The organism is Bradyrhizobium sp. Ken64 (assembly GCF_055807555.1).
Window position 1 is genome coordinate 1 of sequence record NZ_JBVVPA010000009.1, and the last position, 56,618, is coordinate 56,618.

Below are 56,618 nucleotides of genomic sequence, written 5' to 3' on the forward strand. Positions count from 1 at the left end.
CTTCAAAACGCCCTGCGTCACGAGGCCAAGCTTTTGTACTGCGCGTTCGACCTCATGTTCGCAGCCGGCGAGGACCTGCGCGCGCTGCCGCTTCTCGAGCGCAAGAAGCGGCTCAAGGCCCTCCTGCCGCGCCACAAGCTCGTCGCGTTCAGCAACCACCGCAAGGGCAGCGGCACAAAGTTCTTTGCACAAGCCGAGCTGAGACATCTCGAAGGCATCATGGCCAAGCGCGTCGACAGCCCGTACGCGTCCGGACGCCGGACCGCCGATTGGCTGAAGGTGAAGACCGCGCAGCGTCAGGAGGTAGTGATCGCCGGCTTCACCGCGCCGAGGCGAACCCGGCCCTTCTTCGGCGCCCTCGTGCTGGCGGTACGCGACGGCGATGCATGGCGGTACATTGGCCACGTCGGCACCGGCTTCAGCCACCAAGTTCTCGAAGAGCTTCACCGCAAGCTCGTGAGGCTGAAGACAGCCAAGTCGCCCTTCCCTGGCAAGGTGAAAAACGAGCGGTTTACGACCTGGGTGCGTCCTTCCTTGGTTGCGGAAGTGAAATTCGCAGAGTGGACCAGCAAGGGCGAGCTGCGCCAGCCGGTCTATCTCGGCCTGAGGTCCGACAAAAATGCCAAGGACGTCGTTCGCGAAAAGAAGTGGTCGCGAAAATAATGCTCCCCAGACGCAGAGTACGACCTGGAGTTCAGCTGGCGGCGCGCTCGGATGCCGAAGGCCACGGCGGCAGGGGCGGCAATCCGAGGGCTTTGCGTACAGGTCCAAACGACCTCCGGTGAGCTGCGCATGCACCAAGCCTGGCGAGCGCCTCATAATGAGCCGGCACCGGGTAGCCCTTGTGATCCGCGAAGCCGTAGCCGGGGTGACGCACCTCGAGTGTCCGCATGACCGTATCGCGCTCGACTTTCGCGAGGATGGAGGCGGCCGCAATGCTGGCGGACTTGGCGTCACCTTTAATGATGGGCTGCTGAGGGATGTCGATTTCCCTCAACCGCTTCGCGTCGATCAGCAAGTGCTGCGGTGCCAACCCGAGCCCCCGGACCGCACGTTGCATCGCCTGGATGCCTGCCCAATAGATGTTGATTTCGTCGATCTCCTCGACCTCGACGAATGCTACACACCAACTCTCTGCCTTTTCCTTGATTTCCTTCGCGAGTTCTTCGCGAGCGGCGGCGTCGAGTTTTTTCGAGTCGTCGATTCCAACTATCCGCGTCCCGGGCTTCAGGATCACGGCGGCAGCGGAAACTGGCCCGGCGAGAGGGCTCATTCCCGCCTCGTCCACGCCTGCCACCGCATGATGGCCGCTTTCCCAGAGAGAGGTCTCGAAGCGGAGCATCTTGCGGAGGCGCTGCCCTTCCGACCTATTTTCGGAGCGCCGCTTGTCGATTGAAGCCAGGATTGCACGGGCTCCCGCGCGGGTGTCGGCCCGCAAGATCTGCTCGACGCCGGCCTCGAGCGGTCTTTTCTCGATGACATAGCGCCGGCGCAACGCATCGAGCGAATACTGGGGCATAGTGGCCTTCGTGAAGACTGACTGTGGGAAGCGTGTCGGTGAAATTTGTGGCGATTGTCTGAAGCTAGACCATGCCGTCATCGACTGCGCAGCGCCTTGTCGAAAGGAACCGGACCGGCTCGCCATCTGAGGTCTCGCTATTCTGGAGGGCCACTGATCCAGACCTCGCGTTCGACCTCAGAGCGGAACCAACCGGTGTCTTCATCCCTTGAGAAAGAGTGGAGCCTCGATTCCCGGGCTTCCGAGGGGGCCGGCCCATGCTCCGCCAAGCCAGCAACGAAGAAGAGGTTCTGGACCGCACCGCCGAGGTCGCGGCCACCATCGCGGAAGAAGGCCTCCGCTACGTCAGCGACTCCGCGCCGGGGTACACGCGCAAGCGGACTGGAACCACTTTCAGCTACTACGACAAGGACGGCAAGCGCATCACCGATGCCGCCGTCATCCGACGCATCAAATCAATCGGCATCCCGCCGGCCTACGAGTCCGTGTGGATCTGCCCGTCGTCGAACGGCCACATCCAGGCAACCGGGCTCGATGCGCGGGGTCGCAAGCAGTATCGCTACCATCCGAAGTGGCGCGAGCTCCGAGACCAGAACAAGTATGAGCATATCGTCCTGTTCGCTGCCGCGCTGCCCGCGCTGCGGGAACGGGTCGCTGCCGACATGAAGCGGGACGGACTGCCCCGCGAGAAGGTGCTGGCCACGATCGTTAGTCTTCTGGAAAAGACGTTGATCCGGGTCGGCAACGCCGAGTACGCTGAGAAAAACAAGTCCTACGGGCTCACCACCATGCGCCGCAAGCACGTCGCGGTCGGGCGCGGCGTCCTTCGTTTCGACTTCACGGGCAAGTCGGGCAAACAATGGAAGCTTCGCGTCGAGGACAAGCGGATAGCCGCGATCGTGAAGCGCTGCGCGGAGATCCCGGGACATGAGCTCTTCAAGTACCTGGACGACGACGGACAGCCCCGCACCGTCGATTCCGGCGACGTCAACGCCTACATCAAGGACATCACGGGCGAGGACTTCAGCGCCAAGGATTTTCGGACTTGGGCGGGAACCGTTCTGGCGGCGTTGGCGCTTGCCGAATTCAAGAAGTACGACAGCCAGGCCGAGGCGAAGCGCAACGTCGTCACCGCGATCGAAAGCGTCTCGAAGCAGCTCGGCAACACACCGGCCATCTGCCGCAAGTGCTACGTGCACCCGGAAGTCCTGAACGCCTACCTGTCAGGTGACCTCGTGAAGATGATTGAGACCAAGATCGCGCAGAAGTTCAAGCGCCAGTACGCCAAGCTCACTTCCGACGAGATCGTGGTGCTGGCATTTCTCCGGAAACGTCTCGATTCTCTGACGGAGCCCGCCTAGCCGGGCCTACCCGGTCTCCGGACGCCTGCGTCCTCCTCGATGTCTCCAGGCACACCTCGGCTGGGGCTCTCGTCGGCAAAAAGGGGCCTTCCATTCAAAGCCGGGATGCTGGGCGTGGTGCGGGCCGGCGGGACGGTCGTTTACCGTTCGGTTCCGCTTCCGTCCTTGCCATTCGCGGCTCTGCCGGCTGGGTAGATGGACCCGTGCACAAGTCCCCGTCCCGATACCCGAAGCAAAACCGTTCTTAGGTCGCATCGGCCTGGCCGCAAGCAACGTAAGGGCGGTGCGCTTGGCTGGGGAGGCGTAATGGACAGTTTGGGACTATTTCAGCAGCCGCGCCTAGGCTGCGGCTTCTTCTTGGACTTCGATCTACCTCAAGAGGTGTTTGCTCTCGCGTGTTCGCGCGCCTCCCGACGACGTTCACGGCGTTCGCGCCGCCGCTTGGCACGGTCGGCGGGCTGTCGCAGCGGAGGAACGGGCGCTGTGTCGGATACCAATTTGGGAGCCTCATCGGCTGCGGCCTGTTGGGCCGGCTCGGATGCCTCCGGGCGGGCTTCCATGAATTCAAGCACTGCCCGACCCTTTGCCGTAATCTTCCAGCCCCCGCTGATGCGTTCGACTAAGCCTTGAGAAAAGATATCGAGATCGGGTACCCGCGCGGCGAGGCGCTTGGTCCGATTCGCCCACTCGCGGCCACTGGTCGCCAGGATGGCCATGTCGCGCTTGAGGTCTTCCATGACGGCGAAGCCGTCCGGATAGCTCACCAGGATCTTCAGCACCGTGACCTGGAAATTCACGCCCGCCTCGACCGATCAGCGCCACATCGTGGGTGCACGCGAAAGGGCATCACGGCCTACCTGCCTGAGTTCGTCTAGTGATACCTCACCTTTGGTAGCAGCCTCCAGTATCTTTGAGGCGACATGGGTACGCGCTCCGATCTCGCGGTGCGAAACGCTCTCGGAAACTTCGTTTAAGACCGCGCGCAAGAGCGCACTAGTTGACGGATCGAACATGAATGCCCCCAGAAGGGAAAACCTATCATAGCCAACATTTCGCGTGCCGCGATTCAAAAATGATTGCGATAGGCCAGCTGGTCTGACCGACCTTTTGGAAATTGCCTCCACGGTGGACTTGCCTTGCAAGATCAGGCAATTCGTAAGGCTATCTTCGAGATCAGGAAGTCGCGTGTCGAGACCCCACCGAGCCTATAGGCAGGTCGTTCTTTCGATGTCGGTAGTCATGCTCCTGGCAGCCGGCGCCGCGGCCCAGGAGGATAAGAAGACCGACGACGACAAGCCGGCCGATCCGGACACGGGTGAGAGCACCGTGGAGGAAAAGACGCTCGGCATTCTGCCCAATCCGCTGCAGAAGTACGGCGTGAAGTTCGCGGCCACTTACATAGGCGAGGCGTTTGGTAACGCTTCCGGCGGCCTGAAACAGGGCGCAATCTACGAAGGCCGCCTCAACCTCGCGGTGGATGTCGATCTGCAGAAGCTCGTCGGCATCGACAAGCTCACTTTTCACGCCAACATGTTCCAGATCCATGGCGACGGCCTGTCCCGGAGCAATCTTCAGAACTTCTTCGTCGTCAGCGGAATCGAGGCTCTGCCCGCAACGCGCCTCTACGAAGCGTATTTCGAAAAGCAGTGGGGCGCGAAGAGGCTCTCGCTGAAGGTGGGTCAGCTTGCCGCCGACAGCGAATTCTTCAACACCAGATATACAGACGTGTTCACCAACGCCTCAATGGGTTGGCCCGCGATCACGTCGCTTGATCTTCCCAGCGGCGGACCTTCGCCACCTTTGGCGGCTATGGGCGCAAGGCTACTGGTCAACGTGACCGACCAGCTTTCCGTTCTGGGCGGGATCTTCGACGGCGACCAAGCCGGCCCCGGATCGGGCGACCCGCAGGAGCGCAATCGCTACGGCGTGAATTTCCGCGTCAACGATCCGCCGTTGTTACTGGGTCAGATCCAGTACGCCTGGAACAACAAGAAGGGCGATCCCAACCTGACCGGCCAGATCAAGTTCGGCGGCTGGCGGCACTTTGGCTCTTTCGCGGATCAACAGCTCGCGTCGAACGGCAGCTCGCTCGCCGCTCCCGGTAGCAGCGGCGAGCCGCTATTGCTCGCAGGAGACATCGGTGGTTGGGCGGTCTTCGAGCAACAGATCTACCGCGTGCCTCACAGCGACAATCGCGGGATCGGTGTGTTCGCAAGGGCCGCCGGCGCGCCCGCTGATCGCAACCTGATCGATCTCTACGCTGATGCCGGCGTCGAGTTCATTGGGCTTCGTGATGGCCGGCCCGATGACAAGTTCGGGATCGCCGCGGGCTATGCCCATCTGTCCAAACGGGCGCAGGCGCTCGACGCCGACTACCGCATGCTGGTGAATCCCAACTGGCCCTCGCGAAACTTCGAGGGGTTGCTGACGACGGTCTACCAATACCAGATCAAGGAGGGCTGGTCGTTGCAGCCAAACTTCCAATACATCATCCACCCGGGCGGCGGCGCCACCGGGCAGGCGACGCCATTCGCCGGCAAGGCCCTCAAAAATGCGTCGGTATTCGGCCTCAGGACGACGCTCAAATTCTAGCCCCGTGCGCATCGCACGGACTCTGCTCAGGAAGAGCTCGTGCAGATGAACACGATGGCGCAGGTGGCATCAGAGCGCCCCCCATGTCGTCCTCCGGGCGGACATCTCATTGAGCCTTTTCAGCCTGCTCGCGCTCGCGCAAGCCTCGGGCAAGTTGATCAACAGACGTCTCCTGCGCCAATTCGTCTTGTTGGCAATCCTCGTCATCGACATTCAGCCGCCTGGCAAGCTTCTGCAATATTCTCAAAGACCGCGTCGCCTCCCGTTCAGAGAGCAGATTAATCTGAAGTTCTAGACGATCTCGCTTCTCCAAAATGCGGTCGGTCGCATTTTGGCGAATGAGGACACAGGAGGTGAGAAGTACCGCCTCCAGCGCGAGGAATGTCCCGAGCAGCGGGAACGGGAATGGATCAAGCGCGCGATCGGGGAATACCCGGCCGAAGGCAATCCAACACACCAGCGCCCCGCACTGCAGCACCACGAACTGCGGAGTGCCCGCAAACGATCCGATTGCATGAAAAACACGATGATGAAGAGCGATCTTTTCCTCATCCTGCTTTTCAAGCCGCAGGATGGCGTCGATATTTTCTACCGGTCTTTTCGATGATGTCGGCGTTGACATCGTCAGCTGGCGATCTGCTCGGCGGCTCGCCGCGCTGACTGTCGGGTCCGGTCGAGTGTCTCATCTCCGGCTTTTTCGGCCTTGGCACGCGCTTCACATTTTGAGCGAAGCTCCTCAATCTCATCGTCTGTGAGGTGCTCAATTCCCACGAGACTATTGCGCGCCGCACTCACGCGAATGAGTTCGTCCAGCTTTACCTGAATGGCGGCGCTGTCACGGTTTTGCGAGTTCTGAATCAGAAATACCATAAGGAAAGTTACGATTGTGGTCCCAGTATTAATGACCAACTGCCAAGTGTCCGAGAACTGGAAGAGCGGGCCGCTTATGCCCCACACGACCACCACACCCGCAGCTAACAGGAAGGTCGAGGCGCGCCCAGCCGCAAGCGAGGTCTTGTTAGCCAAATCACCGAAGAATTTTGAGATCCGGGATGGTTCGTTTTTCATGACTCAGCCTTTGCCACCAACCACAATGTTGTTTCGGGGCGAAAGTTCCGCGTCAGGAACCGACATACATTGGCAGCAAACCGAGGCATGCTTTGCGCGGGAGCTCCCGAGAGCACGTATTGAGAGCGATCGCAGAGTACGTCCAAGCCACGCCCGTTCGGATGCCGACATCAACTCTAGAATTCAACTTGCTCCTGATTCGAAAACGGCATGGCCAAGGATTCCATTCACGCCAGTGCCACAAGCCAGCCGCGGATCTCTCACCCGCAGCGTCCTCCACGAGCGATCAGGTTGCGATATCGGGTCTCGTATTCATGCGCCATCCGGCTTGCGGCGAAGCGCTCTTCGAACGGGGCGCGGACCACTCGTCTGTCCAGTCGGCCCAGTTCTTTCACCGCCCTGATCGCCTGCTCCTGACCGTCGACGATGAAGCCGGTGACGCCGTCCTCCACAACTTCAGGCACCGACCCTGATCGATAAGCGATCACGGGCGTCCCGCACGCCATCGCCTCGATCATCACCAGACCGAACGGCTCGGGCCAATCGATCGGAAATAGCAGGCCCGCTGCGTCTGCGAGGAAAGGCTGCTTCTTCGCGTCGTCGACCTCGCCGACGAGTTGAACCGTCTGGCCATCGATGTTCGGCTCGAGCTTGTTCTTGAAGTACGCCGTCTCCGACCGAGGAATCTTGGCGGCAATTCGCAGCGGCATTCGCGCCGCGCGCGCGATGCGTATGGCGTCCTCCGGTCCCTTGTCAGCCGTCAGCCTCCCCAGAAAGGCCAGGTAGGAACCCGGTTCGTAGGACGGCCGAAACAGATCCTTCGGCAGTCCGTGCTGGATCGTCGCGATCCAGTTCGCCTCCGGAAGTGGCCGACGCTGGTCGGCGGAAATGGAGACGAATGGAGCGTCTGCAAAGATGCCGATTACCTCGGGCAGACAAGGAAGGTCTAGCCTGCCGTGCATCGTGGTCAGAAAAGGCACGCCGGTTCGGCTCAGCACCGGAAGGGGCAACCAGTCGATGTGGGAGTGGATCACGTCGAAGTCGCCTGCGCGCTCGGCGATGGCCTCGATCAGAAGCGCGCAGGCGGCATTCGGATCGGCACCCTTCCGCCCCAGGCGCAGCGCGCGCGGCCACACGCCGTGGAGCTTTCCCTTCGTCTTGGAATCCCCGCTGGCGAACAGGGTGACGTCGTGTCCGAGTTCGACCAGTTCGTCCACGAGCCAGGCGATCACACGCTCAGTGCCGCCGTAAAGCTTTGGAGGTACGCTCTCGGCCAACGGAGCAAGCTGCGCAATCCGCATCGGCTAGGCTCCGAACACGAACCGCAGGACAGTCACGATCGTCGCGGAAATGAGGGCCGAAATCGCGAGCAGCGTCCAATCAGGCCTCGTGCTTCCGCGGGCCACTCGCGCTGCAAGCGTCTTCATGGCCGTCAACATTCGTCTCGAGGAAGCCGCTGCAGATAGGCTATCCCGAAGCCAGCGAGTTCTTCGGTATCGCTCTCTCGCGCTTCCGACCTGCTGTGGAGGTGGCGCTCCAGCAGGCAGCGCCGGCTGTCGTGCGGATCGACCTCGGGGTGCTGCGCCCGGTACACCGTCCAGGCGGTCTCCATGGCGTTCTTCAAGACGACTTCGTCGACCATACTCACTCCCTCCGGAGACCGAACCCAGTCGCTCCCAACTCAAGGCACTCCGGAAAGTTTCCGGTTATTCCCGCTGGCTTAGCCGCTCGAGAAGGAGCCTTTGCTCGGCTCTTTCGCGCGGTCCGACCGAGCTGCAGGCGTTGGCTTCGGCCGGACCTTCTGGATGCAAGCGGGGCGGCCGTCGCGGTCACGGCGGCGGGCTCCGTACTGGCGCATCGCGCGCCGTCTCCGGCGGCGAGGATTCCATTGCCCGCGCCGCCCGGGCAGCTGCAACCATTGCCTCTTTTTCCCGTTATCGGTAGGGCGCGAGCAATGTGAAAGGAATCTCGATGAAGAAGATCGCGATGTCGGCGCTGATGGTCGGCGCTCTTGGTCTGTCCTCGGTGGCCACCACCTCTCCTGCCGAAGCCCACTGGCGAGGTGGCTGGGGACCGGGCATCGCCGGCGGTCTGTTGGCCGGCGCCGTAATCGGTGGACTTGCCTCGTCGGCTTATGGATGGGGACCTGGCTACGGCTACTACGGTGGCCCGCGCTATTATGGAGCGGGCTATTACAGCGGACCCTACGCCTACGACTACGGCTACGACGAGCCCTATCGCTGGGGTGGTGGTTACGCCACCACGACCTACTACACGGCGCCCGTGTCTTACGGCTACCGGTACCGCCGAGCCGTGCGGCCTGCTTACGCCTATTACCGCGGATCATATCCGGTCGTGCGGCACCGCTGGCACCATCACCGCTGGTGACAGGCCCCGACAGCAACAAGCCGCGCTCGTCGAGGGCGCGGCTTTTCCTCGGTCAAGCGCTTACCACCACTCGCCGAGAAAGGGTTCGTGTCGACCAAGGGCGGCTGACGGGCGTCCCACTACCCCTAGCTTAAGGCCCTGCTCGTGGGCTTGTTTCGGAGTCCTTCGCCATTCCGCTCGGGAGCGGTGATTGCTCGCCCGGGCCGCCTGATGCCGTCGACACAGGATCTGTTGGCCTAGCGAAAGGATTGGCTGTAGCCACGATCTCGACCACCACATCAGCAAGCCGTCGCCGGATCAGATCGCGTCAAAGGCAACGTCCAAGCCGGCGCGTTCGTCCGGCAACGCTATCGAGCCGTCGCCAGCCTCCCTCCTCAATCTGCACCAAATCCACCTGATCCCATCCGAGCTATTCTCGTCCCTGATTGAAGCTGGCTCCGAGAGTGCGGCGGGGGCTGGGCGAGAACATCTGCTGGTCTGGACCGCGAACGAATGCCGTCGGGACGATCATCTAGCTCGGACCCATGGCGATATCGAGCTGACCGAAATCTGGACGCCGTGTGTTCTCAACGGCCCCTTGTTCAGAACGGCTTCAAACGACAGGTGCTCTCGTCGGCGAAGGCGATCCCCCGCAAGCCAAGAATCCTGCTGCCAGCCATCGTGCGTGAACGATCTCTGATGGTCAGGCGATCGACTTTACCGCACCTCTGACCGGCATTCCGTCCTGCGCGCCCTCTTTAAGGCAATTTAATGCGGCAGCCTCGCATCCAATTTCCAAAGACTTTTGCAACGGCACTATCTCACTTACCATAGACGCGAAGGCGCCGACGAAGGCATCGCCGGCCCCGGTTGTGTCGATGGGGGTGATGCAGGGAGCAGGCGCGCGGAGACGCTTGCCATCGGCGGTGAAGGCGAGTGCGCCTAGCGCGCCAGCGGTTACGATGCAGTTGAGGTCACCGGCCCTGGCAAGTTCGGCGGCTGCGGCGTCGTAATCCGGCGACGGGGCGAAGCCGATGGCCCTGGCTGCATCCAGAGCCTCATGCTCGTTGACGAGGAGATAATCGGTCACCGAGAGAAGCTCGACCACCATCTCGCGGGTCATCAACTCCGGCACGGGTGCGAGATTCCAGATGACAGTACCGGAAACGGATTTCGTCTTGCGTGCGGCCGCCAGCGCTTCTGCGAAAGGCACTTCCATTTGAAGCACCAGGATTGTGTCACGGCCGAATAGCGCGATGGGGGAGGTCATCGGCGCTCGCGGTCATGTTGGCGCCGCTTGCCACCGTGATTGCATTTTCACCGGTCTGATCGACCGTGATGAAGGCACAGCCGGTCGGCTGGTCCGATCTGACGACGAGATCCGTGTCGACGCCGTTTGCTCGGAGATTCTCTACCGCTCTGTCGCCGAATCCGTCGCGTCCGATACGGCCCGCCATTCGGACGCGTCCCGACCCGGCAATGCGCGCGGCAGCCACGGCCTGATTGGCGCCCTTGCCGCCGAAATGGGTCCGATAGGAGGGCGCGAGCACGGTGCGGCCGGGGCCCGGAATGACCGGGACATGGGCGACCAGATCGATGTTAAGCGATCCGAACACTAGGATCATGGCGGAGAAACCGTCAGCCTTGCTCGTCCAAGACTCGCAGCTTCTCCACGCGGCGGCGGAAATCCTCGTCGGTGGAGAACTCGGCCGAGAGATAGGACGAGACGAGATCGACGGCAAGCCACGCGCCGACGATCTGCGCGCCGATGCACATGACGTTGACGTCGTCATGCTCAACGCTCTGATGGGCTGAATGGATGTCGTGGCAGACCGCGGCGCGAATGCCCTTCATCTTGTTGGCGGCGATCGAGGCGCCGAGGCCGGTGCCGCAGACCATGATGCCACGCGTGGCTTCGCCCGTGGTCACCTTCTGAGCCACGGCGCGGGCGATGTCGGGGAAATCCACCGGCTTGTCGTCATAGGAGCCGACGTCGACGACGTCATGCCCGAGGCTGCGGATGTGGTCGATGACGGTTTGCTTGAGCGGCCAGCCGGCGTGGTCGGATCCGATGACGAGACGCATGTGATGCCCTTCTTGATTTTGCATGAGCGTGGCAGCCGCGCGCGGCTGCCACGATTGTTTCCGGTCTTAGCTACGCATATCCGGCGGCAGCTCGACGCCGTGGAATTTCTTGTAGATCGCGTTCTTGACGTTCTCGGTGATCCAGGTGTTGAGCTTGTCCATCAGGCGCGGCTCACCCTTCTTCAGTCCGATGGCGAGGTCGAAGGTCGCCAGCGGAATCCGGGACTCGAACACGCGCGAGGGGTTCTTCACGCCGATCTGGTTGATGATGGTCGCGGACGAGGCGACGCAGTCGACCTGACCGGACACAGCCGCCGTGACCATGGTGGCGTCGTCATCGTAACGGGAGATCTTGAGGTCCTTGTCCTTCATGTTGGACAGGGTCGTGTCCTGCGTGGTGCCGCGCGAGACGCCGATTCGAAAATCGCGGAGCGGCCCCCGACAGACTGCTGTCGGCGTCGAGCGCGGCGGCTGCCAAGGTCGAAATCCATCGCATGTCGATGCAGGACGGCATCATGACCATGCGGCCCATCGAAGATGGCCTGCCGATCCCTCCGGATCAGACGGTAACGTTGGCCCCAGGCGGAGATCACATCATGTTCGTGGGCCTCGCCGCTCCGTTCGAGGAGGGGCAGCGCATTCCGCTCGCTCTGCGGTTCGAGCGCGCCGGACGGATGGACGTTGACTTCGAGGTGGGGCCCGTCGGCGCGAAGGGCCCCAGGCTGCAGATCGCATCGATCGTCCCGACAGCGGTCGCGGTGCCTGCGATCAAAGCCGCCCCGGCGGGCGAGCCGTTCTTCACGCATCTCTGCGGGACGCAGGTGATGGCGGACGTCACCATCACGCCAGGACGCCACGGACCAGTCGAGATACTCGTGAAACTGGAGGATGGCGACGAGAAGCCGCTTTCCGTCGATGCGCTGTCGGTGACGTTGTCTAACCCGGAGAAGAACGTCCCGCCCTTGGCCGCCACCGCGGAGCGGGTGAGCTCCGACACCTGGAAGGTCCGGACCACGGCCGCGACCGAAGGCAGGTGGTTGCTGTCCCTCGGAATCGATTTGAAGCCGGGCGAGCGGATCGATATGGCCGCACCAATCCTTATCGAATGAGGACGCAGGCGGAGAAGTCCAGTGACGTCGCTGTTGATCTGCCTTATGCCTCGCGAAACCTATAAGCGTTCGCGGGCCACCAATCCGAAGAGTCGACATGAGCGGTCTGGTCTTCACCTGCCCGGTCACCCGAAAGCCCGTTCAGCATTGGGATGATGACGCCTCGGAACCGGGCCCCGACCACGCCTACGTTGGGGTTCAGTGCCCGGCATGCGGCCGGTTGCATTTCCTGAATCCGAAGACCGGCAAACTGCTGTGTGAGAAGTAAGTCGGCGGCTTCCGACCGAGCGCAAGGACTCCTTCTCGATGGAAATGGGTCAGGCAACGCGGCCCTCAACGGCCGAGGCGCTTCTCGACCATCTTGCGGGAGTTGCCGACCTTCTTCACGGCCTTCTTGACCACGGCGGCCGAGCGGCCGGTCTTCTTCGCTTCGTAGGCGACTTCATACTTCTGCCCGCCGGCAACACGGGCCCGGTCCTGCTTGCGTCCCCGCGTGGTCTTCTTCGCTGCCTTTGCCATGGTCGGCTCCTCGTTGAATGATGTCGGAGCAACGTTACCAGGATTCACTAGTTCCGGAACGATTCCGCATGTGTCACCTTGAATCACGTTTGTTGCGTGGAGTTCTGTCCGTGGCGTTTGCGCGTAAGAAGCCGGCCGATATCGCCGTCGAGGCTCCGTTCCCGAATTTCGTGGAGCCGGCCCTGGCATCCTCGATCGATAGGGTGCCGTCCGGATCCGATGGATTCACGAAATCAAGTTCGACGGCTATCGGGTGCAGGTTCATCTGCACAACCAGGCGGTCGAGGTCTTCACCCGGCGGGGCCACGACTGGACCGACCGCTTCAAGAAGGTTGCTCAGGACGCTTGGCACATCAAGTGCGGCTCGGCGATCTTGGATGGTGAGGTCGCCGTGCCGGCGGCCGACCGCACTACCGACTTCTCGGTCCTGCAGAACGAGCTCAAGGGCAGTTCGAAGCGCATCGTCCTGGTCGCCTTCGATCTTCTCTACCTGAACGGTCGCGACCTGCGGAAGCTGCCGCTCCTCCGGCGGAAAGCGGAGCTCAAGAAGATCATCTCGGGCACCGACGTCCAGTTCAGCGAGAGCTTCGAGATCGAGGGCCAGGATATATTCGCGCACGCCTGCAAGGTCGGCTTGGAGGGCGTGGTCTCCAAGGTCCGCGACAGCGTGTACGCAAGTGGCCGCGGCAACAACTGGGTCAAAAAGACCTGCGCGCAGCGGGAGACCCTCACGATCGCAGGCTTCGCGCTCCGCAAGGGTACCGACCTGGTCTACGCGGGAAAGGTCGACCATGGCTTCGACAGGACGAGCGCCGCTGACTTGCAGAAGGGAAGAGGTTGAAGCCACTCGTCCGGAAGACCCAGCCATACTCTAAGCGCATCGCGCACAAGGGCGTCTGGGTCGAGCCGAAGCTGCTCGCCGAAATCGAGTACCGGGCCAAGTCGGCGGAGGGAAAAGTTCGGCACCCCTTCTTCAAGGGTCTGCGGGAGGACCTTTGATGGCCCGTTTGTTGGGGCACGGTGCGGCGGAGCCGAGCGTGCGCCTTGAAGCTAGACTGGGTCCGGAGCCGGGGCGATCCGTGCGCCGAGCACCTGGTCGAAATCGGCGGGATCAAATCGCCTTCCACGGGAATCCGTAATATGCACCTGCCAGCCTTCGCTCTGGAGAGCGAGCGCCTTCGCGACGGTTGTGGCGGGGCTCAACCGAACGGTCTGGACCGTCTTCCCATTCTTTGAAGAGTGGACCGTGAATGCCGTCATGGTACCTCGATCGAGTGACCCTATACCCGCCGCCGCATCCGTTGCAAATGTAAGCAGTTACTTGTTGGGTCAAGGCGACTTCATGTGGGTGCGGTCCGCGAGCCGCGATCGCGGCCTGAAACCGCAGCTGTCGTCGGAGGAAACAGGCCCTCCATTCAAATGCGGTGTGCTTGGGGTGCTAGGACCAACGGAGCGGGCGATACGGCGCGCGTTCGTTGCCAATCTAAACGAAAGTACATACTCAGAACTGACTGACGTCGGAACTGGATGCCGCGGCTTCCATTGACCAATCGAGGGTGTCCTGATGGCCCGGATCGAAGATTACGCGCTTATCGGCGATTGCGAGACCGGCGCCTTGGTCGGGTGCGATGGCTCAATCGATTGGCTCTGCTTCCCGCGGTTTGATTCCGATAGCTGTTTCGGGCGGCTACTGGGGGAGGAGAAGAACGGATATTGGAGCCTTCGCCCGGTCGAAGGATATACGACCGAGCGTCGCTACCGACCAGGCACGCTGATCCTGGAGACCGTCTTCGCGACGGAGACGGGCCGTGCACGTCTCATCGACTTCATGCCCCGCAAGACGGGCGTGTCGAACGTCGTCAGGATCGTTGAGGGCATCGAAGGATCGGTCGATATGCGAACCGAGCTGGTCGCACGGTTCGACTATGGGGTCAGTGTACCCTGGGTGAGCCGCCTGGAGGATGGTGCAGTCAGCTTGGTCGCGGGAGCGTCCATGCTGGTGCTGAGGACCGGGGTGCCGCTGCACGGCCACTCGATGAAGACAGTCGGCGCGTTCTCCGTCGAACCGGGCCAACGCGCTGCCTTTGTTCTCTCCTACCAGACATCGTATGAAGATCCAGCCTCCCCTGACGATCCGTGGCTTCTCCTGGATCGTACAGAACGTTTCTGGCGCGATTGGTCCAGCCGCTGTGAAGCGGCCGGGCCATATTCGGACCAGGTTCTGAGATCTCTCATAACTCTCAAGGCCCTGACGTTCGGACCCAGCGGCGGCATTGTCGCTGCCGCCACGACCTCGCTTCCGGAGCAAATTGGTGGCTCTCGCAACTGGGATTATCGCTTCTGCTGGGTGCGGGACGCCACGCTGACCCTGTTGGCTCTCATGGGGGCCGGCTACTACGACGAGGCGCGCGCCTGGCGAGACTGGCTCATCCGCGCCGTGGCGGGAAGCCCGAAGCAGTTGCAGATCATGTACGCCGTCACGGGCGAGCGCAGGCTGACCGAGTGGGAGGTGCCCTGGCTGTCGGGATACGAAAACTCAAACCCGGTGCGTATCGGGAACGCGGCGCACACCCAGCTTCAGCTTGATGTCTATGGCGAGTTGATGGACGCCTTATACCAGGCCCGCCGAGGCGGTCTGGCCGAGAACAAGCGAGCCTGGGCCATTCAATGTGCCCTCCTCGATCACCTCAAGGGAATTTGGACGGAGCCGGATGAAGGTATTTGGGAAGTGCGAGGCGGCGCCAAACACTTCACTTATTCGAAGATCATGGCTTGGGTCGCTTTCGATCGAGCCATCAAATCGGCCGACGAGTTCGGCATGCATGGTCCCGTGGACGATTGGAAAGCGCAGCGCGCCGCCATTCAGGAAGATGTCTGCCAACGCGGCTACGATGAACAGCGAAAGACCTTCGTTCAGGTCTACGGTGAGTCCCAACTCGATGCATCCCTGCTGCTGATCCCGGCGGTAGGCTTCTTGCCGCCCGAAGATCCCCGAGTGATCTCGACCATTGAAGCTATCGAACGCGAGTTGCTCAAGGACGGATTTGTGCAGCGATACGATACGAAGGCGACCAAGGATGGCCTGCCGCCTGGCGAAGGGATGTTTCTGGCCTGCAGCTTCTGGTTGGCCGATGCCTATCACCTGATCGGCCGCGATGCTGACGCCAAGGCATTGTTCGAGCGTCTTCTTGCTCTGCGCAATGACGTCGGTCTGCTGTCGGAAGAGTACGACACCGGGCGAAGTCGGTTGGTGGGCAACTTCCCCCAGGCCTTTTCTCACATCGCCCTGGTGAACACGGCTCACAATCTCACCCACCGCCAAAAGCCATCGGAGCATCGGGGTAGCACGAAAGCGCTCCCCAGCAAGGGGCAGGAAAGTAAGGGCACCACGAGGAGACACGTATGACAGAGAGGCCGATCGATCCTGCTGCCTCGGTCAGTCCGAAGGAGCGACCTCTAGGGCCCGTTCGCCTTCCCGTCGTGCTGGAAGGACAGCCTGCGCTAGTGACGGGGGCAAACTCGGGAATCGGGCGCGCAGTGGCCCTTGGACTCGCAGCCTCTGGCGCTGACGTGATCGTCAATTACGTAGTTGACCCAGAAGCGGCAGACGACGTGGCCCATCAAATCGAGGCACTTGGCCGGAAGGCGATCACGATCAAGGCCGACGTCAGCAATGAGCAGGACGTCCAGTCGATGTTCTCCAGCGCTATAGGTCATTTTGGAACGCTGCACATCGTTGTGAACAATGCTGGATTGCAGCGGGATGCGCCGTTTCACGACATGACGCTCGAACAGTGGAACAAGGTCATCGGCGTCAATCTCACCGGCCAATTTCTCTGCGCCAGAGAAGCGATCCGCGAGTTCAAGAGACGAGGTGTAGTGAGGAATGTCTCAGCGGCAGCGGGCAAACTCGTCTGCATGAGCTCCGTCCATCAGGAGATCCCTTGGGCGGGTCATGCGAACTATGCGGCCTCGAAAGGCGGCATCATGCAAATGATGCGAAGCTTGGCGCAGGAAGTTGGTCCGCTCGCGATCCGGGTCAATGGCGTCGCGCCTGGAGCCATCCGTACACCAATCAACCGCCCCGCCTGGGAAACCAAGGAGGCCTACGACAGCCTGATGACTCTGGTCCCCTATCGGCGCATCGGTGAACCAAACGATGTAGCGCAAGCGGTCGCCTGGCTGGTTTCAGATGCGGCCGACTACGTAGTTGGCACAACCTTGTTCATCGACGGCGGCATGATGCTTTTCCCGGGCTTTGCGAGCGGGGGATAGTCACAGCCGCACACCACCATTCTCAACGAAAGTGTAAGCGGCCCATCGGAACGGCTAAACCATGCGGGTGTCGCGGCATGGGGTCGTTAGGCAAGAGGAGGAGTGAGCATTGCCAAATGGCGCACGCGCAATGGGCGCAGGCAAGATCGCCCGCGAGGTAGCGAGAGCACTGACGTCCGCTCTGAAGCGCCATTCCGTCAGCTTTCCGAAGAAGGGCCATAGAAAAGAGGAAAAAACACCTCGCCAGACCTCGCCCTCGCTGCGCCCCGAAAAGTAGCGGTAGCTCCCATGCCCATCTGGCTTACTGCGGGTCTTTGGGGGCTGCTTGGGGCCTCATCGTTGCTCCTGGGAGCAGCGTTCGCATTCGTCTTCAGGATGCCTCGCTACGTTACTGCAGGAATCATGTCTTTCGGCTGCGGCGTGCTGATTTCGGCCGTGGCCTATGACCTTCTGGAGGACGGATACCAGGAAGGCGGCATCTGGCCCATCGTTGCGGGTGCGATCGGAGGCTCTGCCGCGTATGCTCTTGCCGATTGGGCGGTCTCCCGAGAGGGAGCGCGCTCCCGCAAGCGGTCAGGGGGGCAGCAGGTCAACGCCAGCGAAGGCGGAGGCCTGGCGATTGCCGTCGGCTCACTTCTCGACGGTATTCCGGAAAGCGTTGTTCTGGGTCTGGGGCTGTTGAGCGGAAAGGGCATCAGCATCGCGATGCTCGCCGCTATCTTTCTGTCCAATTTCCCGGAAGGCCTTTCGAGCGCCCTCGGCATGCGCGCTGCTGGCCGTTCCGCGCCCTACATCTTCGGCCTTTGGACCGCTATCACCGTCCTCTCGGGACTTGCCGCCTCCTTGGGAGCAGCTTTCCTAGGCGGTTGCTGCCCCTCAGGTCGTTGCCATCGTGAGTGCCGTAGCTGCCGGCGCTCTTCTCACGATGGTGGTGAACACCATGGTGCCGGAAGCTGTCGAAGGCGAACAGAAGCTGGCCGGCGTGCTTGTTGTTGTCGGCTTGCTTGCCGCCTTCGCGCTTTCTAACCTAGGCGAATCGTAAAGGACATTGAGCGCCTTCTCAATCAATCAGGTGTTGGCGGCCCATCTGTCATTTCAGGCCGGCTTAGTGGTTAGCCGCCGTCGGTTAGGTAGGCCTCGCGCGGGACTCATCGATAGTCCGCGCGAATCTAAGTCGCCGAACCTTGTCTCGAGCTTCTTTCTCGCCCTCGATCTCGCCTCAGGAGGCGTTCGCCCTCGAGCGTTCGCGCCCTCGCGCCGCCGTTCGCGGCGTTCGCGCCGCCGCTTGGCACGGTCAGCGGCCTGCCGCAGCGGAGGAATCTGCGGCGCAGCGACTATCTGGGCCGGAACTTCCTCGACCAAAGGCTGCCGAAGCGGTTCGGGCGCGCCGGGGCCCGGATCCAAGTTTTGGTTCGCTTGTGCTTATAAGGTGGAACTATCGAGCACGCGCGTTTCAGCAGCTACTCCTTTTCAGAAATAGATTTGCCGGGAGTTCGTTGCAAGCGCCCTCGTGGCTACGAACTCTTCTTGACGCAGTGCTAAATATTCTTATGATCAGAATTCTAACGAGTAGGGCCGGTATGTCCAAGGACCCCCGCAAACCAGCCGAGCTGTTGCCGGTGCTTCCCTCGTTTCGAGTGCCTGCCCATCTGGCACGGCGGTTTCATCAGATTTGCCTTGGTGTGACCGCCGAGATCCTCGAGGGCGAAGAAGTCTCGCCGATGCAGTGGAGCGTCCTCGCAGCTGTCCTGGAGGAGCCGGGAAGCGCTCAGGCGTACATCGCAAGACGACTCGGCATCGATGTCGTCACGCTCGGGCAGACGATCGACGTGCTCGAACAAGGAGGCCTGGTCAAGCGCCAGGCCGATCCGGCCGATCGCCGCGGCCGCCAACTCTTCATCACTCGACGGGGAACCGAACTGCGCCTGCGCTTGCGTCCCGCGATGCTCGAGGCGCAGGATCGGCTGCTGAGTCCGCTGAACAAGGCCGAGCGCGTCGCTCTGCTCGATATGCTTGCTCGGGTCGTCGTCGCCAATGGGAGTTATGCCCGCTCCGGCAACGGGCGGCGCAAGCCGCGAAAGCGGTCCGGCTCAGATCCGAAGCCTTGAGGAGAATGTCATGCGACCTCGGCGCTGGATCTTGTTGACGTTGCTGCTTTGCAGCCTGACGCCCGTCCTGCCAAGGGCGGCTATGGCCGAATGGCCCGAACGGGCCGTGAAGATCGTGGTGACGTTCCCTCCAGGCAGCGCCAACGACGCGGCAGCACGCATCTTCGCGGACGCGTTTTCCAAACGGTGGGGCAAACCGGTGATCGTCGAAGATCGAACCGGCGCCGAAGGGGCTATCGGGGTCGGCGCGTTCGTTTCGGCGCAGGACGACCACACCTTGCTCTATACCGTAATCGGTTCGGTGACGGTCGCGCCGCTGCTGATCGACAAGCTTCCTTACGATGTGGATCGCGATCTGCAGCCGATCGCCTCCACCACATCGATCGTTCTCACGCTCACGGTCAGCAACGGCATTGGCGTCGGTACCATCGCCGAACTGATCGATGCGCTCAAGGCGCAGCCCGGCAAATATGCCTGGGCTTCAGCTCCAACGCTGCCGCGATACGTCTTTGCCGGCTTCCTCAAGCGTCGCTCGCTCTCGATGAACCACGTGAGCTATCGCGACGCAGCTCAGCCGCAAGCCGATCTGGGAGAGGACAGAATCCAACTGCTGGTCACCTCGTTGACGGCATCCCAATCTCCCGTGCAAACCGGCAAGGCGCGCTTCCTGGCGGTTATCAATCCGAGCAGAGCCGCCGTATTGCCTGAGGTGAAAACCGTGCGCGAGCTTGGCTACCCCGAACTCGAGATCGATGGTTTCGCCGGAATCTACGGCGGCCGCAACATGCCGGAGGCGGTGAAGGCCCGGATCGCGGCCGACGTTGCCGCCATCTGCGCGGACAGCGAGGTTCGTCGCAAGCTCGAAGCCGGCGGGCACAACGTGCTTGCCGGAACCGCAAACGAATTGCGGGCCGGAATCGAGCGGCAGCGGAGCTGGCTCGCCGAAATAAGTCGGTGGGTCGATATCCGCGACGCGAGATGACGCAGGAGGAACCAACGATGTCGTCGCCGGAAGCACTCGCACTTCTCGACCTGATCCAGTCGCATCGGATCACCGCCGTGATCTACGTCGCGGCCCAGCTCGGAATCGCAGATCGACTATGCGATGGACCTAGATCGCTCGACGATTTGGCTGACGCGACCGGTGCGAACCGGGCAGCATTGGCGCGTCTGCTCACGGCGTTGCGCACCATCGGCATCTGCCGGCCGGGCGGCGGCGACCGGTATGCCCTGACCGAAACCGGCGCGACCCTGGCCGGTGCCGCTCAGTCGTCCTGCAAAGCCTGGGCGATCTTCGAGGGGCAAATGCTTTCGAAGTCGTGGAACGGCCTGCTCGAGACCGTTATGTCCGGCAAGACCGCTGCGCAAATACAAGGCTTGGACGACAGTTTCGATCTAATGGCGCGCGTGCCCGAAAATGTCGGCGTCTTCAACGCCGCGATGGCCAGCCTGACGCGTCTGGTCGCGGCTGACGTGCTGGCGGCCTACGATTTCAACCGGTTTTCGCATCTCCTGGATGTCGGCGGCGGATCGGCCGAGCTGATCGGCGCCATTCTCGGACGCTACCCACGGATGCGCGGCACCGTGTACGATCTTGCTCGCTGCGCCGAAACCGCAACGGCGCATCTTGCGCAGCTCGGCCTGGCCGATCGCGCGGATTTCCTGGCCGGCGATTTCTTCGCGTCCATCCCGGCGATTGCCGACGGTGTGATCCTGAAGAGCGTGATCCACGACTGGGACGCTGAGCGCAGCTGCGCGATTCTGCTGAATTGCCGGCAAGCGCTTCCAGCGAACGGAACGCTGCTGCTGGTCGAGCGCATCATGCCGACCATCCCCGACTGCAATGAACTGCACCGATCCCATGCGTTGAGCGACCTGAACATGCTGCGGGGGCCGGGTGGCAGGGAACGCACCGAGGCACAGTATCGGGACCTGCTTGGCGAGACCGGATTTCACGTGACGTCGGTGACGGCGGCGGGACGATTTGCGGTGATCGAGGCGTCTCCCGCAGCGGGCTGACCCCCACGCCAAACGGCGTCAAGCATCGAAGCGCTCCATCGACTCATCGTCAGTGTCGCACGATCCGCTGGTGGCGCCGGCTACCGAGCTTGGAAAGTCCCAATTGATCCGGGGGACCTGTTCACCGCCGCTCCGTGGCTAAGCCGGCTCGTCACCCGCCGAGGCCGCCAGGGTAGGCAGATGCCGCCTCCGGTCGGTACCCGCTCCGACGGAGCGCACGAGACGCCAGCCGCCTCCGCGCGTCTCGAAATCGACCGAGATCGACGGCCGAATCGGCCGCGCGAGTGGTACACGGCGGTGGTCACAAACGTCGCCCGGCCTTTTCGGGAATCCTTGTTTTCTGCGGGTTTGCGCGCATTTCCGGCATGGGGGGAGAGATTCCCACTCTCTCTGCTGCGGTAAGATTCAAGCGGCGTGTTTTCGAGGCGTAAGCCCCTGCCCAAAACGGACGAAGGTCCCAGCCGCGGGTGAGCTCGACGTGACGATCGGACAGGATCCAGAGGCGCACGGTTTCCTAAAAGGAAGCGATCTCCTTATTCTATAAGAGAAATCGACCTTGGCTGGCGTTGGCTGGGCCGCCGCATTCGGGCAGATCGTTGGGAAAAAGAAGGCGGCGAGGAAGGGAAAGCGGACCCCGGTCGGTGACAGGGTTCAATTCCTGACGATGATGCATCCGGACGTAATCGCGGACGTTAAGCGGCGGCAATCGACGAGCACCGGGCCGCCTGGGATGTGATGGAGCAGGCGGCGAGGGAATCCTGAAACGCAGAAGGGCCAAGAGAGCGGTCAGCGTCTAATCTTCTACGAAGTCAATGTCATGCAGCGGCAAGGCGACGGAAAATGCGTGGAAACGGGAGGGGCGCGCCCCGATTGCGCTTGCGACCCTCAGCAACTCCATGTGACGGTCTGAGGATGGTCGGCTGTTTGGCTGGCGCAGGTATCATCACCGAAACAAAGCGATGGGGCGACGCAAGACCAGCTCGGCCGGCATGGGAATACTCATCGTTCTGGGCCTCGCCTTCTGGGCCCTGAGCGCCGCGTATCATTTCATCCAGCAAAATGCGGCCGCGATCGCCGTCGGCGCCATCGTCTTCGGGCTCGTGCTGCTGATCTGGTCTATCTTTTCGCGGGCCGGATCGAAAGGCGCGGCCCCGCCCTCGCTTCCCCGAGACATCTCGGTCACGGCCGCGGTTCCGGGGGAGAAGCAGTCCAAACGAGTCCCTGCGCGTTGGATCGCATCTTCAGAACCCGTGGCCGTGCTGGGGGCGCAGATCTCGGGAGGTTTGTTCTATCTGGGCGACTTCTTGCAACTGCCAGACGGTCGCTCGACCGATCAGTACGTGATCAATCCGAAGCTCTCGGCGAGCGCGGCTCGGCCAGACGTCGAGGGTGCCTCGATGCCGTACTGGCCGTCCTATGCAGGCATCACTCCCTCTGCCCGTCGCGCATTCCTGAACTGGATGGCCGAAGGACGCAACGGCTATGCCTATGGCGTGGGGCACGTGTTCCTTTTCTTCTATGCTCTGGAGCACCGCGCCTTCGTCGACGCCGATCCTGTGTCCTTGCCTGCTCTGATCCAGGAAGTGGAGCGGCTGTTGACGGTCTATGGAGATAACAACTCGTTCCGCGGCTACGCCACGCGATTTTTGAGCTGCGCCAGAATAGCGGCGGGCATCCCGATCTCGCCGCCTAAACCTTCACCGGAGCGAACAGTTTCCTCCGAACCGGATATAGCGATCCGGTTTCGCCTTGGACTGGCGCTGCAGCAGGACGGGGCACTCGGTCCTGACGATGCCTTGCTGTGGGCACTCGCACTTCCGGACGTCTATCTCCGAACGCCCGCGGTCCGGTGTTTCGAGGAATTCGAACGGCTCTTTCGCCATCGGTTCAGCGAGCGCTACCCTAACGGATTGGCGCTTCGAGCGACCGGCAACATCCGCCTCAACTACAAGGCCGCAAGCGGCGCCTTCGAGGTGTCGATACCTGGTAACCACGAACGATATCCGGACATCTGCCAAGCCTCAGGAAGGGCGCCGGCCGATCTCAAGACGATCGTGCAGGAGTGCACGGACGAACTCGACAGTTTCAGTCGTTTCGTGGGCCGCCGTCCGGAAGCTCGGGAGTCCATGCAGGCCGCGCTCTTGCTTCCGGAGCCACTACAGCGAGATCCCGCCGACGGCCGCATTCACCTCTTCGGCCAGAAAATGCATCGCTTGATGGGCGGGCACAAACGCGCCAGCACGAAGATGCGCAACATGCTGGAGGCCGCGGGCTTCGACATGCCGGCGAACGGCAAAGTCACGCCAGCTCTTGCTGATCAACTCGGCTCGGTTCTGGACTGCATCGACATCGCGATCGAACCGGATCGCCGCTATGGAAGCGGCGTCCCTCAACTCGACGACCAGGTCATCATCTTCAAGGCGGATGGCGGGGGGAAGGTCGATCCCGATGGATCGAGCTACAGAGCGGTCAAGATCCAGGTCGAGGTGGCCGTGCTGGCTGCGGCGGCCGACGGCGACGCCTCTACAGACGAGATGAAGCGTGTGATCGCGGGTGTCCGAGAGGCCGCTGACCTCACTCCGATCGAGCAGGCCCGGCTGATCGCCTACGCCGTGACCGTGTTCAACAGTCCGCCCAAGCAGGATCGGGTGATGCGCAAGCTGGGGGAGCGAAGCCCGGAGGAGCGCACGATCATCGCGGACGCCGCACTCGCTGTCATCGCCGGCAACGACAGCGTCGATCCGAGCGAAGTGCGCTTTCTGGAGCGCCTTCACAAGGCGCTCGGGCTTCCGAAGGAGCGGGTCTATTCCGCCCTTCATCGGGCAAGTCCGCCGCAGGCAGCCGACGAACCCGTCGCCATCTCGAAAGAGGTCCGCACCGCGGGCATACCCATCCCCGCCTCGGAGAAGGCGCCTACTCCAGTTGCGGCGGTCGAGCCGGTTGCGGAGACGGCACCGGCGTCGACTATCCGCATAGATGCTGTCCGTCTTGCGCGTACCCAACGCGAGACTCAAACGGTCGCCGCGCTCTTGGCTAACATCTTCGAGGAGGACGCCCCGTCTCCGGCCGAACCCGCGCCCGCGGCCCCACAGACGATCGGCTCGTTCGCCGGGCTCGACGCCGAGCATGCCGAGCTGCTCGAACTGCTCGAGATCAAGGGATCCTTGCCGCGAGCGGAATACGAGCAGCGCGCGAAGGACCTCAAACTGTTGCCGGACGGCGCCATCGAACGGATCAACGATTGGGCCTTCGATCGGTTCGAGGAGACGATCATCGAGGACGGCGAGGACGTCGTCATGGTAGAGCATCTGCGCGAAAGGCTCGCTCAATTGAGAGAAGCGGCATGAATCCTTCTACTCCACGGCCCGTCAAAGCCAAGGACCGAGACACTATCATCCAGGCGCTCGCCGCCGGCGTGGTGCCGCGCATGGGCCTGTCACACATTCAGGTCGGCCGAGCGGCCGAGATCACAGCCCTGGTCCGCGACATCGACCGGATCTCGGATGGCGGTGCCGGCGTTCGATTCGTCATTGGAGAATACGGTGCCGGCAAGACGTTCTTCGCGAACCTGATCCGGCTCATAGCCTTGGAGCGGAAGTGCGTCACGGTGCACGCCGATCTCGCGCCGGACCGACGCATCCACGCGAGCGGCGGCCAGGCCCGGGCCTTGTACTCGGAAGCAATCCGCAATATGGCCACTCGCACGAAGCCTGACGGCGGCGCATTGGCCGCCGTGATTGAGCGGCTGGTAACGGACTCCGTCAAGGAAGCCGCCGATCGGCAGCTTCCGGTCGAGACCGTCATCGATCAGAAGCTTGCCCCCATTCAGGAGTTCGTCGGGGGGTACGATTTCGCGGTCGTGCTGAAGGCTTACTGGCGCGGCAGCGAGAATTCCGACGAGACATTGAAGACCTCCGCGCTGAGGTGGCTGCGGGGCGAATTCTCGACGAAAACGGAGGCCCGCCAGGCGCTTGGAGTTAGGTCGATCGTCGACGATGACAACGTCTACGACTCGCTGAAGTCGCTCGCCTGTCTGACGCGAGTGGCCGGTTACGCCGGTTTGGTCGTGATGTTCGACGAGATGGTGAACCTCTACAAGCTCCAGAACTCCCAGGCCCGAAATCAGAACTTCGAGGAGATCCTTCGCATCGTGAACGACGCGCTGCAGGGCAACACGACCGGGATCGGCTTCGTGATGTGCGGGACGCCGGAATTCCTCCTCGACACGCGGCGCGGCCTGTACAGCTACGAAGCGCTGCAATCGCGCCTGTCCGAGAACCGCTTCGCGGCCAACGGCCTCGTTGACTACAGCGGTCCGGTCATCAGGCTTCAGAGCCTCACGCCGGAGGATCTTCTCGTTCTCCTGTCCAACATCCGGAATGTCTTTGCTGGCGGAGATCCTACGAAGTTCCTGGTGCCCGACGATGCCCTGACGGCGTTCATGGATCACTGCAATCGCCGCATCGGGGAGGCGTACTTCAGGACGCCGCGCACAACGGTCCGCGCATTCGTCCAGATGCTCGCCGTTCTCGAGCAGAACCCGGGCGCCCGCTGGCAGGACCTGATCGGGGGGATTCAGATCGTCCCCGACGCGCCAGATATGGCGGCCCCGGACGAGACGACCCAGTCCGCGCGAGGGGAGGGCGATGAGCTCACCGGTCTTCGCATCGGCAGCTGAAGGCGCCTACGATCGGCTCCATCCCAAGATTCGGCGCTGGATACGCGACCAGGGCTGGGATGAGCTTCGTGAGATCCAGGCGCGCGCCATTGGCGCCATTCTCGACGGCGCCGGCGATGTCGTGATCGCCGCCGCGACCGCCGCCGGTAAAACCGAGGCTGCGTTCCTGCCCATCCTGACGCTGACCGCCGACAGGAAGGCTGCCGGATTCTCCGCGATCTACATCAGTCCTCTGAAGGCGTTGATCAACGATCAATTTCGGCGACTGGACGAACTTTGCGAGGCGATGGATATCCCTGTCGTCAAGTGGCATGGGGACGCGTCCCAGGCCGAGAAGAGGAAGGCTATTGCGAAGCCTTGCGGCATCGCGCTGATAACCCCCGAGTCGATCGAAGCGATGCTGACGCGACGCCCTGGGGACGCGGTGCGCCTCTTCGGATCGGCCGAGTTCATTGTGGTGGACGAACTCCACGCTTTCCTGCAGGGCCCTCGCGGGCTCCACGTGGCCAGTCTCCTGAAGCGCATTGACGCGATGGCTCGGAAGCCGGCGCGCAGGGTCGGACTGTCGGCGACGATCGGAGATATGGACCAAGCGATGGCCTGGCTCCGGCCGTCTGACCCCGGCAACGTCGACCTTCTGGTGGCGAAGACCGATGCACCGGAGTTGAGGCTCCAGATACGCGGCTACATCGAGCCGCCCGATCTGGACGATCCGGATCATGCCGAAGGGGCCAGCCATGACGCTGAAGCCCCCAAGCGGATCGCACTGGACGCGATTTGCGACCACCTGTTCGAGAACTTGCGCGGTACGAACAATCTCGTATTTGGCGGCTCCCGCCGGACGGTGGAGTCGGCCGCTGACCGCCTTCGGCGTCGATGCGAAAAGGCGGGGGTCCCGAACGAGTTCTATCCTCATCACGGCAGTCTCTCGAAGGTTCTCCGAGAGGATCTGGAAATTCGGCTGAAGGACGGCGGCCTGCCGACGACGGCGGTCTGCACGTCGACGCTTGAGCTCGGGGTGGATATCGGCTCCGTCAAGTCGGTCGCACAGATCGGCGCGCCCCGATCCCTCTCGTCCCTTCGGCAACGTCTGGGGCGGACGGGGCGGCGGCGCGGAACCCCATCGATTCTCCGCGTCTATGTCCGCGAGCCCTACGTCGACACCAGGTCCGGGATCCTCGACCAGTTGCGGCCGAATACCATCCGGTCCGTGGCGGTCGTCCGCTTGCTGCTGGCCGGGTTCGTGGAGCCTGCCGGGCCAAGCCCGGAAACGGCTTCCACACTGATCCATCAGATACTGTCCGTGATCGCCGAACGCGGCGGCATCCGCCCGAAACCCCTGTTCGACCTGCTGTGCGGACCGGGTCCGTTCAACTCGATCGATACGGCAGACTTTGCGCAATTGCTGCGCCATCTTGGCTCATCGGAAGCTCGATTGATCGAGCAGGCGCCGGACGGGGTTCTCATGCTTGGCCCGGAGGGAGAGAAGATCGTGCAATCGCGCGACTTCTTCGCGGTATTTGAGAGCTCCGAGGAGTGGCGCCTTACGGCGAGCGGCCGCACGCTCGGAACTCTCCCCATATCCTTCCCGGTTCACAAGGACAGCCTGGTCGTCTTCGCCGGCCAACGATGGGTCGTGCTGGACGTTGATGAAGCCGGCAAGGTTCTATCCGTCGCCCCGCACCCCGGAGGCATGGTGCCGAGGTTCGAGCCTTCCAGCGGGGAGCCCGCCCACGACCGGCTGCTGGTCGAGATGAGGGCGGTTTACCTCGACAACGACGTTCCGGAATACCTGGATAAGGCAGCCCAGGAGCTGCTGGCCGAAGGCCGCGACACCTTCCGGGAGCTCGATCTCGAGAGGCGAGCCATCGTCCAGGAACAGCGCGATCTTCACATGTTCGTCTGGAGGGGATCGCAGACAACAGGCGTCTTCAGCGCGGCGTTGGGTATGGCGGGCTTGGAGTGTGGTGTCCACGATCTGGGGGTGACCGTGCCCAAGACGACGGCCGCACAGATGATGCCGATTCTGGAAAAGCTCGGCTCGATGTCGGCGCTCGAACCCCTGGACGTCGCAGCGTTCGTTAAGAACGTGCGCGCGGGAAAGTTTCAGGATTTCGTCCCGGAGGCGCTCGCGCAGAAGCAATGGGCCCTTCAGAACGGACAGTTCGTCGGCACGGCTACCGCGATTGCCAAATCATTGCGCTGACCAGTCGCGCACCCTGGATTCGAATTCGCCGCAGACTCGAAGAATCCCCTGCAGAATCGAAAGTCGGTTCTGGAGCGGCACGGTTGTACCTATCGTGTCGCTTGGCCGCCGAAACTCGTGGAGACGGGCGCCTTCTTAGGCAAACGAAGTTGCCGCGCGAGTTCACTCGTGAAACTATCCCGCGGGTTTCAAGGATTCAGCTGCGCAACCGACAACGGTCAACCCGAGGCGCACCAACGGCGGGGGCTTTTCGTCGGCAGATGCAAGTGCGCAGAACGGTGGTCGTTCATACGATTCTCGCGGGTCACATGATCCGGGTAGATGCCGCCCGGCGCAACGAGGCCGGCGTGCAGGTGATGACCATGGGCCAGCTTGCCGCGAGACTCGCCGGCGGCCTTCTTCAACCTGTCGATCTCAACGTCCTCACGGGAGCGGTCAGGGACGCGCTTCCGGAAGTCGAGATGGGCGAACTCGAGCCGATTAAGGGCCTGCCCGGAATGCCGGCGGCCGTCGGCGCCACGTTCGACAAGGCATGGCGCGCCGGAATTGATCTATCAGAGGTCGGTCACCCGCGAACCGACGCATTAGCGTCCCTGGAGCAGGCGGTCGTGCAACGGCTGCCGGCGTCGATGAAGCGTCCGCGCGATCTGGTGGAGCTGGCCCTGCGACGGATCGGACATGCGCCGGCCGTGATCGGTCCTCTGGAAGTCCAGGGCCATAGCGAGATGTCGCCGTGCTGGCGGCCGCTTCTGATCGCGCTCACAGAGAGTATTCCGGTGTCGTGGATCGCCGGCCCGAGGCATGTTCCGGACTGGCTGAAGCGGACCAAAGTCGAAGTGGTGACGGCGCCGGCGGCCGAGCCGCAGCCGCAAGTGTTCTCCTGCGCAAATCAGCTTCACGAGGTCGGCGAGGCTATCCGCTGGACGAGGGCGCTGCTGGCCAAGGGTGTACCGGCATCCGATATCGCCATCGTTGCGGCCAGCCCGGGCGACTACGACGATCACGTGTTCTCAACCGCGCGCGACGCCAATTTTCCCATCCATTTCGTGCACGGCGTGAAGGCGCTCACTACCGCTGACGGCCAGGCTGCCGCAGCTCTGGCGGAGGTGCTGACGAAGGGGCTGTCTCAGGAACGGTTGCGCCGCCTGCTGTCGCTGCTGCAGAGCGGGCCGCTGCGCGATTTGTCGGTACGGTGGATGCGACTTCTTCCTGCCGACGCTCCGCTGACCTCGGCCGAGCGGTGGGAGAGGGTGTTGAGCCAGGCGGAGGACGCCGACTGGCCGGATGGCAAGAACCGAACGGCCGACGTGATGGAGGTGATCCGCTTGCTGGACCGGAGCGTCGAGGCGGCTGAGCTGGCGGGCGAAGCCTTGCTGGGCGGGGTTCAACGGTCCCTTTGGCGCCGGGCCCTACGGGACGGGCCGGCGCAGGCCTTGCCGGTTACCTTGACCGAGTTGCGCATCGAAGACGGCATCGAGCCCGCCGCCAGCGTGATCTGGACGTCGGCCATCGCGCTTGCGTCTTCGCCACGACCGCACGTCTGGCTGCTGGGGCTGAATGCCGGCCGATGGCCCCGGCGGATTTCCGAGGACGGGCTCATTCCGGATCATGTGCTTCCGATCGAGCAGCTCGATCCTCTGCCGGTTGCGGACGGCGACAAGCGGGATATCACGACCATCGTGAGCACGGCGCAAAGCATCGCGATTTCATTCAGCCGGCGGGATGCGGAAGGCCGCATGCTCGGGCGCTCACCGCTGATCTCCGATATTCCTACTCCGCAAACCTACCTCGACCGTGCCGGCACGCCCGAGCATGCCTTTAGCGAATCCGACCGTCTTCTGGCCCGTCCATCCGAGTTCTCGAGCCTGCCGATCGCAGTTTCCGGACTGGCATGTTGGCGCGACTGGCACCGCAACGAGATCACGGCGCACGATGGCTTGATCGCGCCGGCGCACCCGCGGTTGATCAAATTGCTCGAGCGGCCCCTGTCGGCGACCTCGCTGAAGATCCTTCTACGCGATCCGATCCGCTTCCTCTGGCGCTACGGTCTGGGGTGGAAGGCTCCCGAGGACGCGGACGAGCCTCTGACCTTGGATCCGAGCGCGTTCGGGACGTTCGTCCATGCTGTGCTCCGCGATGCCGTGGAGCATTTGGAGGGCGACGGAGGGCTCGCCGCGGCCGACCGGGCACGGATCGAAGCCGCGCTTGCCGATGCACGCGAGCGCGCTGTCGCCCTGTGGGAGAATGTGCAGCCGGTGCCGCCGGACGTGATCTGGCGCAGCACCACAGCGCGCGGGCATGCGCTTGCGGCCGCCGTGCTGGCATACGGCCTGGAACCGCTGCCCGAGCAGAAGACCTGGTGCGAAATACCGTTCGGTAAGGCCGACTCGAAGGACAGTGGTCGCGATCTGCCCTGGTCGCTGGGCGCGTCGGTCGAGATTCCCGGGACCGGTCTGTTGATCGAAGGACAGATCGACCGGCTCGATCTTGCAGGAGACGGGTCACGTGCGCGCGTCATCGACTACAAGACCGGCAAGATCGGCAAGAAGATGGACGAGGTGGTGATCAAGGGCGGCGCCGAGTTGCAGCGGTGCCTCTATGCCTTTGCCGTCAAGACGCTGCTCGGCGGCGGCATCGCCATCGAAGCTTCGCTTCTCTATCCGAACGCACCCGAGGGCGATCAGGCGCTGTTTCCGCTCGCGGACCTTGACGGGGCACTGGCAAAAGTGGCGTCGGCGGCGGTTGCCTCGCGTAATGCGCTGCTCGCCGGCATGGCGCCTCCGGGCGAAGACGCCGATAGCGACTACAACGATCACGCCTTCGCGCTCCCGGCCAACGCCGGATATCTGCTGCGCAAGCTGCCGATCGCGCTGACCGCGCTCGGCCCGGCCGCTGCGGTCTGGGAGCAGCCATGAAGAGCATCCCGGATCTCGCGGCACGGCTGACCGCGCTGACGGCCATCGACCGAACCCTCCTGGTCGAGGCAGGCGCCGGATCCGGCAAGACGTCGGTGATGGCCGGCCGTGTCGCCGTGCTGTTCGCACGCGGCGTCGCCCCGAAGCACGTGGCCGCGATCACCTTCACCGAATTTGCCGCCAGCGAACTCCGCCTTCGGATCGAGAAGTTCACGAAGGAGCTTTCCAGGGGCGAGGTGCCCCGCGATCTGGCCCAAGCGTTTCCGAACGGCATTCCGGAGACCGAGAAGTCCAATGTCTATCGCGCCTACCAGTCCTTCGACCAGCTCACCTGCAGCACGATCCATGGTTTCGCGCAGGCGCTGATAAAGCCCTATCCGGCCGAGGCGGGCATCGATCCCGGGGCGGACATCGTCGATCCCACCGAGGCGGACCTCGCCTTCAAGGAGCGTTACGATTCCTGGCTGAAGGAGCGGCTCTCGGACGATGTCGGCGAGGGCTTGATCGCCCAGATCATCCTCGCAAGCGAGTCCGCCGGACTGGGGCTCGTTGAGGAGGTGGCCCAATTCCTGCGCAAGAACCGTGACGCCCGCTGTGTGCCGGCCGCATGGTCCCCGCGTGCCATGGCGGACTTCGCAGAGGCGGTGGAGCAATTCGAAGCTGAGCTTGGCGGGTATGCCTACCGCGAAGAGAACACGGCGCTCAGATGTCGGGCGATGCGAGTTCTCGCCGATATTCTCAGCGGCCATGGTCTGGCTGAGTCCGCGCCCAGCAACGCCGCCGTGATCGCGGCGCTCGACTTCGAGCGCGACGAGAGCTGCTTTACCCAGGCGGGCGGGCGAAGAGCGCTGCAGACCAAGACGAAGTGGCAAGACGCCGCAGCCAAGGCGGGCCAGTCGAAGGCCGCGGGAGTGGCGGCGTTCGACGCGATCCAGCCGCGGTATCAGGCTTGTCACGACGCCTTGGAGGCGTTGCTCGGCGCCGTCGCCGGCGAACTGCTGTCGCGGCTGTGCGAAGAGGTGCGGAGCCTTCTGGAGGAATGGCGCGACTACAAGAGGGGTGCGGCGCTCCTGGATTTCGACGACCTGCTGTACAACGCGCGCGACCTGCTGCGCGACCATGGCGCGGTGAGGCAGGCGCTGTCGCAGCGTTTGCGGCACGTCATGGTCGACGAGTTCCAGGACACCGATCCGCTGCAGACGGAGATCCTGTGGCTGATCTGCGGAGATGATTGCGTGGGAGGCGGTGCATTGGCCCGGCCGCTCCGCCCCGGCAGCCTGTTCATGGTCGGCGATCCCAAACAGGCGGTCTATCGTTTCCGTGGCGCCGACGTAAACGCCTACATCGCTGCACGGTCGGCGGTTGATGCTGGCTCGCAGATCAAGATCACCGCAAACTTCCGCTCGGTCGAGCCGATCCTCGCCTTTGTCAATGCGCGATTCGAGGCGGTGCTGTCGGCGGCCGGGCAGCCCGGGTTCTCCGAATTATCCCCGATCCATCCCGCGATCGGAGACAAACCCGGCGTGTGCGCACTCGACGTCGTGGTCGAAGGCGAAAAGCCCAAGGCCGCCGCGATCCGCGACGCCGAGGCGGGCGTGGTCGCCGACTTGTGCGACAGGTTAGTCGGCAATCTGGAGGTCCGCGATCAACACACGGGAGAGATGAGGCCGTGTCGGTTCGGCGACATCGCCCTGTTGGCGCCCGTGGGCACCGAGCTCTGGCGCTTCGAGGAAGCGCTGGAAGATCTCGCAATCCCCGTCTCGACCCAGGCAGGCAAGGGCTTCTTTCGGCGGCAGGAGATCCAGGATCTGATCGGGCTGACCCGCACTCTCGCCGATCCGCGCGACACGCTCGCCTTTGGCGCGGTGCTGCGTGGACCCCTGGTTGGTCTCTCCGAAACCGAACTGCTCGACATTTCGGAAGCGCTACCGGCCGATCCGGCGCGGCAAGGGCTGCCGATGCTCACGATCCGGACCGATCCGGCGAGCGTGGCCCACGTGCTCGCCAAGGACGTCCTGACGAAGCTATCGTCGCTGCGCAAGCGGGTGCGTACCACGACGCCTTTCGCGCTCCTCGCCGATGCTGTCGCGGCCCTTCATCTCCGCGCGCAGATACGGCAACGCTTCAAGGCCGGTGCCGAACGTGCAGTGGCCAACGTCGATCTCTTCCTCGACATGTCGCGGGCCTATGACGTCCGCGGACTGCGGGCCTTTGCGAGCGACATGCGCGCGAACTGGGAGGAGGCGGTCCGTCAGGTCGAGGGCCGGCCCGACGCTGAGCAGGAAGCGGTCTCGCTGATCACCGTTCATGCGGCCAAAGGTCTCGAATGGCCGGTCGTCATCCCGATTAACATGACCGGCGCGCCTAAGGCCGACGCGGGCCTGGTGCAGGATCGCTCGAAACATCTGTTTTCGATCCCGATCTTCGGCGCCTGCCCGACCGGCCATGCCGATATCGAGGCTCGCGCGGAAGAGGAGCAGCGGCGCGAGCGCGTACGCCTGTGGTACGTGGCCGCGACCCGGGCCCGCGACCTGCTGATCCTGCCCAGGCACTCCGCCGACCTGTCGGACAAGTGCTGGGCGAAGCTCGTCGATTTGAGCCTCGCTGGTCTTCCGGCGATCAACCCAAAGGATGTCGGCACTGCGAAGGACAGGAACGTCGCGCCGCGAGAGAACGGGCAGACCCGCGAGACCTTCGCTGCCGAGGCGACCGCTATATTCGACGCGCGGAAGACCGTGGTCTGGCGTCGCCCAAGCCGGAGCGAGCTCGATCAGGTGGACGAGCCGGAAGCGAAGATCGAAAGTGGCGATACTACAGAAACCGGCGCTATGGAGCCGGCTGCCGTTCTCGGCAGTTCGACCCGCGGCACCATCCTCCACAAGCTGATGGAGGAGGTGCTGACCGGAGAAGCCTCCGACGCCAGGACGGACCTTGAAAAGCGGGCTGCGGAATTGATCCGGCAGATGGGCCACGAACCGGCGGCGGATCCGAAGAACGGCATCAGCGCCGTCGAACTCGCCGCCACGGTGCTGCGGACGCTCGCTCTTCCGGACGTCATGACGCTGCGACCGCGCCTCGCCCCCGAGCTCCCGCTCTTCGGAAACCGGACCCAAGAAGGCAGCGAGGTCCTGCTCTCCGGACAGGCTGACGCGGTTGCGTTCGATGACTCCGGCGGCATCGACGCCGTCGTCGATTGGAAGAGCGACGTGGATCCGGACGCCTCGAGCATTGGTCACTACAGGCAGCAGATCGAGGACTATCGGACGCAGACCAAGGCCAAGCGGGCACTGCTGGTCTTCATGACCACCGGGCAGGTAGTCGAGCTCGACCAGGGTTGCTGATGGTGAGGCGCTTCGAAGCGACGCCAGAGATTAGTCGCGGCTGAGAACTGATATCGAAGGCAGGCTTAGCCGGGCGGTTGGTCCACGACGTAAAATTGCTTCGTTTTTAGGTGCGAAGCCAGATTCTTCGGCCTATAGGCACCACGTTCGTAGTAATGCTGTACGCCGTCCTTCGCGGCGAAGCGCTCAAGCACCGTCGGATGAAGGACGGCTTCGCTCTGCACTTCACGTAAACCTTCGGTCCACTTGATGCGCCCCCGCAAGTGACCGGGTTCGCGTTCGTCGTGCTGCGGACCAAAGGGGTCCGGATTCAGCTTCAAGTATCTATCATCTACCTTGATCCCGAAGCCGTTCGGGGTTGTCCCGTCCGGAAGGTTCTTGGCCGCATGCGCCATCCAACCCAGCGAGATGTCGGAGAGGCGGGCTTCGTTTTCCGGATAGCTACCTCCGACATCGGAATGGTTGCCGGCAAACCAGACCTGCTGCAGCCAATCCGGATATTCCTCGGGACGCTCCGGACCCTTGTTGTGCGAACCGCCCCAAGGAACCCGCGCGAAGTCAGCCCGGTTTTCGTCGATGGACATGGCGTGGCGCGCGTACCAGACAGCATTGTTCAGGTGCAGGTCATAGAATTTCATCTTCGGCGAGGCGAGGTGCAATGTCTGCCAAAACGTATAGCCGGGGAGGCCTACGGCGGACTTCATGTGCGTGGCGACGTAGCCTATTCCCGCGGTAACCGCCGCGAACCCGGCCGCCCATAGGAAGGTAGGCAGGAACGGTAACAGGAAAAATGACTGTGCAAAGCTTAAGGCGGCGATGACGCCGGCGGCGCCAGCTACCAGAGCGGCGGAGAGGACGTAGCTGCCGAGCGATGCGACCGTGTCGAACACTCCGACGAAGAACGGAACGGCATTGGCAGCGCCGGCGGTATCGCTGCCATATTGCTGGCGAAAGCGCGTTGCCAGCGCCTCGCGTTGAGGCAGGTACTTAGCGTCCTTCGGCGAACTGACGTGCTGGTACACCTTTTTTACGGCCTCGCGGGCGATGCGGGTGGTCGTGCCGAAATCGCGCCGCAACGGTGAGCCGTCGGACATCGTCGTCGGGACGCCGCACTGGCCCAGCACGGCGGCAAGACAGCGGACCGTGTAGGCGCCTCGGCTGAACCCGAAGAGAAAGATTCGGTCGCCCGGCTCCCACATCCGGATGATGGCGGCATAGCAGTCGATGATATTGGTGGTGATGCCGAGGCCGGTCGCCTGGCTGGCCACATTGTGCAGCCAGCGATAGGCGCGCGTGGCGAACAGCGCGCCGCCCGGTGGTTGGGAGCCGAGGCCGGCGTCGTAGAAGGCGAGCTGTTCCCGCGGGTCGATCGCTGTGTCGGGGCCGCAGCGCGTCGCCCGGTACAGCTTGTAGACATTGGAGCGGTTCTCATCCGGACGCAGGCCGCCGGCTTGGCCGGTGCCGTCGGAGAAGATCAGGATGTTCTTGGGCATGGCGTCCTCGCCGGTCAGAGTGAGTGGAAGGGAACGAAGGGCTGCGCCTCGCGGTCGAAGAAGTGGCGCCGCAGTTCGGGCAGTTGTTCGCGGGCCTCGGTGAATCCGCGGTTCTTCATCTCGGCAATGCGTTCTGCATCATCCATCGTGTAGCGGCCAGCGGGCGCGGTCTGGTCGATGCGCCAGATCGCGCGGTGGTCATGGCCGTCGCCGGTCACGATCTTGGCCGTCCCGAGTGCGCTGTGCGACTGGCCCGCCATGAACAGGCGCGCGATCGAGGACGCCATCGGAAGCTTGCCCTTCCACCGCGGCGGTGCCTTCACGTCGTTGATGGTGCCGATGCTGAGGATCTTCAGCCTGTCTGCCGGCCAGTTCAGCATCCCGACGGCCTCGATCGTCGCCACGCCGATCGGGTTGTTCGCCCAGACGCCGCCATCGACGAGTTCGATAGCGTCGTCCGTCATGTGGGGCTTGAGGAAGGTAGGCGCGGCCGCCGTCGCCATCGCTGCATCCAATGCGCGGACGCGGTAGTCGGTCTCGAGCCGCCGGTGATGGGCCGTCTTGTAGATGTAGACGCGCTCGAGCATCGGATGCCATGCGGGAATCACCAGACGGGTGCGACTTTCGCCGAGCCGGCGCTCGCCGAGGATGTCGGCGATGGCGTCATGCAGCGCCTTCGAGGAGTATTTAGTTCCAAACCAGTGCATGGCTCCGCGCAGCCGCTGCCGGACAAAGTTGCCGACCAGGCCGTGCTGCTGATCGAAGATGGCCGGTCCCCGATCCTCATAGAGCTTCAGGATGTCCTTGGCCGCCAGCCCGAGGCCCAAGGCAATCGCGATAATGCCGCCGGTCGATGTGCCGGCGATCAGGTCGAAGTAGGACCGGATCGGCGAGCTCAGGTGATCTTCCAGCTTGGCGAGAAGGGCCGCGGGAAACACGCCGCGGATGCCGCCGCCGTCGATCGACAGGATCTTGTAGGTGCGCGTTTCGTCGATCATTCTTCGTTTCCAATTTCGCATTCGTCGGGCCGGCGGATTCCTAGCCGACGCCGGCCTTTCCGGGTGCGGGAGACTTCCCCTGGATGCATGCCGCCGCCCTTCCACTCTCCCGACTCCAGCCAGTCTTCGAAGTAAAACAGCCAGAGAGACGTCCAGGGCACGATGGTCTGGTCGAGCCGCAACCACGGCTGCCATTCTCGCGTCCCCGGCAAGTAAAGGCAGAGGCGCGTGGGGTTGCGGTAAATGTGGGGAAGGTTGCGGTCGCCGGCGAGCAGCTCGATGTCAGGGTCGACGACGAAGACCCTGGGCGACGCGTCACAAGCCATCTCGATCCGGATCAGGTAGTCCCGGCTCAACGGCGTTGGCGACGTGGCGTAGACCCACGTGAAGCTGCTGGCCCGCAGGGTGCCGGCGCCGGCGCTGAGGGGATTGCCCTCCAGGTTCACGTATTGCTGCGCCATCGTCAACGCTTTCGGTCGTCCGAGCCGCATGATGTCACGGCCTGTCGCCGAAGAAGGTGTTGGCGCGAACCGGGGTCGCGCTTGCCGCGGTGCCCATCACCAGGCCTGCCGGCCGCGAGACCGCCAGGCGGTTCGTGGTGCGGGCGGTGTCGACGCGTTCGGTCAGGGAATCCATCGCCTTGTTCGCCGGCGCCGTGCCGAAGATGTCGCCCAGGAGCCGGCGCACCTGGTCGAGACCCCGTGCACCAGCAAGGTGCTCGACGTCGGCGACGACCTTGCCGTGCCACTCGAAGAAGGCGGTCGCTCGCGCGGGATGCCTGTTCCACTTCTCGCAAAAGTTTTCGCCTGCAGTGGTCTGGTTCCACAGGCACCACACCAGACGGCCCTCGATCGTGGTGGTCTGCAGCATCTCTGGCATCCGGCGGAGCACGTCGACGATCAGGTCGAGTTCGTGGTCGTACTCGAAGTTGCTGACACACGTTTCGTAGGCCCGCGACGCCAGCGTCGTGATGATGATCGAGAGCGGTGCGAACCCTTGGTCGTCATCGATGAAATGGACGTCCCGGTGGCGCTTGGCGATCTGCACGATGCGGCGAAGGATGCCCTTCAGCCGCTTCTCCTCGGGGTAGGGCTCGACCTGCGCGTCGGACCGGGCGCTGTCGAAAGCCTTGCCGAACACCGACCGGATGCGCGGCAGAAGCGCTGCCCGCCGCTCAAACTTGGCACGGTAGCCCTGAGGATTGGACGCTTTCCACATTTTTAGCGTCTTGTCGGGAACGAGCTCCCCACCGAGGCGGCATTCCGGATTGGGGATCGAGGGTGTGATGTCGAGGTGGAATTCGTTGGCATAGTCCAGCCGCCAACACCGCGGCATCTCAACCAGCAGCCCGGCATAATTGCCGTTGCTGCGGAGCCGGTCGCCGATTCGCTGCTTGAGCAGCGCCGGCGAGACTGCGAGGTCGAGGTCGGGAACGTGCGCGACCAGGTCAACGTCGTGCTCGTTGGCTCCGATCGGCTTCACGGCCGTGCCGATGGCAACCGACCCCTGGAGCCGGATTGCGATCGACGCCAACAGCCAGTCATCGGACCGGGCGAGCCAGTCGCCGACGCCTTCATACCGCTGCTTCGCCATGTCACGCTGATAGGGAGACGGCTCAACGTACTGGCAGATCTCCTCGATGAGGCCCACCAGCTGCGATTGGCGCAGCTGCGCCCGTTTCGCGACGTAATTCATTGTTCTGACACCAGTTTTCGAGCTGCTCGCCCCGGTTGCTTCTCGGAACCGGTTGCCTCTACACTTGTGTGCCCGTCAGCGACGGGTTTCGGACTCAAGAAAATTGTCCGGATGCGCTCTCTCGGCGGCATTTGAAGTGTGAACCATGGACGAGGTCAGCGCTCCACCACCCGGTCCTCCGGGGTCGACCGCAGCGGAACATCTCAGGTATGAGGAGGTGTTGGCCGCGCTTGACGGGCTGACACCGTTGGATCTCGCTCGGTTGAGCGGAATCGAGCGTAGGCATCTCGCTGGCACCGACTTTGCGGATGGCGAGTTGCTTCGAGAGGCAATGGATGCCGCGCTGCTGGAGGAGAAAAAATGCTCTCGCGCGATTTCATTCGTCGCCTTCTTGGTCCAGTCGATGCGGAATATCGCGGGTCGGCGACGCATCGCGCTGTTGCGGCAGGTGCCGCCAGAAGACGCAAAGACCGGGGACGGCAACGTTAAGTCACCACTCCGGGAATCCGGACCGAGCCCCGAAGATGCCGTGGTTCGAGCCGAACAAGCCCGCCAAGCGTCTGAAGTTTGGGCGAAACTGGCTCCTCTGTATAGTGCTGACGAGGAGATGAGCATGGTGCTGTTGGGTTGGGAGAATGACATGAGAGGCGAGCCGCTTCGTGATTTTGTGGGCGTGGATCAGGCGCGCCTGGATTATTTGATCAAGCGGATCCGTCGTATTGCACGCCGCGAACACCCGAGGGGTTGGCCGTTATGAATAAAGATCCAACCGAACTGGCAAAGATCAGCAACGCTATCGACGACAGCATTCTCGAGGCGTCCGAGGCCGATCTTCGTGAAGAATTCAAAGAGGCTGGCGACGATTTCGACAAGGCCATCGCCCGCGGCAGTTCGGTCATAGTGGAGGCGAAGGCCCGGGCGGCTCGGATGCGATTCAAACGAGCTCAGGACGAGGTCAAGGCATTCCGCGATCAGGAGAACATCAAGAGTTTGGACTTGGAGAAGGCGCGCCGGCGGTTGGATGGAATGAGGTCAGGTGGGGTCGCGGACGCGATGATGGCTGCGCGCAAGGGTGGCAAGCTCTCGGAACGTGACGAGGAGAACCTATTGAAGGATTTGGCGCAGCTCGAGGCGCTTGAAAACGACGAAGGCGATAAGGAAGAAGGGGAAGAATGACCCCGGCAGAGCGCCTGCTTGTCGGGCTCGGGATCGCGAAACCTAAGGATATCGACCTCGACGCCATCGCATGGACGCAGGGCGCAGTGGTCAATTACAGGCCGATCGACAACTGCGAAGCTACGATTGTGGGATCGAAGAAGCGCGCTGTAATCTCGGTCAATAGTCTCAGCATGCGCCAGCGTCGCCGCTTTTCCCTCGGACACGAACTTGGGCATTGGCACTTCGACCGCGGAAAGGTTCTCTTCTGCGGCAAGAACGACGTCTGCAATTTCAGGCATGACGCGCTCAGTCCGGAGCGGCTGGCCGACGACTTCGCCTCCGATCTGATCCTTCCCAATTTCATGGTGCTTCCGCGACTTCGGAAGATGAAGCGGCTCACTTTGGCGGCGTCCAGGGAGTTGGCCGACGAGTTCGACGTCAGCCTCACGGCCACGCTCGTGAAGATGACCTCGTTGAACCATTTTCCCATGATCATCGTTTGCCATAACAGGCGAGAGCGCGTTTGGTACAAGACGTCCCCGATGATTCAGCAATGGTGGCGGCCCGTCAGGGCACTCGACGATCAGACGTTCGCCGCCGACATGCTGCTCCGGGGCGCCGACGAACAGCACTTCCCCCGAAAGAATCCTGCCGATGCGTGGTTCGATTTCAAAGGATGCGACCGGTATGAAGTGGAAGAGCAGTCGTTCCTTCTGCCGGACGAAGAGATCCTGACCGTGCTCACGCTGCCCCGCCAGGCTATCGTTTAATCTAAAAGCACGTGACGAACAATAATCCGGTATGCTCATTCCCTCCACGACGATGTATCAACTTTTATCGTTGTGTCCGCGAGGTCGAAGTCCTCCGGCGTCGTCGCTGGCGCCGATGTCGTGCATTCGAAGGGAAAGCTTTCCTTGAAATCCACGGGGTCATGTTTGCCGCCGGCCATTAGCGTAACGCTAACCGATCCGGTGAAACGGCATCGGATCCTATCCGCGTCCAGCGCCAAAATCTCAGGATCGTCGATCAGAACGCCTCCGGTTTCGTATTTTCCTGAGATTTCGTCGAGTTCGCCGATGCTTTGATTTATAAATGCGCCGGTGGCGGCGCCGCTCAGCGCTCGCGATAAGGCAGTCGCAACACGATCTGTCATGTCGTCGATCGTTTCGAACAAATCGTCGAGCGCGACCAAGGCGTTCTCTGCGAACTCTTCAATCTCTTCTTCTGTCTTCAATTCAGTCTCTGGTCGGACATGGGTCCGCTTGTTCAGTTCCTGGAAGGCCGGGCCTAGACCCGAGTGAAGCGTTTCGGATTTTATACCGATCTTGTTTTTGAGGAAGGCGTCAGTCAGCCCTCCGCGGCATGTGTACAGCGCACGCTGTCTTCGCGTAGGGCCTTCGACGTTCTTATCCTGCTTGAACCACTGGCAACGCATCACGTCCGCATCGGGTGCCATCAGTTCGAGCACGTGTGCCGTCAATTCGCAAACGAACTTGCGGATTGGTTGGCGCGCGCGGGATTGTTCCCTGGGTGAGCACCGCCAGGGCTCCGTCAAGCTGGCGTCTGGAAAAATCGTCAGGGAGGCGGCTCCTGACCTTGTCGATCAGATCCTGGCTTGGCAACGCTTTGCTCCATCGTGGTCTAGCTTGGGGTATTGCTGATCCGCGAGTAATGATGCCGGATTGGAGCCTCAACTCGCACGAATCTGGAAGTTTTCGAGACTTTCCCGGATGTCGAACTGAGTTGGCTCGCTCGCCTTATTCGGTGACTTCGCCCACAGGTAGGCGGAGCCTTCATCGAGCTTTACGGATTCCGCTTTGAAACCGCCGCGCTCAACAAGGGAGACAAGATCATCGGGCGGAATAAGTCCGTAAAAGGAGTAACCGCGAAGAGAATCCATCAAGAAGCCGTTGTCGTACGGCTTGCAATTGGGAAGCCTCTGCATCCGCGTGAAGTCCGAGTTGCGATAGAGAGATACAAACAGACAGGAGCAGCCCGGCTTCAGTTTAGTTCTCATCAACTGAACGATGCCCATCCTAACGCTTGCGGAAGGAATCACCGAAAGTACGTTGATGCAGAATCCGCGATCGTACTTTCGGCTATGGGAAACGAACCGATCGACTGTGTATGCGTGGACGTGGTTTGACTTCCTGACGTAGTCGCGGATCGTTGTTGAGCGACCACGGATCATCTGAGTCCTCGAAAGCTGGACTTCCGAGTCTACAAGCGCGAGTTCGTCGGTGGTCCTCGCAATTGCCCGCTCGTAGCGGAGCTTACCGCAACCAAAGTCGAAGCTGCTGTGTACCGGCTTTAGCTGTGCGATCAGTTTATTCAGATATGACGAACTCTGGGCCTCCGGTTTGGCCGCGTTTTCGCTTCGGATGACAATGTCTTCCCCGATCTTGTACCTCATTAAATTGCCTCGAATACCTGGCGGTTTGCTGCGTTTGCCTCGGCATTGCCGGCGATCTGCTGTACCTCCGGCTCAACCCTTCGTTCCAGCTTGGTGAAGCGGAAGTGCATGAACAGCAGAAATGCCACCGAGACCGACCAAAATAGGATGAGTAGCCAGGCGGAAGCCGCGATGGCCGAGAACAAAGCGCAAGCGGCGAGTATGACGACCCCTTCGAGCGCGACCCAAAAAAGAGTCCAAGACTCCAGCGCGCTTTCAATGTCGTGTTTGTCGACGAGCGCGTTCTCCTTTGTGCTCGAAGCATACTTGTAGAAGGTATCCCGCATCAGATGCGAGCGATCTCGTTTGATGTTAGCGACCTGCCGAGCGGTCATCTTGGCGCCTGATGTGAGGGCCAAGGGTAGAAGTATGTTCGCGTGATCAAATCGGGCTCGAATTCCGAAGAGATCAGAAATGAGGTCGTGAAATCTCGTTGTGCGGCTAAACAGCATGATCGCAAGAGCGATCACGACGTTTGCGACGCTCACCGTGGCCAAATTAACGGAAGTAATCTGCGGTAATTTCGCCACCGCGGCGAACTCTTTGAGGCCGGGTAGCTCCTCCAGGCGCTTGAATACCCCATCAATCCACGGATTGTACCTAAGTAGAAACGTGCAAATAAGCGCCAACCAGAAGTCCGCGACCGCAATCTTCCAAAGCATTTCTTGGTAGTTCTTCGGGGCTCCGAAGAACGGCGTCAGAACACGAAAGAAAGAATCCATTTTTGTCCTGAGGTTGCGCAAACAGATCAATAAGCGGGGTAATTGATTCAGAAAGCGCCAGATTGGTCAATTTTGCAAGGGGGCGAATTTCCTCCGCTTCCTCTATCGGCCAGTTAAGCATGGGTTAGTGGCCTCCCTTGCGAAGAACACCAGAGAGGCGAGTGCCCCCCCTCGCATTTTGCGGATTTGGCGCCGCCTGGTAGGATTTCGACCGGGAGCAGTGGAAGCAATCGTGGACGCCAAGGGCGCAGCACCGGGAGCCAAGGGGACCGATTGGGCGGCCGAGCAGGTCGCCATTGTGGTCGCCAATTATTTCTTGATGCTTGAGCGGGAGCGGGCCGGCGACAAGATCAACAAGGCCGACCTGTACAGGAAGCTGGCACCAGAGGTTGGGCGGTCCGAGAAGTCGATTGAATGGAAGCTCCGCAACGTGTCGGCAGTCTTGGAGGAGCTTGGGATAGCTTGGATCCCAGGGCTCCTCCCGGCCCACAATTACCAGGACTCCTTGGTGGAAGCCGTTGAGGTCCAGTTGGAGCAGGATCCCAAGGTCCTGATCGAGCCGACGTCGGTGAAGCCGCGCTTCACGTCGGCGGGAGGGCCGGTTCTGGTGCCGCCGCCGCCGTTTTTGAATTTGAACCCGCAGAAGATCAGCCGGCGCTGCTGCGCCTGATTGGTAAGTACGACCCGGCGACTAGGGACGAACTTAACCGTTCGCTAGGGCGCGCCGGCGAGGAGATGGTGTTCGAGTTCGAGTACGACCGGCTCTGCCAGGCCGGTCGTAAAGACCTGGCGAAGGAGATGGACTGGCCTTCCGACCGCGGCGAGGATCACCGCGGATACGACATCAGGTCCTTCGAGCCGGACAACGGTGAGGAGCGGCTGCTTGAGATCAAGACCACCAGCGGGCATGGGCGTACTCGGTTCTGGTTGTCCCGCAAGCAGGTTGAGACGGCTGCCCTGAACCCGTCGGCCTACCGCGTCCGGAGAGTTTTCCACTTCCGGAACGGCGCGAAGATGTTCGATATCAAGCCGCCCCTTGATGCGGGCCTGTGGCTGACGCCGGACAAGTACGTGGCCGTGAGCCTAGATGAGTCGTTGTCAAAGTGTCCAGAACGGACGGACGAAGGTTAGCCAGCCAGCCGTGAGCCGCCGCTCGGTCGCGCGTTCCACTGGCCGTCGTCCTGTCGAATAAGGACGACATGCCGAGACGGCGCGGGAATCTCAGGAAGTTTGACGTTCAGCTTATCGAGATAGCGGCTCGCGCACCGCTCCGGCGAGATGGCTTTGAAAGAGAGGTATTCGATCGACTTGCCGTTCAGCAAGTTGGCCGAACCTGACAGGACCTCGCAGCTTGCGTCATTCATTCCGATGAAGAATTTGGCGTGGAAATCTTGCTTCTTCGTTTCGGCGGCCAAGAGCTTGCTCGTCAACCCGTATTCTTCCAGCATCTGATGGTCGAGTCCTTCAACCTCTCTCAGCAGCGACTTAAACGAGCTGTACTCTTTACCCCTCGTGATGAAGACCGCCTTGTCTGCATCCAGAGTGCGGCGCAGCCAATCCCAGATCTCCATTTTCTGAGCGGCTTTCATCCACTGGTGTCCAACAAACGGAGATGCAACGATAATCGCCTCGGACGTGAGGTGCCACCTGATCAGCAGCTTCTCCAGCACGGCCATCGCCTCGCTCTTCGTGAAAAGCCCCATCGGTTGATCTTCGAGCGAGCAACCGGTTATGTCGGCCAGAAGGTACTCGTCGAGCGACTGTTGCATCGATCCGTTCAGCAAGAAATCTGCATAAAAGCTCGCGATGTGCGCGTGGCCGCACGGGCACGTGTGAGGCACGTGAATGACGACGTGGTCATATTCTTCGCGGTTAAGGCGCAACGCGACGTTGATCGCGTTCGCGTACACTTTTTTGACGTCGTCAAAAGCCGTGGCGAGGGCATGGCGGGCCGCGCCTTCCAAGTTGGTCTGTGTACGCTCGCAAACGTAGATGGGGCGCGCGGCATAGTTGAACCGGTGCTCGACCTTGTCGGGCTCAAGGTTATGGACCGCGATCTCGGTCGCGACGTCTTCCGCCGGGCCGGGGTAGGACCCATCCTGCTTCTCAGGAACATAGTAGGAAGCGCCTGACGACTCGGCATTCAGCAGGTTAATGACGAACGGTACGCTGCACCCGTTGCAGGGAAGCTTCCAGTAGCCACGATCGTTAATCGCGTCGAACTTGACTTCGCGGTATTGGTGAGGCGACCCGCACCGAGGACACTTGGCCGAAATATTGCGGATCGAGGAAGTCATCGGCGGCTCTGCTGGCAGGGGGACGGCGGAAGGCGACTGAGTGGTGCCCACCTTCAGCGGTTCAACTGGCTCAAACAAAGGGTGCGTTGCTGCCGGAATGCAGGGTCGCCGTGTTCACAACAAATAGGCGCCGCACGGCAACTTCGCCACCTAGGAACCTTGTGATGGACGTCTGAGCCCTCCACGGGCGTCTTGTTTCAATGGTGTGAGCGGCCCTTCCAACGAAATAGACCCCCCTCACTTTTGTCGAGCCCAAAAATCAGCGAAAAAATCGAGGAGAAATTCGATAGGTGTATCAGCGAGATCTAAGATCGAGTCGTTTTCAAAACGAAATCGAGTCGTTCTTAAAGGGCAAATCGAGTCGTTTTCAAAGTGTCCGCACATTCCTTACTTCATTGGTGGGCCCGGCAGGACTCGAACCTGCAACCAGACCGTTATGAGCGGCCGGCTCTAACCATTGAGCTACAGGCCCCGCCGCGAGACGGCTCGCGGGACTGCGCGGCCGGCAACGGTGCGCGGTTCGTTTACAGGGACGGAGGCGGGGGTGCAATGCTGGCTCCGGCGGTTGGAAACGCCGGCGCGGCAAAGTCTGAGATTTTTGAATAACCGAAATTGGCGATGATGCCCTTATAGTCCTGTTTTGCCCGACGGCGCAAGGCCCCCTCGCCGAGCTTTCGCCCCCGCCCTCTGGCAATCGCGCCAGGAGGTCGGTTTTCGATTCTGTAACCCCTTGTGATCCCTAGATGTTTCTACTGTGCATGGGGTTGTTTTCGCACATTTTGTTGGGAGGGGTCTTCCGATCCCCTCCAATGTCGCGTTGGCGCGCGGCAGTTCCACAGGCCTAGTCCACCGACACGCCGGCGAACTCCACCACCTTGCGCCACTTCTCGGTCTCGTCGGTGACCAGCTTGCCGAACTCGGCCGGCGTCATCGGCTTGGGGATGCCGCCGGTCTCGGTGAGGCGCGCGACCAGCTTCGGGTCCTTCAGCGCCTCGTTGACGGCCTTGTTGAGGATCTCGATCACGTCGGCCGGCGTGCCCTTCGGCGCGGAGATGCCGTAGAAGCCGACCGATTCGAATCCCGGCAACGTCTCGGCGATCGCGGGCAGGTCGGGCACGCTCGGCCAGCGCTGCGGCGAGGTGACGCCGAGCGCGCGGACATTGCCGCCCTTGGCCTGCTCCATCGCGGAGGGAAGGTTGTCGAAGATCAGCTGCACCTTGTTGGAGATGATGTCGGGGAAGGCGATCGCCGACCCGCGATAGGGCACGTGCACCATGTCGCACTTGGACATCACCTTGAACAGCTCCGCCGACATGTGCACCGAGGTGCCGTTGCCGGACGAGGCAAAGGAGATCTTGCCGGGATTGGCCTTGCAGTAGTCGATGAACTCCTGAACCGTCTTCGCCGGGAACGCGTTGGAGACGACCAGCATGTTGGTGAGCTGCATGATGCTGGCGACCGGCACGGTGTCACGCAGGAAGTCGAACGGCAGCTTCTTGTACAGCGAGGTCGAGATCGCGTTGTTGGGCGCGACGAACAGCAGCGTGTAGCCGTCCGGCGGTGAGGTGATCGCGGCAGCGGCCGCGATGTTGCCGCCGGAGCCGGTGCGGTTCTCGACGATGAACTGCTGGCCGAGGCGGTCCGACAGCCACTGCGCCATGATCCGCGCCACGATGTCGACCGGGCCGCCGGCGGAAAAGCCGATCAGCCAGTGCACGGGACGGTCAGGATAGGCGGCGGAGGCAGGAGGTGCGGCGCCCAACAGCGTTGAAAGGAAAACCAGCCCGAAAACACTGTTACGCAAAATTCGCAACATGACGCCTCCCATTGTTCTATTGTCGTTGGGCTGCATGCTTTCACAAAATCGGGGCGCTGCCTACATCGTCGCAAGTCGATGTTGACGCGCCCCCGCCGGGACCGACATGAGATTCGCGATCACCCCTGTTCTTGGCGCGGCGCTGCTGGTCAGCCCCGCCGCCGCTCAAACCGGAGGCAACGCCATTCCGACCACGACACCCGGCCTGACGATCAGCCTGGGCACCGCGACGCCCGGCGGCGGCTTTCCGCTCTATGGCAACGCCTTTGCGCAAGCGATCAACGCGGCCGATCCGCAAATGATCATCGCCCCGCGCAACACCAAGGGCAGCAACGAGAACATTCCGCTCTTGGAGAAGGGCGAGCTCGATCTCGCTCTGGTCGCGGGCGAGCCAGCCTATGAGGCCTTCGCCGGCATCGGCCGTGCGAAGGTCACGCTGAAGATCCTCACGGCGATCTATTCCAATCCCGGCATGTTCGTGGTGCGCGCGGATAGTCCGTACAAGACCATTCGCGATCTGGTCGGTCAGCCCGTCGCATTCGGCGCCAAGGGCTCCGGCCTGCCGATCCTGGCGCGCTACGTGCTCGATGGTCTCGCGTTGAAGCAGGACGAGGACTTCAAGGCGATCTATCTCGATCGCGCCGGCGACGGCCCCGCCATGGTCGAGGATGGCCGTGTCGCAGCACTCTGGGGCGCCGGCATCGGATGGCCCGGCTTCGCGGCGGTCGCCTCGAGCGCGTCAGGGGCGCGCTTCATTGCGCCCAGTGCCGAGGAGATCGCGCGCATCCGCGCCAAACACGCGTTCCTCAAGCCGCTCACCGTGCCGGCCGGCAGCTACCCGAACCAGTCCGAGCCGATCGCCTCGCTCGGATCCTGGAGCTTTGTCCTGACCCGCGAAGATCTGCCCGACGATGTCACCTATCGCCTGGCGAAGACGCTTCACGCCGTCGAGCCGACATTCTGCAAGCAACTCGCGCAAGCCTGCGAGACCACGGCCGCGAACACCGTCGCCGCCGCGCCGAAGCCCGAGCTGATCCATCCCGGCGTGATGAAGTACTTTCGCGAGATCGGGGTGGTGAAGTGACGGTCGCAACAAGCGACCGTCATTCCGGGGCGATGCAGAGCATCGAACCCGGAATCTCGAGATCCCGGGTCTGGTCCTTCGGACCATCCCGGGATGACCGCTACGCGGTCACTTCTTCACCATCGCACAGGCCGGGTCCGGCGGACCGAACGCCTTGTCGCCGGAGATGGTCGTGAGGATCTTGTAATAGTCCCACGGATATTTGCTTTCCTGCGGCGTCTTCACCTGCACCAGCCAGAGGTCGTGCACCATCAGATTGTCTTCGCGCAGTTTGCCGTTGCGGGCGAAGAAATCCTCGATCGGCTTTTCCCGCATCTTTGCGGCGACCTTGAGCGGATCGTCGGTGCCGGCGTCCTTGATGGCGTTGAGATAGTGCATCACGCTCGAATAGACGCCGGCCTGCCACATCGACGGCATCTTGTTCATCTTGGCGAAGTAGCGCTTCGACCATTCGCGGGTCTTGTCGTCCAGGTCCCAATAGAACGAGGTCGTCAGCAACAGCCCCTGGGCCGCCTGCAGGCCGAGGCCGTGGATGTCGGTGATCAGCGCCAGCAGTGCCGCCATCTGCTGGCCGCCCTTGAACACGCCGAACTCGGAGCCGGTCTTGATCTCGTTCATGTTGTTCGGCGGACCCGCCGCGATGCCGATGATCTTGGCCTTGGAGGCTTGCGCCTGCAGCACGAACGAAGAGAGGTCGGGCGTTGCCAGCGGCGGCTTCACCGAGCCCAGCACCTTGCCGCCATTGGCGGTCACGATGGCCGAGGCGTCGCGCTCCAGCGAATGGCCGAAGGCATAATCGTCGGTGATGAAGAACCAGCTGTCGCCGCCGCGCTTGACCACCGCATCCGCGGTACCGACCGCCAGCGCGCGGGTGTCGAACACCCACTGGATCGCGTAGGGCGAGCAGAACTTGCCGTGGAAATCGGCGGTGCCGGTGGAGTGGGTGATGAACAGCCGCTTCTTCTCGTTGGCCATGTTCTGAACCGCGAGCCCGACCGCTGAGACCGGCACGTCGACGATCAGGTCGACCTGGTCGACGTCGTACCAGCGCCGCGCAATCGCGCCGCCGATGTCGGCCTTGAGCTGGTGGTCGCCGACGACGATGCTGATCGGCTTGCCGAGCACGGTGCCGCCGAAATCGTCGATCGCCATCTGCGCCGCCGTCACCGAGCCCTGGCCGGTAGGCGCCGAGGCCGGACCGTTCATGTCGGTGAGCACGCCGATCTTGACGACGTCGTCGGACACCTGCGCCACTGCGGCGCCCGGCAGCAGCGTCGTCGCCAGGAACGTCGTCGCCAGGAACGTCGCTGCAATGCCGGCAGCCACCGGCAGTCCAAATTTCGTTGGCTTCATGCTTGTCCTCCCCTGATCCGGCGCGTTGGCCGGTGTACCCCCGGGTATGGCCCGGCTGAATTGGTTTCTTTTGCAACTATTTGGGGGCGGGCGTCAACGTCAGCCGGCGAAGCGGATTTGTCCGGCGGGGGAGGGATCGTAGCCGGTCAGCTCCTCGGCGCGCTGGAGCAACCGCTTTTCGCTGAGGAACCGGATCAGGCCCTGCATGGCGGGGCGGAAATAGCTGCGCTGCCGCATCGCGAGGTCAAAATTCTCCCAGACCAGCGGCACGAAATCGAGGCCGGCCGAGCGCGCCGCCGCACGCGTCGCGATTCCGCAATCGGCTTGTCCCGCGCGGACGATCTCGGCGAGATCCGGCCCGGTCAGGACCGGCGTCTCGATCCGGCGCAAATCGCGCGTCGAGGCGCCGGCGCGCTTCAGCAACACATCCAGCAGCATTTGCGCGCCCGTGCCCTGTTGCCGCATCGCCATTTTGGCCCCGAGCGCGAGCACGTCGGAGAGGCCGCGCAGCCGCTTGGGATTGGCCGGCGGCAGCACGAGACCCTGCTCGCGGCGCACGAACGCGACCAGCAATGCATCATGCAGGTCCGGAGCGTCTCGCAGAACCGTTGCATTGGCGTCCGCGGCAAGATTGCCGTCGGCATCGAGGCTGTGGAAGTGCACCGCCACGGCCATCACCTCGTCGCGCTGCAAGCGCTCGAGCCCGCGCGCGCTGCCCTCGCTCATCGATCCCAGCCCCGAGCCGGATTCGCGCAGACTCCAATCCAGAAGCTCGTCCTGGCTGCCGCCGACGACCGGCGGCGGCTCCGCAATCAGCATGCCGGCCGGACGCGCCAGTCCGGACAGCACCCAGAGGTCGAGCTCGTGCCGCGGGAAGAGCCATTTGCCGGTCACCTTGGTGCAGGGGATCGCACCGGTGGTGACGAGTTCGTATAGCTTGCGTTCGCCGAGCCGAAGATAGTCGGCGGCTTCGCTGGTCGTCAGGAATTCCATCCTGCATTCCTATGCAAATTCTTGCTTCTTTTTGGGCTCGACGCAGGTGGAATTCTGCATTTCCAGTTTTGTCCGCTACGACCATGCCTGATCATCTCGCTGCTTTGCAACACATCCCCACGCGCGATCTCTGCTTTGGTGAACGATCCCGAATCGCTCGCGTGGCGCGGACCTCGCGGCTGTCGCGCGCGCCGCATTGCCGGAATTTCCCGACACGGCGGGCACAATGAGCAAACACGTCACGAGTGCGGCGCAATCGATCATCATCATGATCGCGTCATAGCCTGTGGGAACCCGATCATGGCCGTCCGCCGCCTCTCCGTTGCACTCGCGCTTCTCTGCGGCCTCGCCGCGAGCGTTGCGGCGTCATCCGCGGAGGAACGCGCGATCGTGCTCGCCACGACCACAGCGACGCAGGAGTCCGGCCTGCTCGATTACCTGCTGCCGATCTTCCGTGACAAGACCGGCATCGAGGTGACGGTGATCGCGCGGCGCGCCGACGAGGTGCTCGAGGGGGCACGCAGGGGCGAAGTCGACGTCGTGCTGATGCATGCACGGCCGCAGGAGGAGAAATTCGTTGCCGACGGTTTTGCCGCGAAGCGCTTTGACGTGATGTACAACGACTATGTGCTGGTCGGGCCAAAGAGCGATCCCGCCGGCGTCAAGGGCAAGGACATCGTGACCGCGCTGAAGGCAATCGAGGCCAAGGGCGTGCCGTTCGTGACGCGCGGCGACCGCTCGGGCACCCATGCCGCGGAGCTCGCGCTCTGGATCGTCGCCGGCATCGACATCGCCCGCAACAAGGGCGGCTGGTATCGCGAAGCCAAGCAGGGCATGGCCTCCGCCCTCGACGCAGCGCGCACGGCGAACGCCTATGTGCTGTCCGACCGCGGCAGCTGGATCGCTTTTCGGGAGCGCGGCGATCTCGACATCGTCGTCGAAGGCGACAAGCGGCTGCTCAATCAGTACGGCGTGATGCTGGTGAACCCCGCGAAGTTTCCGAACGTGAAAAAGGAGCTGGGGCAGGACTTCGTGGACTGGCTGATCTCGCCCGACGGACAGGCGGCGATCGCCGGATACAAGGTCGACGGACAACAACTGTTCTTCCCCAATGCGGACAAGTCGGGCGGCTGACGGTCGTATTGCCAGCGGTTGCCAAACCGGGCGATGCATGGTCCATCATGACGCATGACCCAGCGCCTGCCGCCATCGCTGACGCCGCTCGACTCCGCGCTCGCCGCGTTGCTGACAGGGTGTGATCCGCTCGCGCCGGTGGAGTTGCCGCTGGGCGAAGCGGCCGGCTGCATCGCGGCCGGCAATCCGCTGCTCGCGGCGCGACCGTCCCGTGACGTCGCTGCCGCCGATGGCTGGGCGTTACGCGCCAATGATCTGGTCGGCGCGTCCTCCTATTCACCGCTAGCTCTCGCAAGAGCGCCCGCCTGGGTCGATGCCGGCGACGCGATGCCGGCGGGATGCGACTGTGTGCTCGATGCCGACGCAGTCGAGCTGTCTGGTCCGCTCGTCCAGGTGTTGGCGGAGAGCGTGCCGGGGCAAGGCGTCAGGCGCGCTGGAAGTGACATCGACGGACGCACGCCTGCCGCGGCAGAGGGGTATCCGGTCGGTCCTGGCGCTCTGCCGCTCACGCGCGCCGCCGGACTGGACCGACTGAGCGTGCGCCGTCCGCGGCTGCGCATTGTCAATGTACCAGGCGCAACGGGGACCATGCATCTGATTGCGGAGATCGCTCGCGCCGCAGGACTGGATGTGCACACGAGCGAGGCCGGCGCGCGAGACGCGGGATCGATCGCGGAGGCGTTTGGCGTGCCCACTTGCGATCTCCTGCTGACGATCGGCGGCAGCGGTGTCGGTCGCAACGATGCAGCGGTCACGGCGCTGGCCCAGCGTGGTGACGTGATCGCCCATGGTCTTGCGCTCCAGCCCGGACGCACCGCCGCGGTCGGGCGGCTCGGAACCGTTCCTGTCGTCGTCTTGCCCGGATCGCCGGATCATGCGCTTGCGGTCTGGCTTGCGCTCGTGCTGCCGCTCGTCGACCGGCTGTCGGCGCGGCTGCCGCGCCGACAGATAGCCTTGCCGCTCGCGCGAAAAATTGCATCCAGCGTCGGCATCGCCGAAATGGTTCTGCTGGCGGAGGAACATCACGCGTGGGTGCCGCTTGCGGTAGGAGAATGGCCGCTCCAGGCAATGGCCCGTGCGGATGCATGGCTGCTTGTTCCCGCCAGCCACGAGGGATTTGCAACGGGGGCGCCGGTCGATGCCTATCTGATGCGGGAATGATATGGGTCTTGGCATGACGATGATCCCGCAATCGCAAACCCGCAGCGCGCTCGAGCAGGAGCAGTTCCTCAAGATCCTTTCCCGCGAGGACGCCTTGGCTCGCTTCGAGGCCGAGCTGTTCCCGCGCGCTCTTTTGAGCGAAACGCGCAAACTCGGTGCTGCGCTCGGTGCGTCGCTCGCTGAAGACATCACTGCGCCGATCGACGTGCCGCCGTTCGACCGTTCCAATGTCGACGGTTTTGCGGTGCGCTCAGCGGACCTTGCGACAGCCGGCGAAGGCGCGCCGGTTCGGCTCGGGCTGAATGGCGAGACCATTCACTGCGGCACCGTACCGGCGCTGCAAGTGGAGGCGGGAACGGCAACGCCGATTGCCACCGGTGGTCCGCTGCCGCGCGGTGCCGATGCCGTGGTCATGGTCGAGCATACCCAGCCGGCGGGATCGGGTGCGATCGACGTCCGTCGCGCGGCCTCGCCCGGGCAATTCATATCCTACGCAGGGTCCGATATCGCGCGCGGCGAGGCGCTGCTGCGCGCCGGCACGATCATCGGCTCGCGCGAGGTCGGCATGCTGGCGGCCTGCGGTCTTGCCGAGGTGAGCGTGGTGCGCAAACCTCGTGTTGCCGTGATCTCCACCGGTGACGAACTGGTTCAGCCGGGCGAGGTGCTCGCGCCCGCTGCGATCTACGACACCAACGGCGCGATAGTCACTGCTGCGATCGACGAGAACGGCGGTGAGGCGGTTTTCCTCGGCGCCATTCCCGACGACGAAGCCCAGCTCGAAGCCGCCATGCGCCGTGCGCTGGCGGACGCCGACATGCTGGTGCTCTCCGGCGGCACATCGAAAGGCGCGGGCGATCTCTCCCATCGCATCATAGGCCGGCTCGGCCAGCCCGGCATCATCGCGCATGGCATTGCGCTCAAGCCCGGGAAGCCGCTGTGCCTTGCGGTGTGCGACGGCAAGCCGGTGGTGATCCTGCCGGGTTTTCCGACCTCCGCGATGTTCACCTTCCATGACATGATCGTGCCAATGCTGCGCAAAATGGCCGGACTGCCGCCGCGCTCCGATGCCAAGGTGAACGCGACCGTGCCGGTGCGCATTGCTTCCGAGCTCGGCCGCACCGAATTCGTCATGGTCTCGCTGGTCGGAGGCAAGGACGGCTTGATCGCCTATCCCTCCGGAAAGGGGTCGGGTGCGATCACGTCGTTCGCGCAGGCCGACGGTTTTCTGCGCATCGACGCGCTCGCCGACCAGATGCCGGCCGGAACCGAGGCCGAGGTGACGCTGTTCACGCCACATGTGCGGGTGCCCGATCTCGTCATCGTCGGCAGCCATTGCACCGGGCTCGATCTCGTCACGGCGCAACTCGCGCATGCCGGCCTGACCGTGCGTTCGATCGCCGTCGGTAGTCTCGGCGGACTTGCGGCGGCGCGGCGCGGTGAATGCGATCTGGCGCCGATCCATCTGTTCGACGACAAGAGCGAGACCTACAATACGCCTTACCTGATCGAGGGGCTTGAGCTCGTGCCGGGCTGGCGGCGGATGCAGGGCATCGTGTTCCGCAAGGGCGACAAGCGTTTCGAAGGCCACAGTGCGAGGGACGCCGTCGTCGCGGCGCTCGCTGATCCCTCCTGCATCATGGTCAACCGCAATCAAGGCGCCGGCACGCGCATCCTGATCGATCGTTTGCTCGGTGGTGCGCGCCCGGAGGGCTACTGGAACCAGCCACGCTCGCACAACGCGGTGGCCGCGGCGGTCGCACAGCACCGCGCCGACTGGGGCATGACCATTGCGCCGGTCGCCCATGCGGTCGGCCTCGGTTTCATTCCGCTCGCGGAGGAGCATTATGACTTTGCGCTGGTGACGGCACGCAAGCAGCGGCCTGCGGTGCAGGCCTTTCTCGCCGCACTCAGCTCGGACGAGGCGCGTGCCGCACTGGAGCGCGCGGGATTCCGGCCGGCGTAGAGCTTGATTAAGACGCCGCATCCAGTGCGGCCAGCCGCTCGGCTTCCGCGATATCCTCGACCGTGTTGGCATTGAAGAACGGATCGAGCGGCTCGGTCGGCCACGTCACCGTCGCGAGCGGGTAGCGCGCGGTCCAGCGGTCGATCTTGCGGAGGTCTTCGACCACTAGCGCGTGACGCAGTTCGTCGCGCAAACCAACGCGCCACAAGCCTATCACCGGATGCGACTGGCCGTCCGATGTCGCGACGGCGAGCTCGGCATTCGCGGCGAGGCGTTCTTCGTGCAAGCGCGCGACCAGATCGCGCGGCAGGAACGGGCAGTCGCCGGCGGCACTGAGCACCCATTCCACCTCAGGCCGGTTCGCCGCGGTCCAGTCGAGCGCGGCAAGGATGCCGGCGAGCGGACCGGGAAAGCCGGGCACGTCGTCGGCGACGACCTGCAAACCGAACGCGGCGAAGCGGGCGGGATCGCCGTTGGCATTGAGGATCAGCCCGCTGCATTGGGGCGATAGGCGCGCGATCACGCGTTCCAGGATGGTGCGGCCGCCGATGGTGCGCATCGGCTTGTCGCCGCCGCCCATGCGCCGGGCGAGGCCGCCGGCGAGCAGCACGCCTTGCGTGCTCGGAAAGCTAATCGTCACCACCTTCACCCTTGCGCTTGTGCTTGGCCGATTCCTCCTCGACATAAGCGAGGTTCTGGTCGTAGACGATGCGCTCCTCGCCTGACAACGCGATGAACCGTTTGCCGCGCGCGCGGCCGACCAGCGTCAAGCCCACCTGCCGGGCGAGATCGACGCCCCAGGCGGTGAAGCCGGAGCGCGACACCAGGATCGGAATTCCCATGCGGACCGTCTTGATCACCATCTCCGAGGTGAGCCGTCCCGTGGTGTAGAGGATCTTGTCGGAGGCATCGACGCCGTGGCGGTACATCCAGCCCGCGATCTTGTCGACGGCGTTGTGACGGCCGACATCCTCGGTGTAGCAGAGCGGATCGCCCTCCCTGCACAGCACGCAGCCGTGGATCGCGCCGGCCTCCAGATAGAGCGAGGGCATGGTGTTGATGGTCTGAGTCATCTGGTAGAGCCAGGAGGTGCGCAGCTCCGCCTTCGGCAACGCGACGCTCTCGACCGCCTCCAGCAGATCGCCGAAGGCGGTGCCCTGCGCGCAGCCCGATGTCTGCGTGCGCTTCTTCAGCTTGGCTTCGAAATTGGTGTGGTGCTCGGTGCGCACCACCACCACCTGGAGGTCGTCGTCGTATTCGACCTCGGTGACCGCGTCGTTGTATTTCAGCATGTTCTGGTTGAGCAAATAGCCCAGCGCCAGATATTCCGGATAGTCGCCGATCGTCATCATGGTGACGATCTCCTGCGAATTCAGGTAGAGCGTCAGCGGGCGCTCCACCGGCACCTTGATCTCGATCCTGGCGCCGGACTGGTCGGTCCCGGTCACGCTCTCGGTGAGGCGCGGGTCGTCGGTGTCAGGGACGATCAGGGGCGCTGGGGCTTTGTCGATCTTCATCATGGCCGCGACGTTAGCATGACATTCGGGTCAAGCCGATATATGCATGCTAGCGAGAGAACGAAATGCCGCCTATTCGTCATTGCGAGCGCAGCGAAGCAATCCAGGCCGCCGCCGTGGATGCATTCCTGGATTGCTTCGCTGCGCTCGCAATGACGGAGGAGAGAGTGGTTCCATCAAGGACCGGGTCGCTCGCGGAGACGGAGCTGGAATGAAAGTCATCGGCCTTGCAGGCTGGAGCGGTGCGGGCAAGACCACGCTGTTGACGCGGCTGATCCCGCATTTCAATGCGCTTGGCTTGCGCGTCTCGGTCATCAAGCATGCGCATCACCAGTTCGACGTCGACGTTCCCGGCAAGGACTCCTGGCGCCATCGCGAGGCCGGCGCGGCCGAGGTGCTGGTTGCTTCGTCAAATCGCTGGGCGCTGATGCACGAGTTGCGCGGGGCGGCAGAGCCGCGTCTGCCGGAACTGTTGAGCAAATTGTCGGCTGTCGATCTCGTCCTGGTCGAGGGTTTCAAGCGCGAGCCGCATCGCAAGATCGAGGTGCATCGCGCCGCCAACGACAAGCCGCTGCTGTTTCCCGATGATCCCGGAATTTTCGGGATCGCGGCCGATGTCG

The 56,618-nt window shown here is 62.8% G+C and carries 51 protein-coding genes, 1 tRNA gene and 2 pseudogenes (1 of these 54 running past the window's edge); 28 read left to right on the forward strand and 26 right to left on the reverse strand.

Annotated elements, in window-relative coordinates:
* The coding region (locus AC0L2F_RS16795; RefSeq protein ID WP_473249100.1) for an ATP dependent DNA ligase at window positions 1–663 on the forward strand (663 nt) is incomplete at its 5' end.
* Between the two features lie 31 nt (window positions 664–694).
* On the opposite strand, the gene AC0L2F_RS16800 is transcribed toward AC0L2F_RS16795, so the two are convergent.
* Window positions 695–1,519, reverse strand: a complete 825-nt coding sequence (locus AC0L2F_RS16800) for a ribonuclease HII (RefSeq protein WP_473249101.1) — start codon at window positions 1,517–1,519, stop codon at window positions 695–697.
* 257 nt (window positions 1,520–1,776) lie between these two features.
* Here AC0L2F_RS16800 and AC0L2F_RS16805 point away from each other — a divergent pair, with 257 nt between their 5' ends.
* A complete protein-coding gene (locus AC0L2F_RS16805; protein ID WP_473249102.1) occupies window positions 1,777–2,880 on the forward strand; it encodes a DNA topoisomerase IB in 1,104 nt (367 codons plus the stop codon).
* A gap of 374 nt (window positions 2,881–3,254) precedes the next feature.
* Here the strand turns inward: AC0L2F_RS16805 and AC0L2F_RS16810 are convergent, their stop codons facing one another.
* Together AC0L2F_RS16810 and AC0L2F_RS16815 are read right to left on the reverse strand one after the other, a co-directional pair.
* Complete coding sequence (locus AC0L2F_RS16810; protein ID WP_473249103.1) at window positions 3,255–3,677, reverse strand: hypothetical protein; 423 nt, start codon at window positions 3,675–3,677, stop codon at window positions 3,255–3,257.
* A gap of 15 nt (window positions 3,678–3,692) precedes the next feature.
* The gene (locus AC0L2F_RS16815; RefSeq protein WP_473249104.1) at window positions 3,693–3,893 is read right to left on the reverse strand and encodes a hypothetical protein; all 201 of its coding nucleotides are present in this window, start codon (window positions 3,891–3,893) and stop codon (window positions 3,693–3,695) included.
* 226 nt (window positions 3,894–4,119) lie between these two features.
* Here AC0L2F_RS16815 and AC0L2F_RS16820 point away from each other — a divergent pair, with 226 nt between their 5' ends.
* Window positions 4,120–5,472: a carbohydrate porin gene (locus tag AC0L2F_RS16820; RefSeq protein WP_473249105.1), complete on the forward strand. Its 1,353-nt coding sequence runs from the start codon at window positions 4,120–4,122 to the stop codon at window positions 5,470–5,472.
* Between the two features lie 106 nt (window positions 5,473–5,578).
* Here AC0L2F_RS16820 and AC0L2F_RS16825 read toward each other — a convergent pair whose 3' ends face one another.
* The 4 genes from AC0L2F_RS16825 to AC0L2F_RS16840 form a co-directional block, all read right to left on the reverse strand.
* Entirely contained in the window at window positions 5,579–6,094 is a 516-nt protein-coding gene (locus AC0L2F_RS16825) for a DUF1003 domain-containing protein (RefSeq protein ID WP_473249106.1), read from the reverse strand.
* Window positions 6,095–6,096: 2 nt separating this feature from the next.
* Window positions 6,097–6,540 carry a low affinity iron permease family protein gene (locus tag AC0L2F_RS16830; RefSeq protein WP_456766533.1) on the reverse strand — a complete coding sequence of 148 codons (444 nt, stop codon included), beginning with the start codon at window positions 6,538–6,540 and terminating at the stop codon, window positions 6,097–6,099.
* Window positions 6,541–6,800: 260 nt separating this feature from the next.
* Window positions 6,801–7,841, reverse strand: coding sequence for a glycosyltransferase family 4 protein (locus AC0L2F_RS16835; protein WP_473249107.1), 1,041 nt, complete (start codon window positions 7,839–7,841; stop codon window positions 6,801–6,803).
* Window positions 7,842–7,972: 131 nt separating this feature from the next.
* Complete coding sequence (locus AC0L2F_RS16840) at window positions 7,973–8,182, reverse strand: hypothetical protein (RefSeq protein WP_204512971.1); 210 nt, start codon at window positions 8,180–8,182, stop codon at window positions 7,973–7,975.
* A gap of 329 nt (window positions 8,183–8,511) precedes the next feature.
* Here AC0L2F_RS16840 and AC0L2F_RS16845 point away from each other — a divergent pair, with 329 nt between their 5' ends.
* Entirely contained in the window at window positions 8,512–8,928 is a 417-nt protein-coding gene (locus tag AC0L2F_RS16845) for a hypothetical protein (RefSeq protein WP_473249108.1), read from the forward strand.
* Between the two features lie 682 nt (window positions 8,929–9,610).
* Here the strand turns inward: AC0L2F_RS16845 and AC0L2F_RS16850 are convergent.
* The 4 genes and pseudogenes from AC0L2F_RS16850 to AC0L2F_RS16865 all read right to left on the reverse strand — a co-directional run.
* A complete protein-coding gene (locus AC0L2F_RS16850) occupies window positions 9,611–10,177 on the reverse strand; it encodes a PfkB family carbohydrate kinase (protein WP_473249109.1) in 567 nt (188 codons plus the stop codon).
* Window positions 10,146–10,532 carry a PfkB family carbohydrate kinase gene (locus AC0L2F_RS16855; RefSeq protein WP_473249110.1) on the reverse strand — a complete coding sequence of 129 codons (387 nt, stop codon included), beginning with the start codon at window positions 10,530–10,532 and terminating at the stop codon, window positions 10,146–10,148. Before AC0L2F_RS16855 ends, AC0L2F_RS16850 begins: the two co-directional genes overlap by 32 nt.
* 13 nt (window positions 10,533–10,545) lie before the next feature.
* The gene (gene rpiB, locus AC0L2F_RS16860; RefSeq protein WP_473249111.1) at window positions 10,546–10,992 is read right to left on the reverse strand and encodes a ribose 5-phosphate isomerase B; all 447 of its coding nucleotides are present in this window, start codon (window positions 10,990–10,992) and stop codon (window positions 10,546–10,548) included.
* Between the two features lie 66 nt (window positions 10,993–11,058).
* Window positions 11,059–11,424, reverse strand: a pseudogene (locus AC0L2F_RS16865) (type 2 periplasmic-binding domain-containing protein); the annotation flags it as partial.
* 17 nt (window positions 11,425–11,441) lie between these two features.
* On the opposite strand from AC0L2F_RS16865, the gene AC0L2F_RS16870 reads away from it, so the two are divergent.
* Window positions 11,442–12,101 (forward strand): copper chaperone PCu(A)C, encoded by a 660-nt coding sequence (locus AC0L2F_RS16870; RefSeq protein ID WP_473249276.1) that lies wholly within the window; start codon window positions 11,442–11,444, stop codon window positions 12,099–12,101.
* Window positions 12,102–12,198: 97 nt separating this feature from the next.
* Complete coding sequence (locus AC0L2F_RS16875) at window positions 12,199–12,369, forward strand: hypothetical protein (protein ID WP_473249112.1); 171 nt, start codon at window positions 12,199–12,201, stop codon at window positions 12,367–12,369.
* Window positions 12,370–12,434: 65 nt separating this feature from the next.
* On the opposite strand, the gene AC0L2F_RS16880 is transcribed toward AC0L2F_RS16875, so the two are convergent.
* The gene (locus AC0L2F_RS16880) at window positions 12,435–12,620 is read right to left on the reverse strand and encodes a DUF3606 domain-containing protein (protein ID WP_473249113.1); all 186 of its coding nucleotides are present in this window, start codon (window positions 12,618–12,620) and stop codon (window positions 12,435–12,437) included.
* Window positions 12,621–12,730: 110 nt separating this feature from the next.
* Between AC0L2F_RS16880 and ligD the strand changes: the two are divergent.
* The 12 genes and pseudogenes from ligD (at window position 12,731) to AC0L2F_RS16940 (ending at window position 34,162) form a co-directional block, all read left to right on the forward strand.
* Window positions 12,731–13,619, forward strand: a pseudogene (gene ligD / locus AC0L2F_RS16885) (non-homologous end-joining DNA ligase).
* 562 nt (window positions 13,620–14,181) lie between these two features.
* Entirely contained in the window at window positions 14,182–16,026 is a 1,845-nt protein-coding gene (locus AC0L2F_RS16890; protein ID WP_473249277.1) for a glycoside hydrolase family 15 protein, read from the forward strand.
* Between the two features lie 74 nt (window positions 16,027–16,100).
* Window positions 16,101–16,895, forward strand: coding sequence for an SDR family oxidoreductase (locus tag AC0L2F_RS16895; protein ID WP_473249278.1), 795 nt, complete (start codon window positions 16,101–16,103; stop codon window positions 16,893–16,895).
* Between the two features lie 892 nt (window positions 16,896–17,787).
* The gene (locus AC0L2F_RS16900) at window positions 17,788–17,937 is read left to right on the forward strand and encodes a hypothetical protein (protein WP_473249114.1); all 150 of its coding nucleotides are present in this window, start codon (window positions 17,788–17,790) and stop codon (window positions 17,935–17,937) included.
* A 538-nt stretch (window positions 17,938–18,475) separates the two neighbouring features.
* Window positions 18,476–19,003: a MarR family winged helix-turn-helix transcriptional regulator gene (locus AC0L2F_RS16905; protein ID WP_473249115.1), complete on the forward strand. Its 528-nt coding sequence runs from the start codon at window positions 18,476–18,478 to the stop codon at window positions 19,001–19,003.
* Between the two features lie 10 nt (window positions 19,004–19,013).
* Entirely contained in the window at window positions 19,014–19,985 is a 972-nt protein-coding gene (locus tag AC0L2F_RS16910; RefSeq protein WP_473249116.1) for a Bug family tripartite tricarboxylate transporter substrate binding protein, read from the forward strand.
* Between the two features lie 17 nt (window positions 19,986–20,002).
* A complete protein-coding gene (locus AC0L2F_RS16915) occupies window positions 20,003–21,022 on the forward strand; it encodes a methyltransferase (RefSeq protein ID WP_473249117.1) in 1,020 nt (339 codons plus the stop codon).
* Window positions 21,023–21,981: 959 nt separating this feature from the next.
* Window positions 21,982–24,369 carry a tellurite resistance TerB family protein gene (locus AC0L2F_RS16920; RefSeq protein WP_473249118.1) on the forward strand — a complete coding sequence of 796 codons (2,388 nt, stop codon included), beginning with the start codon at window positions 21,982–21,984 and terminating at the stop codon, window positions 24,367–24,369.
* Window positions 24,366–25,700, forward strand: a complete 1,335-nt coding sequence (locus AC0L2F_RS16925; protein WP_473249119.1) for an ATP-binding protein — start codon at window positions 24,366–24,368, stop codon at window positions 25,698–25,700. The genes AC0L2F_RS16920 and AC0L2F_RS16925 overlap by 4 nt, the downstream gene beginning before the upstream one ends.
* A complete protein-coding gene (locus tag AC0L2F_RS16930; protein WP_473249120.1) occupies window positions 25,669–27,906 on the forward strand; it encodes a DEAD/DEAH box helicase in 2,238 nt (745 codons plus the stop codon). Before AC0L2F_RS16925 ends, AC0L2F_RS16930 begins: the two co-directional genes overlap by 32 nt.
* A 308-nt stretch (window positions 27,907–28,214) precedes the next feature.
* Window positions 28,215–30,821 (forward strand): PD-(D/E)XK nuclease family protein, encoded by a 2,607-nt coding sequence (locus AC0L2F_RS16935; protein WP_473249121.1) that lies wholly within the window; start codon window positions 28,215–28,217, stop codon window positions 30,819–30,821.
* Window positions 30,818–34,162 carry a UvrD-helicase domain-containing protein gene (locus tag AC0L2F_RS16940; protein WP_473249122.1) on the forward strand — a complete coding sequence of 1,115 codons (3,345 nt, stop codon included), beginning with the start codon at window positions 30,818–30,820 and terminating at the stop codon, window positions 34,160–34,162. Before AC0L2F_RS16935 ends, AC0L2F_RS16940 begins: the two co-directional genes overlap by 4 nt.
* A gap of 65 nt (window positions 34,163–34,227) precedes the next feature.
* Here AC0L2F_RS16940 and AC0L2F_RS16945 read toward each other — a convergent pair whose 3' ends face one another.
* Genes AC0L2F_RS16945 through AC0L2F_RS16960 form a run of 4 tightly spaced genes read right to left on the reverse strand, consistent with a single transcriptional unit; the run spans window position 34,228 to window position 38,348 of the window.
* A complete protein-coding gene (locus AC0L2F_RS16945; protein WP_473249123.1) occupies window positions 34,228–35,655 on the reverse strand; it encodes a DUF2235 domain-containing protein in 1,428 nt (475 codons plus the stop codon).
* 14 nt (window positions 35,656–35,669) lie between these two features.
* Window positions 35,670–36,653: a CBASS cGAMP-activated phospholipase gene (locus AC0L2F_RS16950; RefSeq protein WP_473249125.1), complete on the reverse strand. Its 984-nt coding sequence runs from the start codon at window positions 36,651–36,653 to the stop codon at window positions 35,670–35,672.
* Window positions 36,650–37,114 (reverse strand): type II CBASS E2 protein, encoded by a 465-nt coding sequence (locus AC0L2F_RS16955; RefSeq protein ID WP_473249126.1) that lies wholly within the window; start codon window positions 37,112–37,114, stop codon window positions 36,650–36,652. Before AC0L2F_RS16955 ends, AC0L2F_RS16950 begins: the two co-directional genes overlap by 4 nt.
* 34 nt (window positions 37,115–37,148) lie before the next feature.
* Window positions 37,149–38,348 (reverse strand): nucleotidyltransferase domain-containing protein, encoded by a 1,200-nt coding sequence (locus AC0L2F_RS16960; protein WP_473249127.1) that lies wholly within the window; start codon window positions 38,346–38,348, stop codon window positions 37,149–37,151.
* Between the two features lie 220 nt (window positions 38,349–38,568).
* Between AC0L2F_RS16960 and AC0L2F_RS16965 the strand changes: the two genes are divergently transcribed.
* Genes AC0L2F_RS16965 through AC0L2F_RS16975 form a run of 3 tightly spaced genes read left to right on the forward strand, consistent with a single transcriptional unit; the run spans window position 38,569 to window position 40,276 of the window.
* The gene (locus AC0L2F_RS16965; RefSeq protein WP_473249128.1) at window positions 38,569–39,105 is read left to right on the forward strand and encodes a hypothetical protein; all 537 of its coding nucleotides are present in this window, start codon (window positions 38,569–38,571) and stop codon (window positions 39,103–39,105) included.
* Window positions 39,102–39,524 (forward strand): hypothetical protein, encoded by a 423-nt coding sequence (locus AC0L2F_RS16970; RefSeq protein WP_473249129.1) that lies wholly within the window; start codon window positions 39,102–39,104, stop codon window positions 39,522–39,524. The genes AC0L2F_RS16965 and AC0L2F_RS16970 overlap by 4 nt, the downstream gene beginning before the upstream one ends.
* A complete protein-coding gene (locus AC0L2F_RS16975; protein WP_473249130.1) occupies window positions 39,521–40,276 on the forward strand; it encodes an ImmA/IrrE family metallo-endopeptidase in 756 nt (251 codons plus the stop codon). The genes AC0L2F_RS16970 and AC0L2F_RS16975 overlap by 4 nt, the downstream gene beginning before the upstream one ends.
* A 35-nt stretch (window positions 40,277–40,311) precedes the next feature.
* Here AC0L2F_RS16975 and AC0L2F_RS16980 read toward each other — a convergent pair whose 3' ends face one another.
* From AC0L2F_RS16980 to AC0L2F_RS16990, 3 genes are all read right to left on the reverse strand, one after another.
* On the reverse strand, window positions 40,312–41,061 hold the full coding sequence (locus AC0L2F_RS16980) for a pPIWI-associating nuclease domain-containing protein (protein WP_473249131.1): 750 nt from the start codon (window positions 41,059–41,061) through the stop codon (window positions 40,312–40,314).
* Window positions 41,062–41,196: 135 nt separating this feature from the next.
* Window positions 41,197–41,919, reverse strand: a complete 723-nt coding sequence (locus tag AC0L2F_RS16985; protein ID WP_473249132.1) for a hypothetical protein — start codon at window positions 41,917–41,919, stop codon at window positions 41,197–41,199.
* The gene (locus AC0L2F_RS16990; protein ID WP_473249133.1) at window positions 41,919–42,680 is read right to left on the reverse strand and encodes a hypothetical protein; all 762 of its coding nucleotides are present in this window, start codon (window positions 42,678–42,680) and stop codon (window positions 41,919–41,921) included. The genes AC0L2F_RS16985 and AC0L2F_RS16990 overlap by 1 nt, the downstream gene beginning before the upstream one ends.
* A 232-nt stretch (window positions 42,681–42,912) precedes the next feature.
* Between AC0L2F_RS16990 and AC0L2F_RS16995 the strand changes: the two genes are divergently transcribed.
* Together AC0L2F_RS16995 and AC0L2F_RS17000 are read left to right on the forward strand one after the other, a co-directional pair.
* On the forward strand, window positions 42,913–43,350 hold the full coding sequence (locus AC0L2F_RS16995) for a hypothetical protein (protein WP_473249134.1): 438 nt from the start codon (window positions 42,913–42,915) through the stop codon (window positions 43,348–43,350).
* A gap of 65 nt (window positions 43,351–43,415) precedes the next feature.
* Window positions 43,416–43,811: a protein NO VEIN domain-containing protein gene (locus AC0L2F_RS17000; RefSeq protein ID WP_473249135.1), complete on the forward strand. Its 396-nt coding sequence runs from the start codon at window positions 43,416–43,418 to the stop codon at window positions 43,809–43,811.
* Here AC0L2F_RS17000 and AC0L2F_RS17005 read toward each other — a convergent pair.
* The 3 genes from AC0L2F_RS17005 to AC0L2F_RS17015 form a co-directional block, all read right to left on the reverse strand.
* Window positions 43,808–44,977 carry a phospholipase D-like domain-containing protein gene (locus AC0L2F_RS17005; RefSeq protein ID WP_473249136.1) on the reverse strand — a complete coding sequence of 390 codons (1,170 nt, stop codon included), beginning with the start codon at window positions 44,975–44,977 and terminating at the stop codon, window positions 43,808–43,810. The two genes, AC0L2F_RS17000 and AC0L2F_RS17005, sit on opposite strands and share 4 nt — an antisense overlap.
* Before the next feature lie 396 nt (window positions 44,978–45,373).
* Window positions 45,374–45,449: transfer RNA gene (locus AC0L2F_RS17010), tRNA-Ile, on the reverse strand.
* A gap of 369 nt (window positions 45,450–45,818) precedes the next feature.
* Window positions 45,819–46,793 (reverse strand): Bug family tripartite tricarboxylate transporter substrate binding protein, encoded by a 975-nt coding sequence (locus AC0L2F_RS17015; protein ID WP_473249137.1) that lies wholly within the window; start codon window positions 46,791–46,793, stop codon window positions 45,819–45,821.
* Window positions 46,794–46,899: 106 nt separating this feature from the next.
* Between AC0L2F_RS17015 and AC0L2F_RS17020 the strand changes: the two genes are divergently transcribed.
* Window positions 46,900–47,877 (forward strand): TAXI family TRAP transporter solute-binding subunit, encoded by a 978-nt coding sequence (locus AC0L2F_RS17020; RefSeq protein WP_473249138.1) that lies wholly within the window; start codon window positions 46,900–46,902, stop codon window positions 47,875–47,877.
* 108 nt (window positions 47,878–47,985) lie between these two features.
* Here the strand turns inward: AC0L2F_RS17020 and AC0L2F_RS17025 are convergent, their stop codons facing one another.
* A complete protein-coding gene (locus tag AC0L2F_RS17025) occupies window positions 47,986–49,230 on the reverse strand; it encodes an ABC transporter substrate-binding protein (protein ID WP_007606496.1) in 1,245 nt (414 codons plus the stop codon).
* Window positions 49,231–49,329: 99 nt separating this feature from the next.
* Window positions 49,330–50,223, reverse strand: coding sequence for a helix-turn-helix transcriptional regulator (locus AC0L2F_RS17030; RefSeq protein ID WP_007606498.1), 894 nt, complete (start codon window positions 50,221–50,223; stop codon window positions 49,330–49,332).
* A gap of 300 nt (window positions 50,224–50,523) precedes the next feature.
* Here AC0L2F_RS17030 and AC0L2F_RS17035 point away from each other — a divergent pair, with 300 nt between their 5' ends.
* The 3 genes from AC0L2F_RS17035 to AC0L2F_RS17045 are packed head-to-tail and all read left to right on the forward strand — an operon-like array spanning window position 50,524 to window position 54,481.
* Window positions 50,524–51,357: an ABC transporter substrate-binding protein gene (locus AC0L2F_RS17035; protein ID WP_473249139.1), complete on the forward strand. Its 834-nt coding sequence runs from the start codon at window positions 50,524–50,526 to the stop codon at window positions 51,355–51,357.
* A 54-nt stretch (window positions 51,358–51,411) separates the two neighbouring features.
* Window positions 51,412–52,518 carry a molybdopterin-binding protein gene (locus tag AC0L2F_RS17040; RefSeq protein ID WP_473249140.1) on the forward strand — a complete coding sequence of 369 codons (1,107 nt, stop codon included), beginning with the start codon at window positions 51,412–51,414 and terminating at the stop codon, window positions 52,516–52,518.
* A gap of 13 nt (window positions 52,519–52,531) precedes the next feature.
* Window positions 52,532–54,481: a molybdopterin biosynthesis protein gene (locus AC0L2F_RS17045; protein WP_473249141.1), complete on the forward strand. Its 1,950-nt coding sequence runs from the start codon at window positions 52,532–52,534 to the stop codon at window positions 54,479–54,481.
* A gap of 7 nt (window positions 54,482–54,488) precedes the next feature.
* On the opposite strand, the gene mobA is transcribed toward AC0L2F_RS17045, so the two are convergent.
* The gene (gene mobA, locus AC0L2F_RS17050; RefSeq protein WP_473249142.1) at window positions 54,489–55,166 is read right to left on the reverse strand and encodes a molybdenum cofactor guanylyltransferase MobA; all 678 of its coding nucleotides are present in this window, start codon (window positions 55,164–55,166) and stop codon (window positions 54,489–54,491) included.
* Window positions 55,111–56,001, reverse strand: a complete 891-nt coding sequence (gene fdhD, locus AC0L2F_RS17055) for a formate dehydrogenase accessory sulfurtransferase FdhD (RefSeq protein WP_063993726.1) — start codon at window positions 55,999–56,001, stop codon at window positions 55,111–55,113. The genes mobA and fdhD overlap by 56 nt, the downstream gene beginning before the upstream one ends.
* Before the next feature lie 208 nt (window positions 56,002–56,209).
* Between fdhD and mobB the strand changes: the two genes are divergently transcribed.
* Window positions 56,210–56,618 carry the 5' portion of a molybdopterin-guanine dinucleotide biosynthesis protein B gene (gene mobB, locus AC0L2F_RS17060; protein ID WP_007606511.1) on the forward strand. The gene runs 119 nt beyond the window's last position, so the window shows 409 of its 528 coding nt (coding positions 1–409); the start codon lies at window positions 56,210–56,212; its stop codon lies beyond the right edge, outside the window.

Coding starts and splice junctions, on each gene's coding strand:
- AC0L2F_RS16970 (WP_473249129.1), top strand. CDS start 39,102: ATGAATAAAGATCCAACCGAACTGGCAAAGATCAGCAACGCTATCGAC.
- AC0L2F_RS16805 (WP_473249102.1), top strand. CDS start 1,777: ATGCTCCGCCAAGCCAGCAACGAAGAAGAGGTTCTGGACCGCACCGCC.
- mobA (WP_473249142.1), bottom strand. CDS start 55,166: ATGTCGAGGAGGAATCGGCCAAGCACAAGCGCAAGGGTGAAGGTGGTG.
- AC0L2F_RS16985 (WP_473249132.1), bottom strand. CDS start 41,919: ATGAGGTACAAGATCGGGGAAGACATTGTCATCCGAAGCGAAAACGCG.
- AC0L2F_RS16820 (WP_473249105.1), top strand. CDS start 4,120: ATGCTCCTGGCAGCCGGCGCCGCGGCCCAGGAGGATAAGAAGACCGAC.
- AC0L2F_RS16830 (WP_456766533.1), bottom strand. CDS start 6,540: ATGAAAAACGAACCATCCCGGATCTCAAAATTCTTCGGTGATTTGGCT.
- AC0L2F_RS16800 (WP_473249101.1), bottom strand. CDS start 1,519: ATGCCCCAGTATTCGCTCGATGCGTTGCGCCGGCGCTATGTCATCGAG.
- AC0L2F_RS16920 (WP_473249118.1), top strand. CDS start 21,982: ATGGGGCGACGCAAGACCAGCTCGGCCGGCATGGGAATACTCATCGTT.
- rpiB (WP_473249111.1), bottom strand. CDS start 10,992: ATGCGTCTCGTCATCGGATCCGACCACGCCGGCTGGCCGCTCAAGCAA.
- AC0L2F_RS17020 (WP_473249138.1), top strand. CDS start 46,900: ATGAGATTCGCGATCACCCCTGTTCTTGGCGCGGCGCTGCTGGTCAGC.
- AC0L2F_RS16835 (WP_473249107.1), bottom strand. CDS start 7,841: ATGCGGATTGCGCAGCTTGCTCCGTTGGCCGAGAGCGTACCTCCAAAG.
- AC0L2F_RS16855 (WP_473249110.1), bottom strand. CDS start 10,532: ATGATCCTAGTGTTCGGATCGCTTAACATCGATCTGGTCGCCCATGTC.
- AC0L2F_RS16990 (WP_473249133.1), bottom strand. CDS start 42,680: ATGGATTCTTTCTTTCGTGTTCTGACGCCGTTCTTCGGAGCCCCGAAG.
- AC0L2F_RS16875 (WP_473249112.1), top strand. CDS start 12,199: ATGAGCGGTCTGGTCTTCACCTGCCCGGTCACCCGAAAGCCCGTTCAG.
- AC0L2F_RS16815 (WP_473249104.1), bottom strand. CDS start 3,893: ATGTTCGATCCGTCAACTAGTGCGCTCTTGCGCGCGGTCTTAAACGAA.
- AC0L2F_RS17005 (WP_473249136.1), bottom strand. CDS start 44,977: ATGACTTCCTCGATCCGCAATATTTCGGCCAAGTGTCCTCGGTGCGGG.
- fdhD (WP_063993726.1), bottom strand. CDS start 56,001: ATGATGAAGATCGACAAAGCCCCAGCGCCCCTGATCGTCCCTGACACC.
- AC0L2F_RS17025 (WP_007606496.1), bottom strand. CDS start 49,230: ATGAAGCCAACGAAATTTGGACTGCCGGTGGCTGCCGGCATTGCAGCG.
- AC0L2F_RS17030 (WP_007606498.1), bottom strand. CDS start 50,223: ATGGAATTCCTGACGACCAGCGAAGCCGCCGACTATCTTCGGCTCGGC.
- AC0L2F_RS16845 (WP_473249108.1), top strand. CDS start 8,512: ATGAAGAAGATCGCGATGTCGGCGCTGATGGTCGGCGCTCTTGGTCTG.
- AC0L2F_RS16825 (WP_473249106.1), bottom strand. CDS start 6,094: ATGTCAACGCCGACATCATCGAAAAGACCGGTAGAAAATATCGACGCC.
- AC0L2F_RS16935 (WP_473249121.1), top strand. CDS start 28,215: ATGATCCGGGTAGATGCCGCCCGGCGCAACGAGGCCGGCGTGCAGGTG.
- AC0L2F_RS16850 (WP_473249109.1), bottom strand. CDS start 10,177: ATGACCTCCCCCATCGCGCTATTCGGCCGTGACACAATCCTGGTGCTT.
- AC0L2F_RS16910 (WP_473249116.1), top strand. CDS start 19,014: ATGCGACCTCGGCGCTGGATCTTGTTGACGTTGCTGCTTTGCAGCCTG.
- AC0L2F_RS16945 (WP_473249123.1), bottom strand. CDS start 35,655: ATGCCCAAGAACATCCTGATCTTCTCCGACGGCACCGGCCAAGCCGGC.
- AC0L2F_RS16975 (WP_473249130.1), top strand. CDS start 39,521: ATGACCCCGGCAGAGCGCCTGCTTGTCGGGCTCGGGATCGCGAAACCT.
- AC0L2F_RS17045 (WP_473249141.1), top strand. CDS start 52,532: ATGACGATGATCCCGCAATCGCAAACCCGCAGCGCGCTCGAGCAGGAG.
- AC0L2F_RS17015 (WP_473249137.1), bottom strand. CDS start 46,793: ATGTTGCGAATTTTGCGTAACAGTGTTTTCGGGCTGGTTTTCCTTTCA.
- AC0L2F_RS17035 (WP_473249139.1), top strand. CDS start 50,524: ATGGCCGTCCGCCGCCTCTCCGTTGCACTCGCGCTTCTCTGCGGCCTC.
- AC0L2F_RS16940 (WP_473249122.1), top strand. CDS start 30,818: ATGAAGAGCATCCCGGATCTCGCGGCACGGCTGACCGCGCTGACGGCC.
- AC0L2F_RS16880 (WP_473249113.1), bottom strand. CDS start 12,620: ATGGCAAAGGCAGCGAAGAAGACCACGCGGGGACGCAAGCAGGACCGG.
- AC0L2F_RS16955 (WP_473249126.1), bottom strand. CDS start 37,114: ATGGCGCAGCAATACGTGAACCTGGAGGGCAATCCCCTCAGCGCCGGC.
- AC0L2F_RS17040 (WP_473249140.1), top strand. CDS start 51,412: ATGACCCAGCGCCTGCCGCCATCGCTGACGCCGCTCGACTCCGCGCTC.
- AC0L2F_RS16925 (WP_473249119.1), top strand. CDS start 24,366: ATGAATCCTTCTACTCCACGGCCCGTCAAAGCCAAGGACCGAGACACT.
- AC0L2F_RS16840 (WP_204512971.1), bottom strand. CDS start 8,182: ATGGTCGACGAAGTCGTCTTGAAGAACGCCATGGAGACCGCCTGGACG.
- AC0L2F_RS16915 (WP_473249117.1), top strand. CDS start 20,003: ATGTCGTCGCCGGAAGCACTCGCACTTCTCGACCTGATCCAGTCGCAT.
- AC0L2F_RS16905 (WP_473249115.1), top strand. CDS start 18,476: ATGTCCAAGGACCCCCGCAAACCAGCCGAGCTGTTGCCGGTGCTTCCC.
- AC0L2F_RS16960 (WP_473249127.1), bottom strand. CDS start 38,348: ATGAATTACGTCGCGAAACGGGCGCAGCTGCGCCAATCGCAGCTGGTG.
- AC0L2F_RS17000 (WP_473249135.1), top strand. CDS start 43,416: ATGGTGTTCGAGTTCGAGTACGACCGGCTCTGCCAGGCCGGTCGTAAA.
- AC0L2F_RS16930 (WP_473249120.1), top strand. CDS start 25,669: ATGAGCTCACCGGTCTTCGCATCGGCAGCTGAAGGCGCCTACGATCGG.
- AC0L2F_RS16950 (WP_473249125.1), bottom strand. CDS start 36,653: ATGATCGACGAAACGCGCACCTACAAGATCCTGTCGATCGACGGCGGC.